Annotated in this window: 45 protein-coding genes (1 of these 45 running past the window's edge); 30 read left to right on the top strand and 15 right to left on the bottom strand. The window is 31.7% G+C overall.

Annotated features, from left to right (window positions below):
- The 4 genes from ACE193_RS05505 to ACE193_RS05490 all read left to right on the top strand — a co-directional run.
- Positions 1-953 carry the 3' portion of an NAD(P)-dependent alcohol dehydrogenase gene (locus tag ACE193_RS05505; protein ID WP_375562006.1) on the top strand. The gene continues 115 nt to the left of window position 1, outside the view, so only the last 953 of its 1,068 coding nucleotides appear in the window; its start codon lies beyond the left edge, outside the window; its stop codon occupies positions 951-953.
- A 150-nt stretch (positions 954-1,103) separates the two neighbouring features.
- The gene (locus ACE193_RS05500) at positions 1,104-3,086 is read left to right on the top strand and encodes a hypothetical protein (RefSeq protein ID WP_375562005.1); all 1,983 of its coding nucleotides are present in this window, start codon (positions 1,104-1,106) and stop codon (positions 3,084-3,086) included.
- Between the two features lie 47 nt (positions 3,087-3,133).
- Positions 3,134-3,790 carry a formylglycine-generating enzyme family protein gene (locus tag ACE193_RS05495; protein ID WP_375562004.1) on the top strand — a complete coding sequence of 219 codons (657 nt, stop codon included), beginning with the start codon at positions 3,134-3,136 and terminating at the stop codon, positions 3,788-3,790.
- Positions 3,790-4,275: a formylglycine-generating enzyme family protein gene (locus ACE193_RS05490; RefSeq protein WP_375563343.1), complete on the top strand. Its 486-nt coding sequence runs from the start codon at positions 3,790-3,792 to the stop codon at positions 4,273-4,275. The genes ACE193_RS05495 and ACE193_RS05490 overlap by 1 nt, the downstream gene beginning before the upstream one ends.
- Before the next feature lie 208 nt (positions 4,276-4,483).
- Here the strand turns inward: ACE193_RS05490 and kynU are convergent, their stop codons facing one another.
- The 4 genes from kynU to pckA all read right to left on the bottom strand — a co-directional run bounded on the left by kynU (position 4,484) and on the right by pckA (position 9,775).
- Positions 4,484-5,785, bottom strand: a complete 1,302-nt coding sequence (gene kynU, locus ACE193_RS05485; protein WP_375562003.1) for a kynureninase — start codon at positions 5,783-5,785, stop codon at positions 4,484-4,486.
- Between the two features lie 40 nt (positions 5,786-5,825).
- A complete protein-coding gene (locus ACE193_RS05480; RefSeq protein ID WP_375562002.1) occupies positions 5,826-6,635 on the bottom strand; it encodes a polysaccharide biosynthesis/export family protein in 810 nt (269 codons plus the stop codon).
- A 99-nt stretch (positions 6,636-6,734) separates the two neighbouring features.
- Positions 6,735-7,553: a glycosyltransferase family 2 protein gene (locus ACE193_RS05475; RefSeq protein ID WP_375562001.1), complete on the bottom strand. Its 819-nt coding sequence runs from the start codon at positions 7,551-7,553 to the stop codon at positions 6,735-6,737.
- A gap of 608 nt (positions 7,554-8,161) precedes the next feature.
- Positions 8,162-9,775, bottom strand: coding sequence for a phosphoenolpyruvate carboxykinase (ATP) (pckA, locus tag ACE193_RS05470; RefSeq protein WP_375562000.1), 1,614 nt, complete (start codon positions 9,773-9,775; stop codon positions 8,162-8,164).
- Between the two features lie 646 nt (positions 9,776-10,421).
- On the opposite strand from pckA, the gene ACE193_RS05465 reads away from it, so the two are divergent.
- From ACE193_RS05465 to ACE193_RS05410, 12 genes are all read left to right on the top strand, one after another.
- Positions 10,422-10,910 carry a YHS domain-containing (seleno)protein gene (locus tag ACE193_RS05465; RefSeq protein ID WP_375561999.1) on the top strand — a complete coding sequence of 163 codons (489 nt, stop codon included), beginning with the start codon at positions 10,422-10,424 and terminating at the stop codon, positions 10,908-10,910.
- Between the two features lie 36 nt (positions 10,911-10,946).
- Positions 10,947-11,918, top strand: a complete 972-nt coding sequence (locus ACE193_RS05460) for a LytTR family transcriptional regulator DNA-binding domain-containing protein (protein ID WP_375561998.1) — start codon at positions 10,947-10,949, stop codon at positions 11,916-11,918.
- Positions 11,919-12,427: 509 nt separating this feature from the next.
- Complete coding sequence (locus ACE193_RS05455; protein ID WP_375561997.1) at positions 12,428-13,102, top strand: helix-turn-helix transcriptional regulator; 675 nt, start codon at positions 12,428-12,430, stop codon at positions 13,100-13,102.
- A 69-nt stretch (positions 13,103-13,171) separates the two neighbouring features.
- Positions 13,172-14,275: an alpha/beta fold hydrolase gene (locus ACE193_RS05450; RefSeq protein WP_375561996.1), complete on the top strand. Its 1,104-nt coding sequence runs from the start codon at positions 13,172-13,174 to the stop codon at positions 14,273-14,275.
- Entirely contained in the window at positions 14,272-14,847 is a 576-nt protein-coding gene (locus tag ACE193_RS05445) for a hypothetical protein (protein ID WP_375561995.1), read from the top strand. Before ACE193_RS05450 ends, ACE193_RS05445 begins: the two co-directional genes overlap by 4 nt.
- Before the next feature lie 24 nt (positions 14,848-14,871).
- Entirely contained in the window at positions 14,872-16,389 is a 1,518-nt protein-coding gene (locus ACE193_RS05440; RefSeq protein WP_375561994.1) for a serine hydrolase domain-containing protein, read from the top strand.
- Positions 16,390-16,607: 218 nt separating this feature from the next.
- Positions 16,608-17,912 (top strand): hypothetical protein, encoded by a 1,305-nt coding sequence (locus ACE193_RS05435; RefSeq protein ID WP_375561993.1) that lies wholly within the window; start codon positions 16,608-16,610, stop codon positions 17,910-17,912.
- Positions 17,913-17,937: 25 nt separating this feature from the next.
- Positions 17,938-18,615 carry a hypothetical protein gene (locus ACE193_RS05430; protein ID WP_375561992.1) on the top strand — a complete coding sequence of 226 codons (678 nt, stop codon included), beginning with the start codon at positions 17,938-17,940 and terminating at the stop codon, positions 18,613-18,615.
- A gap of 70 nt (positions 18,616-18,685) precedes the next feature.
- Entirely contained in the window at positions 18,686-19,426 is a 741-nt protein-coding gene (locus ACE193_RS05425) for a hypothetical protein (RefSeq protein ID WP_375561991.1), read from the top strand.
- Positions 19,427-19,447: 21 nt separating this feature from the next.
- Positions 19,448-20,602: a pepsin/retropepsin-like aspartic protease family protein gene (locus ACE193_RS05420; RefSeq protein ID WP_375561990.1), complete on the top strand. Its 1,155-nt coding sequence runs from the start codon at positions 19,448-19,450 to the stop codon at positions 20,600-20,602.
- 24 nt (positions 20,603-20,626) lie between these two features.
- Positions 20,627-21,856 carry a serine hydrolase domain-containing protein gene (locus tag ACE193_RS05415; RefSeq protein WP_375561989.1) on the top strand — a complete coding sequence of 410 codons (1,230 nt, stop codon included), beginning with the start codon at positions 20,627-20,629 and terminating at the stop codon, positions 21,854-21,856.
- A 77-nt stretch (positions 21,857-21,933) separates the two neighbouring features.
- The gene (locus tag ACE193_RS05410; protein ID WP_375561988.1) at positions 21,934-22,602 is read left to right on the top strand and encodes a DUF1684 domain-containing protein; all 669 of its coding nucleotides are present in this window, start codon (positions 21,934-21,936) and stop codon (positions 22,600-22,602) included.
- 113 nt (positions 22,603-22,715) lie between these two features.
- Here the strand turns inward: ACE193_RS05410 and ACE193_RS05405 are convergent, their stop codons facing one another.
- The 4 genes from ACE193_RS05405 to ACE193_RS05390 form a co-directional block, all read right to left on the bottom strand.
- Entirely contained in the window at positions 22,716-23,999 is a 1,284-nt protein-coding gene (locus tag ACE193_RS05405) for a CAP domain-containing protein (protein ID WP_375561987.1), read from the bottom strand.
- A gap of 243 nt (positions 24,000-24,242) precedes the next feature.
- Positions 24,243-26,084 (bottom strand): glutamine--fructose-6-phosphate transaminase (isomerizing), encoded by a 1,842-nt coding sequence (gene glmS, locus ACE193_RS05400; RefSeq protein WP_375561986.1) that lies wholly within the window; start codon positions 26,082-26,084, stop codon positions 24,243-24,245.
- 154 nt (positions 26,085-26,238) lie between these two features.
- On the bottom strand, positions 26,239-27,606 hold the full coding sequence (locus ACE193_RS05395; protein WP_375561985.1) for a hypothetical protein: 1,368 nt from the start codon (positions 27,604-27,606) through the stop codon (positions 26,239-26,241).
- Positions 27,607-27,884: 278 nt separating this feature from the next.
- Positions 27,885-28,739, bottom strand: a complete 855-nt coding sequence (locus ACE193_RS05390; RefSeq protein ID WP_375561984.1) for a glycogen/starch synthase — start codon at positions 28,737-28,739, stop codon at positions 27,885-27,887.
- 427 nt (positions 28,740-29,166) lie between these two features.
- Between ACE193_RS05390 and ACE193_RS05385 the strand changes: the two genes are divergently transcribed.
- Both ACE193_RS05385 and ACE193_RS05380 read left to right on the top strand, forming a co-directional pair.
- Positions 29,167-30,636, top strand: coding sequence for a formylglycine-generating enzyme family protein (locus ACE193_RS05385; protein WP_375561983.1), 1,470 nt, complete (start codon positions 29,167-29,169; stop codon positions 30,634-30,636).
- A 608-nt stretch (positions 30,637-31,244) separates the two neighbouring features.
- Positions 31,245-36,398, top strand: a complete 5,154-nt coding sequence (locus ACE193_RS05380) for a T9SS type A sorting domain-containing protein (RefSeq protein WP_375561982.1) — start codon at positions 31,245-31,247, stop codon at positions 36,396-36,398.
- Positions 36,399-36,462: 64 nt separating this feature from the next.
- Here ACE193_RS05380 and ACE193_RS05375 read toward each other — a convergent pair whose 3' ends face one another.
- On the bottom strand, positions 36,463-37,140 hold the full coding sequence (locus ACE193_RS05375) for a hypothetical protein (protein ID WP_375561981.1): 678 nt from the start codon (positions 37,138-37,140) through the stop codon (positions 36,463-36,465).
- Between the two features lie 157 nt (positions 37,141-37,297).
- Between ACE193_RS05375 and ACE193_RS05370 the strand changes: the two genes are divergently transcribed.
- Entirely contained in the window at positions 37,298-38,491 is a 1,194-nt protein-coding gene (locus ACE193_RS05370) for a hypothetical protein (RefSeq protein ID WP_375561980.1), read from the top strand.
- Positions 38,492-38,569: 78 nt separating this feature from the next.
- Positions 38,570-38,998 (top strand): hypothetical protein, encoded by a 429-nt coding sequence (locus tag ACE193_RS05365; protein ID WP_375561979.1) that lies wholly within the window; start codon positions 38,570-38,572, stop codon positions 38,996-38,998.
- 25 nt (positions 38,999-39,023) lie between these two features.
- On the opposite strand, the gene ACE193_RS05360 is transcribed toward ACE193_RS05365, so the two are convergent.
- A complete protein-coding gene (locus tag ACE193_RS05360; RefSeq protein WP_375561978.1) occupies positions 39,024-39,647 on the bottom strand; it encodes a class I SAM-dependent methyltransferase in 624 nt (207 codons plus the stop codon).
- A 140-nt stretch (positions 39,648-39,787) separates the two neighbouring features.
- Here ACE193_RS05360 and ACE193_RS05355 point away from each other — a divergent pair, with 140 nt between their 5' ends.
- The 5 genes from ACE193_RS05355 to ACE193_RS05335 all read left to right on the top strand — a co-directional run bounded on the left by ACE193_RS05355 (position 39,788) and on the right by ACE193_RS05335 (position 49,522).
- The gene (locus ACE193_RS05355; protein ID WP_375561977.1) at positions 39,788-41,944 is read left to right on the top strand and encodes an OmpA family protein; all 2,157 of its coding nucleotides are present in this window, start codon (positions 39,788-39,790) and stop codon (positions 41,942-41,944) included.
- Between the two features lie 242 nt (positions 41,945-42,186).
- Positions 42,187-43,347, top strand: coding sequence for an alanine racemase (alr, locus tag ACE193_RS05350; RefSeq protein ID WP_375561976.1), 1,161 nt, complete (start codon positions 42,187-42,189; stop codon positions 43,345-43,347).
- 105 nt (positions 43,348-43,452) lie between these two features.
- Positions 43,453-45,825, top strand: a complete 2,373-nt coding sequence (locus ACE193_RS05345; RefSeq protein WP_375561975.1) for a TonB-dependent receptor — start codon at positions 43,453-43,455, stop codon at positions 45,823-45,825.
- A 142-nt stretch (positions 45,826-45,967) separates the two neighbouring features.
- Positions 45,968-47,578, top strand: coding sequence for a PP2C family protein-serine/threonine phosphatase (locus ACE193_RS05340; RefSeq protein ID WP_375561974.1), 1,611 nt, complete (start codon positions 45,968-45,970; stop codon positions 47,576-47,578).
- 333 nt (positions 47,579-47,911) lie between these two features.
- Entirely contained in the window at positions 47,912-49,522 is a 1,611-nt protein-coding gene (locus ACE193_RS05335) for a SpoIIE family protein phosphatase (RefSeq protein ID WP_375561973.1), read from the top strand.
- A gap of 212 nt (positions 49,523-49,734) precedes the next feature.
- Here ACE193_RS05335 and tpiA read toward each other — a convergent pair whose 3' ends face one another.
- A complete protein-coding gene (tpiA, locus tag ACE193_RS05330) occupies positions 49,735-50,505 on the bottom strand; it encodes a triose-phosphate isomerase (RefSeq protein WP_375561972.1) in 771 nt (256 codons plus the stop codon).
- Between the two features lie 219 nt (positions 50,506-50,724).
- Between tpiA and yaaA the strand changes: the two genes are divergently transcribed.
- Positions 50,725-51,570, top strand: a complete 846-nt coding sequence (yaaA, locus tag ACE193_RS05325) for a peroxide stress protein YaaA (RefSeq protein WP_375561971.1) — start codon at positions 50,725-50,727, stop codon at positions 51,568-51,570.
- A 173-nt stretch (positions 51,571-51,743) separates the two neighbouring features.
- Positions 51,744-52,268, top strand: coding sequence for a hypothetical protein (locus ACE193_RS05320; protein ID WP_375561970.1), 525 nt, complete (start codon positions 51,744-51,746; stop codon positions 52,266-52,268).
- A 127-nt stretch (positions 52,269-52,395) separates the two neighbouring features.
- Here ACE193_RS05320 and ACE193_RS05315 read toward each other — a convergent pair whose 3' ends face one another.
- Together ACE193_RS05315 and ACE193_RS05310 are read right to left on the bottom strand one after the other, a co-directional pair.
- A complete protein-coding gene (locus tag ACE193_RS05315) occupies positions 52,396-52,899 on the bottom strand; it encodes an HNH endonuclease (protein ID WP_375561969.1) in 504 nt (167 codons plus the stop codon).
- Between the two features lie 378 nt (positions 52,900-53,277).
- On the bottom strand, positions 53,278-53,658 hold the full coding sequence (locus ACE193_RS05310; protein ID WP_375561968.1) for a DUF1573 domain-containing protein: 381 nt from the start codon (positions 53,656-53,658) through the stop codon (positions 53,278-53,280).
- A 232-nt stretch (positions 53,659-53,890) separates the two neighbouring features.
- Here ACE193_RS05310 and ACE193_RS05305 point away from each other — a divergent pair, with 232 nt between their 5' ends.
- A complete protein-coding gene (locus tag ACE193_RS05305) occupies positions 53,891-55,255 on the top strand; it encodes a sensor histidine kinase (protein WP_375561967.1) in 1,365 nt (454 codons plus the stop codon).
- A 6-nt stretch (positions 55,256-55,261) separates the two neighbouring features.
- On the opposite strand, the gene ACE193_RS05300 is transcribed toward ACE193_RS05305, so the two are convergent.
- Positions 55,262-55,498: a hypothetical protein gene (locus tag ACE193_RS05300; protein ID WP_375561966.1), complete on the bottom strand. Its 237-nt coding sequence runs from the start codon at positions 55,496-55,498 to the stop codon at positions 55,262-55,264.
- A gap of 306 nt (positions 55,499-55,804) precedes the next feature.
- Between ACE193_RS05300 and ACE193_RS05295 the strand changes: the two genes are divergently transcribed.
- Both ACE193_RS05295 and ACE193_RS05290 read left to right on the top strand, forming a co-directional pair.
- The gene (locus ACE193_RS05295) at positions 55,805-56,323 is read left to right on the top strand and encodes a gamma carbonic anhydrase family protein (RefSeq protein WP_375561965.1); all 519 of its coding nucleotides are present in this window, start codon (positions 55,805-55,807) and stop codon (positions 56,321-56,323) included.
- A 204-nt stretch (positions 56,324-56,527) separates the two neighbouring features.
- Complete coding sequence (locus ACE193_RS05290) at positions 56,528-56,674, top strand: hypothetical protein (RefSeq protein ID WP_375561964.1); 147 nt, start codon at positions 56,528-56,530, stop codon at positions 56,672-56,674.
- Here the strand turns inward: ACE193_RS05290 and ACE193_RS05285 are convergent.
- Positions 56,655-57,416, bottom strand: coding sequence for an SDR family NAD(P)-dependent oxidoreductase (locus tag ACE193_RS05285; protein WP_375561963.1), 762 nt, complete (start codon positions 57,414-57,416; stop codon positions 56,655-56,657). The two genes, ACE193_RS05290 and ACE193_RS05285, sit on opposite strands and share 20 nt — an antisense overlap.
- Positions 57,417-57,671: the final 255 nt, after the last annotated feature.

Raw genomic sequence — 57,671 nt, 5'->3', positions numbered from 1 at the left:
GTGGCGTTTGTCATTCCGATTTACATACTGCCAAAAATGACTGGGGAGGCACGGTTTACCCATCAGTTCCAGGGCATGAGATTGTAGGAAAAATCACCAAAGTAGGAAGTGATGTTACCAAACTTAAAGTAGGCGATTATGCTGCTGTGGGTTGTATGGTGGATTCGTGTCAGACATGCAATAGTTGTAAGCAGGATTTGGAACAGTATTGTTTGAATGGTTTTACAGGAACATACAACGGAAAAGATAAGCATTTGGGAGGACGAACTTTTGGTGGATATTCTGAAAAAGTGATTGTAGATGAAAACTTTGTCTTGAAAGTACCTAAAAATCTTGCAGATTCTAATTTGGCTGCTGTTGCTCCTTTGCTTTGTGCAGGTGTTACTACATGGTCACCTTTGGTGCATTGGAATGTGAAAAAAGGAAGCAAAGTTGCCGTTATTGGTTTGGGAGGTCTTGGACACATGGCAATCAAACTTGCTAAGGGAATGGGCGCAGATGTTACACTTTTTTCTCGCTCTCCAAGTAAAGAAAAAGATGCAAAAGAACTAGGTGCTGACACAGTTATTATTTCAACAGATGAAAGTCAAATGAAGTCAGTAAGAGGAAATTTTGATTTAATTATTGATACTGTTCCCTACGAACACAATTTGAATCCATATATTTCTACACTTTCAATAAATGGAACTTTAGTTTTGGTTGGTTTTATAGGCGAATTAGATTCTATGCTAAAAACTCCAACTATGATAATGGGAAGGCGTTCGGTTGCTGGTTCTGTAATTGGTGGAATAAAAGAAACTCAAGAAATGCTAGATTTTTGTGGAAAACATAATATTGTTTCAGAAATTGAAGAAATCAAGATGCAAGAAATAAACGAAGCCTACGAAAGAATGCTCAAAAGTGATGTTCGTTATCGTTTTGTGATTGATATGAAATCATTGAAAAATCATTAATTCAAGTGTATAACAGACTTCCCAGTCTATTTGAAATTATTTCTCTAACTGGTTTAAGCGTCGACGCTTAAACCAGTTATTTTTTTTAGAGAAAAATCATTATTTTTAGATACAAAAACTAAAATCTAGTTCTAATTTTAAATTCTAAAAATGAAATTTCAATCCATTGTATTTTTCCTAATTGTTGTTTTTGCTACTTTTTCATCTGTCCAAAATAGTTTTTCGCAGACAAATTCCTATTCTCTTACTCCAAAAGTAGATAGTGCATTGGTTCGTTTTTCAGTTTTTGATGCGAATAATCAACCTCTACAAACCAAAATCTGTTTTTATGGAAAGAATACAAAAAAGACATTTTGTATAGAAGATGAAATAAGTAAAGCAAATAATCAAAATGAAATTTTGCTTCCAAATAATGATACCTATTTAGTTTATTCTTCTATTTCTGTTTTGGCGTATCAAATTCCTGTTTCTGAGGTCGAAAATCAATTTTATAATCTCGCTTTTGCCTTTCCAACCGATAAAAAAGACCAACTTCAACCCACGCCAGAAAAAGCTCTTATTCGTATTTTGCCAATTAATAATGAAAAAGAACCACAAAAGGCAAAAATTACGCTTACAAGTTTGAAAGATAATTCGGTTTATAATTCTATTGATAAAAATTCTATTACTGCAACGAATACAGATTCTACCAATTCAGAAGGAGCAGCCGTTTTTTTAGTTCCTACTGGTGATACGTATTCTATTTCAATTAATGGAAATGCAAATTATGATAAAATAGAAGTGGAAGAAAAGTATTTTTCAAAAGTGGATAGATATATTCAGTATGAAGGAATGAAAATTGGAAATTTACAACCTTCTTTGGATAGTGCTGTTTTTAGTCTTATTTATTTAGATTTGGCTGAAAATCCTGCAATAAATGAAATTTTTACAATCACACGCAAAACAACAGGAAAAGAATATACCACCTTACCAACAGATGCAACTGGAAAAACACAGATTAAAATTCCTATTGGAGATACCTATTCGATTGGAATAAAATATTTCAAAGATTTTATGGAGCAGGAAGTAAGTAGCGATGAAGGAATATATGTTTTGCCTTTAGAAATTCTCTATCCAAGTTCGGAGCAAATAGAAGCAAGGCGAAAAGAAATGGAACAAGCCGACAAAGAACGTGAAGAAGAATGGAAAAAATTAGAAGCAGAAATGGCAGCTTTGGATAAAAAAAATGAAGAATTACGTCAAGCACGTATCAAAAAAGCACAAAAAGAAGCCGAAAAAGCACAAAAAGAATATGAAATACGAGTTGAAAAATTAAGACAAGCTAGAAAATTACAAGATTCTTTAGAATCTATTAGAGTACAAAAGGAAATAGAAGACTATCAAAGAGAGTTTCAAAAACAAGAAGAAGAACGAAAAGCACTTGCAGCCAAAAAAGAAGCAGAACTAAGAGAAGCTGAAGCAAAAGAATTGAGAGATGTTTTGAAACGAAAACAATACAGTTGGGGAAGTGATACCGTAGTAACCAAAATTTTGAATAAGAAAGAATGGAAAAAGAAACTGGTTGTTTTGGACGTAACTTCAAGTATGTTGCCCTATATCGAACAGGTAAAATATTGGTACAGTCTGAATTATGCCCAAGATTCGACGATGGAGTTTTATCTTTTTAATGATGGAAATGGAATGTCTTCTGCAAGAAAAGAAATTGGCAGAACAGGAGGAATTTATGAATGCAAAGCCTGTCAAATCAATGGATTAGAACGATTGATAGAGAAGGCAAGGGCAGCAGGAAATGGAGGAGATTCACAAGAAAATGACCTTGAAGCTATTTTGTATGCTCTAAAATATACAGATGGATATGATGAACTTGTTTTGGTAGCCGATAATATGAGTTATGCAAGAGATATGATTATGATTGGAAAAATAGGTGTTCCTGTCAGAATTATTTTGTGTGGAACTCATCGTTTTGTCAATGAACAGTATTTGGATATTGCCTACCGTACAAAAGGTTCTGTTCATACCATCGAAGAAGAAATTACAGATTTGAGTGATATGATAGAAGGAAAAATGATTACAGTAAATGGCTATGAATATCGTTTTACAAAAGGGCGTTTTTTTAGAATGCCGAAGAAATAAAATTATTTTTATTACAAAAATGATGTATTATTTTTTTATTTTGCAGTATGAAAAAACTTACTCAAGAAGAAGCAAAAGAAATTATTGATTTAATCGAACAAGCAAATATTTCAGATGCTTTCGACAGACTTGATAAATATGCAATTCACTCCTCAAAATTAGCCAGTCTAAGAAATGAATACATAACAGGAAAAGATAATCATTTCTTTGCAGATAGATTTAAAACTTATGTAAAATCATTATCAAAGAAAAAAAAGAACGAAGATACAAATGAAAATGAGTTTGTTCTGAAACAAAATCATAATCTAACAGCCACTCTGTATTTAATTTCTAAAGTGTTTTTAGTATTGATAGGTATTTCTATTGTGATATTAATGGTTGTTGCAAATTATAAAGAAAATAATGACATGCTTTCCTTCACAGAAAAACTCCCAAAAGGAATAAAACTGGTAAAAGTAGAAAGTGGACAGTTTTTAATGGGTTGTGATGATAAGAATAATAAAGAGTGTTATGAAGAAGAAAAACCTTCACATAGTGTGTATTTGACAGGTTTTTACATTAGCCAAACAGAAATTACAAATGCTCAGTATGCTATTTTTTTAAATGACTATGGGAGTATTGAAGTAAAAAAAGGGAAATATTTAGGAAAAAAAATGTTTTCCGATTATTACAAAGAAATAAATAAAATGGCAAATGGCAAGTAATCAAAGGCTATGAGGATTTCCCAGTTTCTTCCGTAAACTGGTACGGAGCTAACGAGTTTTGTACATATTATGGAGGTTCACTTCCTACTGAGGCTCAATGGGAATATGCAGCTAGAGGGGGGATAAGAAGTAAGAAATACTTATATGCAGGAGGAAATGATTTGGATAAAATTTCTTGGAATCACTCAAACTCCTACAAAAAAAAACATAATGTAGCTACTAAAAAATCAAATGAAATAGGTTTATATGATATGACTGGAAGTGTTTTAGAATGGTGTCAAGATTGGTACAATGCAGAATATTATCAGAACATAGAACTTTTAACAAATCCAGTAAACACATATAAAAATAGCAGCAGAGTGTGCCGTAGTAGTTCTTGGAATTTCGTTGGTAATGGTTTTCATCGCATAACCCAACGTCATGAGACTAAACCTGATATGTTTGCTCCAAATATAGGTTTTCGTATGGTTTTTTCGTACAAATAAATACATCTTAAAAAGATTTGTGATTTAACTTTTTAGAATATCTAAATAGTTGATAGAATTACATTTTTTATTTAATTAGATTGTAGTTTTATCAAAAGAACTCATTCCATAAAAAATATAGAATGAGTTTAAAAAAGGAAGTTGGCATTTATCTTCATTCATCCTATAAATCATAAATATCACTTGCCAATCAGTTACAGTATTTTTTTTACAAAGCAATCTCTTTCAAAATTTCATAAAAACGATAACAATCCATAAACGAATTGTACAAAGGAATAGGCGCAATACGAATGACATTTGGTTCTCTCCAATCCGAAATAACTCCTTTTTGGGTCAGAATTTCGTGGTACTTTTTACCTTCTTTATCAAAAACTAAAGATAATTGACAACCTCTATCGGCTGCATTTTTTGGAGTAATAATTTTTATTCTGATTTTTGATTGTTCTTTATTAAAAGATTCTATCAAAAACTCCATATAAGCTGTTAGTTTTTCGCTTTTTTGTCTTAGATTTTCAAAACCTGCTTCTTCAAAAATATCTAAAGAGGCTTTATGTGCTGCCATTGGCAAAATCTGTGCATTACTAAGCTGCCAACCTTCTGCGCCACGCATCGGAACAAATCCTTTTTTCATCTTAAAACGGTCTTTCTCATCGTGTCCCCACCAACCTGCAAAACGAGGAAGGGAATCATCATCAGCATATTTTTCATTAATAAAAATGCCTGAAGTTCCACCAGCACCCGAATTTAGATATTTATAACTACACCAAGTAGCAAAATCTACCTTCCACTCATTAAGTTTTAAAGGAACATTTCCTGCTGCATGTGCCAAGTCAAATCCTGCCGTCGCACCAACTTTATGAGCTGCTTCTGTTATTTTTTCTAAATCAAAAAATTGTCCTGTATAATAATTTACGCCACCAAACATCACTAAAGCCAGTTGATCGCCTAACTCTTCTATTTTTTTTGTTATGTCTTCTGTTCTTAGTGTTTCTTCGTTTTCTCTAGGAGTCATTTCTACAATGGCATCATCTGGCAAAAAACCATGAAATTTTACTTGAGATTCGACGGCATATTGGTCAGAAGGAAAAGCTCCTCCTTCCATCAATATTTTAAAGCGTTTTTGATTTGGACGATAAAACGAAACCATCAATAAATGCAAATTGACAGTAAGATTATTCATTACAACTACTTCAATAGATTTTGCACCTACAATTTTGGCAGTCTGATTTGTAAGGAGTTTGTGATACGAAAGCCAAGGATTTTTTCCATGAAAATGCCCTTCTACACCTAAGTTTTTCCAGTCTTCTAATTCTTGATTTATGTAGTCTTTTGTCGTTTTGGGTTGAAGCCCTAGAGAGTTTCCACAAAAATAAACTACCTCTTCATCACTAGGATTTGTGTTTTTTGAAACAGAATTCAGAGTAGGAATCCAAAATTTATCTCTAAAATGAGCTAGAGAATCAGTTGCGTCTAATTGCGCTGCAAAGTCTTTAGTAGTTTCGAAGTTCATTTTTGATAGTTTTGTTTGTGTGAATTTTTTAGAAGATATTCTATCGGTTAAAAATAAAAATAAAGTTAGTTATAAAAAATGCAACATTAAGAAGAGTACTTGTAAGTCCAATCAAAGGTGCATTGGTTTGTAGTGCTTTATTTCCTTTCAATGGTTCTACATAAATAATATCTCCTGGTTGCACATAAAAAAGAGGAGAGGTGAGAATATCATCTTGGGTAAGGTCGATATAATAGCTTTCCAAGTTAGCTCCTTTTCTTCTCATAATCCTTATTTTTTGTCTGTTTGCTGTTACTAAAGGTTCTCCTGCTAGAGCCATCACATCTAAAATTGTAGTCATACGCATATTATAGATTGTAACTTGTCCAGGTACTGAGACCTCTCCTAACATAGTTACTTGAAAGGTAAGTAACTGTACTTTTACGATTACTTCTGTAAAGCGTTCTTCTACGGCAGTTTTTATTTTACTTGCAGCCTCATCTACTGTTAGCCCTGCTACCTGTACATCTCCAACTAAAGGCACTTGTACATAGCCACTATCACTAATGGTATAACCTGTCAAGAGTACATTTCCATTTTGTCCTCCTTGTTGTTGAGATTTTATATTACTTGCTTCTGTTGTACCTAAATCATATTTTGAGGGTACTATACTTTGCACATTAATGCCTAAAACATCATAAGATTGCAATCTATACGAGGTAAAATTTAAAGAATAATTTTCAGGAGTTGTGCTTCCTATATTTGGATTTTCCTGTTGTTTTCCTTTCAAATAGGTAAGGTTGCGAGTAGGCACACAACTAGAAAAACATACAATGGATAAGAAGATTAAAAATAAAGTAATATTTTTCATAATAGCAGTTAATAATAAAATAACCTTCAATTCTGTTTTTTTACAGAATTGAAGGTAGGATAAAATGTAAAATAGTTTCACAACTATCTTCTTTATAATCTATACTTCCACTTCTTTATTCGAATACGAATTAGAAGTTGCATAAACAAGCTCTAATTTTTCTTGAGTAATACCATGGAAATATTGAGGTATTTTTGATAATGGTTTCATAAAGCGAGTATAAAACTTAGGTTGTAAGTCATTGATTTTCCAAGCCTTATAATCTTCAATATTTGCCATTAATCGATTTCTCAAACTACTATTACTTTTTCCTCCTGTACGCATACTTGCCATAACCATAGGTAAATAGGTAGCCGAAATTTTATGCTTCAAAAGCATACGCAAAGTAAGTTCGTAGTCAGCAGCACTTTTAAAACGAGTGTCATAAACACCATATTTTTGATAGCATTCTTTTTTTATGAAAAGTGCAGGATGTGGAGGCATCCAACCTTTATAAAAACTCTCACAATCAAATTCTCCCGATTGCCAATAACGAATTACTTTTTGAGTATCTTCTTTATCTACATATACCAAATCACCATATACTGCGTCAGTATCGTGTTCTTCAAAGGTTTTGACAAAAGAAGAAACTACTTTATTATTTGGATAAAAATCGTCGGAGTGAAGTAGTCCAATAATATCTCCACTACACATACGAATTCCTTTGTTGATAGCATCATAAAGCCCTTCATCTTTTTCAGAAATAAAACGAGTAATACGATTTTGATACATGCGTATCAATTCAGTAGTTCCGTCTGTGGAGGCTCCATCGATAAGAATATATTCCAAGTCAGGATAATCTTGATTTAAAACAGATTCAATAGCGTCTGCTACCATTGATACGTTGTTATAAACTACAGTTACAATGGAAACTTTCAATTTTTTTTAGGTTAAGTTAAATGTCTAGTTGTTTGACTTCTAGATTCTTTAGATGAGAATATAGAAGTTCTTTTATTTTAAAGTTGTAGTAGTCTGCTTCATAGTTTAAGCAGATTTTTTTATTCTTACTCTCACAGAATAAAAAATAACTTTTGATTATGTGAAAATAAAATTACTCTTTTCGCTAGAGTGATTTTTGACTACAAAATTGCAAATTTTTATACAAAAATCAACTATTATTTCTCAATTTTTCTCAATTTCTGTTATTATTTGAATAAAAAAAAGAATAAATTGTAATATAGCAGTTTTTGTTGCTGATTAACTATTATAATACTATTTTTTGTGAAAATTGTTTTTTTAAATTTTCTTTATTAGAAAAAAGGTATTTAAGAATAGAGAAATTATTTTTTTATATAAAAGAAGGATTATTGTTCAAGCATTCTGCTTGGGAACTCTTTTTCAGCAAGCATATACTTACAAAAGGATAAGTTCAAGGTAGAGTTTGAGCTAGAAAAATAATTTATTAAACACTTTCAAATAAAAAAGCCTTATTCTAAAGATTTGGAATAAGGCTTTAAAAAAATAACAGATAATTAGTTTATCAAGAATTATGAATTTGCCATTGCTTTAGGTGCGCCAGCCATAATCTCATCATTTGCATATTCTGCATACTTTTCAAAATTAGTTACAAATGCAGTAGCTAGTTTGTTAGCTGTCGCATCATACTCTTCTTTATTTTTCCAAGTATTTTTAGGGTTTAAGATTTCAGTAGGAACATTCGGACATTCAGCAGGAATTTTTACTCCAAAAATAGGTTGTTCTTCAAAGTTTACATCATTCAATTTACCTTCCAAAGCAGCTGTAATCATAGCACGAGTATAAGAAAGTTTCATTCTTGAACCTACACCATAACTACCACCAGACCAGCCAGTGTTAATAAGCCAAACATTTACATTTGATTCTTCCATTTTCTTACCCAACATTTCTGCATATTTTGTAGGGTGTAAAGGTAAAAATGCAGCACCAAAACAAGCTGAGAAAGTACGTTGTGGCTCTGTAATACCTACTTCTGTACCTGCTACTTTGGCAGTATAACCCGAAATAAAGTGATACATTGCTTGTCCTTTTTCTAATTTAGAAATTGGAGGCAAAACACCATACGCATCACAAGTAAGAAAGAAAATATTTTTTGGAATACCACCCACAGAAGGTTCAACAGCATTATCAATATGATGAATTGGATAAGCAACACGAGTGTTTTCAGTAACCGAAGAATTGAGATAATCTACTTTTCTTGTTCCTTCGTGAAAGCGAGTGTTTTCTAATAATGCACCAAACTTAACAGCATTAAAGATTTGGGGTTCTTTTTCTTCTGTAAGGTCAATTACTTTTGCATAACAACCTCCTTCAAAATTGAAAACTGAATCTGAAGTCCAGCCATGTTCATCATCTCCGATAAGTGGGCGATTAGGGTCTGCTGAAAGAGTTGTTTTTCCTGTTCCTGAAAGACCAAAGAAAATAGCCGTATCGCCATCTACTCCTATATTTGCCGAGCAGTGCATCGACAAAACTTTATGTTTGTGAGGAAGAAGATAATTCAAGACAGAGAAAATTCCTTTTTTCATTTCGCCTGTATAACCTGTTCCTCCAATCAAAATCATTTTTTTAGTGAAATTGATGATAGCAAAATTAGCTTGACGAGTACCATCTACTTCTGGATCTGCCATATATTCAGGCACTTGAAGGATAGTAAAAGTAGGGTCAAAAGATTCAAACTCTGTTTGTTCTGGACGAATAAACATGTTATGACAAAAAAGATTTGAGCAAGCATTCGTATTGATAACACGAAGTTTGAGTTGATAGTTTTTGTCTGCTCCAGCATACGCATCACGTACATAAAGGTCTTTTCCTTCTAATGAAGCAATCATTTTTTCCATGAGTGCATCAAATTTTTCTGGAGAAAAAGCAATGTTTACATCACCCCACCATACTGAATTTTCAGTTTCAGCATCTTTTACAATAAATCTATCTTTAGGAGAACGACCTGTAAATTTGCCTGTATCAAACATTAAAGCTCCTTTATCATTCAAAACACCTTCTTTTCTGTCTAGTGCATGTTCGACAAGCTCTGCTGCTGGCAAGTTCCAATATACGTTCGCTGCGTGTTTTATTCCTAGCTCCTCAATTCCTGATTGGTTAGACTTGACTCCGTGTTGTTGCATAATTTAATGTCAGTATAATAAATTGGTAAAATCAAAAAAGCCAATTCGTTTTCCATACCTAATGAAAACAAATTGGCAAAATATCAAAATGAGTATATAATTTTTTTAGTAGATGTAATTTGTCTAGTCTTCAAAGCTAAGGAGACAAAAGTAGTACCTTCAACTAGAAGTACACGTTTTTTAGCACTCAAAAACAGTATCTTATTAAGTAGTAGAAGAACCACCTCAACTATAAAATCAAGAGATTTATCTTTTTGAGAGGATTTTTCAAACAAAATTTTTAATAAGTTTGATTGTTTTTTTAAAAAAAGAGGCTTCAAAAGCAATAGACGCATAAGCAGTTATTTGCTATCAGTACAAAATTAGTCCCTACAAAATCTAAATTGTAATTATTGCACACAAAGGTACAATTATTTTTGTGATGTAACGCAAAATTCACACCGAAAAAATGAAATAAATACCCTTGCTTGTCTTTCTGAAAGGTTGTCGGTAACTTTTAATTAGCTAACTTCTACCAAAATGCGAAAAAACAAAAACCTTTTTCAACCTCAAAAGACAACCTCAAAAGCAATATTTGTGAATAAAATTCTTTATAAACAAGTAAGTTAATATTTTGATTTTAGAGTAAACTCAAATTTCTACAATTATGAAAAACAAAAAAAAATATAGCCTCTATATATTTCTAGTTCTCTTGTTTACCTTTTTAATGATAGAAGCTACACAAGCTCAAAAGCTGACAGAAGCATATTGTATCAAACATTTTAATCTTGATAAAGGTGTTGCCATTGAGGGCTACGATATAGTTTCTTATTTTGTAGAAGCTGAGCCACAAAAAGGAAAATCCTCTATTTCTGCAAAATATTTGGGTGTGATTTATAGATTTGCTACAAAAGAACACCGAGATTTATTTATCAAAAACCCAAAAAAGTATATGCCTGAATATGGTGGTTGGTGTGCGTATGCAATGGGAGCGAAAAACGAGAAAGTAACTATGGATCCCAAAAATTATAAGATTATAGATGGTAAGCTCTATCTTTTTTATAAAAATTTCTTTACAGATACACTAGATGATTGGAATGAAGATGAAGAAAATTTGAAACGAAAAGCTGATAAAAACTGGTCAGAAGTAAAATAATAACTTATTTTGTAATTCATAAATCCATTTTACAAAATGAATATGCTACAATTACTCAAAAAGCCACATCCTTTTATTTTTAATATAGGAAGCATTTTAGTTCCTGCCTTGATTACTTTTTTAGTGATTTTGGTTTTTGCTCCTTTCGGTTTAGCTCAGTCTGATGCGTTGAGTCGTTTTAGTTATGCTATTTTTTTTGGTGCAGTAGTCGCTTTCTGTATTTGGGTAGGTGTAAGTGGACTACAAAAAGTATTCTCTAACTCTTTTGAAGAAGAAAACTGGACAGTAGGAAAAGAAATAAGTCTAGTTTTTACGATTTTGATATTTATTATTTTTGTAACCTTCTTTATTTTTGCTTTTCTGAAAGGTTTTGAAAACTTAGGAGCTTTGTTTCAAATCATGTTCGTTCGGACACTTCTCATTTCATTTTTCCCAATTCTGATAATGATTCTTTACGAGCAGTATTACCATCAAAAACAAAAGTGGAAAGAAGCACAATTACTCAATCAAAGACTTCAAGAAAAACAGACTGAATTACAGGAAAACCAAAGTAAACTCAAAGCAGAATTCGAAAATCAACTTCAAAACCAAGTAGAGGAAAAAGTTGAAGAACAAGTCAAAACAAAAACAGCAGAAATAGAAAATACTATTTCTCTAAAAAAAATCATTTTAGAAGCCGAAAATGGAAAAATTGCTTTGCAATTAGAAAGTAAACAAATTTTTTATCTACAATCAGAAGGAAATTATATTGAAGTTTTTTATAAATCAGACAATTCTATTCAAAAAGAATTAATCCGAAATAGCCTCAAAAAATTAGAAGAAAATCTACCTCAAAAAGACTTTTTTAGATGTCATAAAAGTTATATCATCAACCTTTCAAAGATTGAAAAGGTAGAAGGAAATGCACGAAATTTTGAATTGATTTTGCAAAATATTGATACAAAAATTCCTGTTTCACGTTCCAAATCTCAAGAGCTTTCAGAGATTCTCAAAGCAAACTCCCACTAATTTGAATTTGATTTGTCCTTTTTATCCCAAAATCTGCCTATTGTTCCCAAAACGAAATTCAAAAATAGAACTTATAGGTACATTTTTTTACTTTTGAGTTATTCGTTTTCACAGAAACATTCAATATGCAAGACTATAAAAGATGCAACTTTCTATGAAAATATTTGTCTCTTGACCTTATAAACAATTTAATTCAAATATAGGGCAAACGCACGAAATTTATTTTCCATTTTCTCCCCATTATCAACGTCTTTTTATCTTCGATAAAGACGATTGCTAAGGAAAAAAAATGAAAAATATAGAGTTTCTACCTTAGAAAGGGTTAATTTTTGAAAAAAATGACCTTGATAATGGTGAAATACAGCACAAAATTGGATAAAATGATTCGTTTAAAATTTCGTGCGTTTGCCCTAATTCAAATAATTTTCATGTTAAATTATCAGAAAATCTATTATCAAGATAGCTCCATTCAAATAGCAAGAAATCACTATGCTAAAACTAAATCTGATATGCCTCTACATAGTCATGATTTTCTGACTATCAGTCTTTTATTAAATGGAAAAATAGCAGAAAAAACCTCTCAAAACCAAACTCATCAAGCAGGTGCAGGACATGTTTCTATAAAACCTCCTCAAATTATTCATAGTGATTCTTTTGCAGAAGATAGTTCGCTTTTATCGCTAAAAGTATATGACTGGGAGTATTACGGCTTAGATTTTAAAGAGTGGAGTTGGATTGCAGAACATACATTTATACCCTATTTTTTGGCTATCATTCAACAACGAAATAAAAAAGAGTCAATAAAACAACTTAAAAAAATATTATCTATTTGTTTACAGCAAAAAAATAAATCTACACAAATTCCTACTTGGGTTTCAGAAATTGCTATTAATATCCATAAAAACCCTGAAAAAAAAATTATAATAACAGAGATAGCTCAAAATGCAAAAAAACATCCTTTTCATGTAGGACGTTTTTTTAAAAAGTTTTATGGTATGGATATAAAAACATATCAACAGCATTTGAGAATACAACATAGTTTGGCCCAAGCAGTAGAACAAAATAAAAGTCTAACAGAAATCGCTTACCAAAATGGTTTTGCAGACCAAAGTCATTTTTGCCGAACCTTCAAAAAAATTACTCAATTTACGCCCCAAAAAGCTCTGCATTTAATTGATGTTTGATTTGTTCTATTTTTTGGTAAAATACAAAGCTACTTTTGCAGCATTGTTTTACCAAAAATATTAAAAAATATGACCATCAAAATTATTTTTCAAAGATATATAGTTAAGTTATTGCTATGTAACATTCTTTGCCTTATTGTACTGAGCAGTTGCAGACAAGAAGACTTTAATTTAGAATTACAAACAGAAAAATATTTTCATATAAAAAATGGAGATTACCTAATACCAACTTTAGTAAGAGGAAGTACAACGTCTAAAAAAATAATTCTATTTATACAAGGAGGACCTGGATATTCCTCTTTGGATTTTGCAGGAATAGATTTTCCAAAATGGAGAAATACATTAGAGTTTGACTATGCTGTTGCCTACTACGACCAAAGAGGAACTGGAAACAAACAAGGTGATTTTTCTCAAGGCACTTCTGTAATTCAAACTTGGACAAGTGATTTACATGCAGTAGCCTCTTTTTTACAACAAGCATACGATGCCGAAATTATCTTAATGGGACATAGTTTTGGAGGTTGGTTGATGTATAAGTACATGCTAGAATACCCAAATAATAGTATTGTCAGTAAATATATTGCTATGAATGCCCCTATTACTTCTGATGGAGATATTAGTGGTTTGCGATGGGAATTTCGAAGAGAGTTTTTAGAGAACACAGCTCAATTAGAAATCAGTAAGGGAAACCGAGTAACAGAATGGCAAGACGTGATGAGTTGGCTAGAAGAAAACCCTAAAATTGAAGAAGTCAATGGAGAAGACCCTTTTATTTTGTATCGCCAGTGGAATAGGTATGTAAATCAATTAATTACAATAGATTATCCAGAACCAGAGCCTACAAATCAAGATTATTTACGAGTAATTTTTTCCTCTTCTTATAATCCTTTAGCCTATCTAAATAGCCAATATACAGATGAAATAACAGACAGAATCTATGATGAAAGAATAGGAGATTCTTTAGTTTATCAATTAGAAAATATCACTCAACCTAGCTTACTTCTGATTACAGGGCGTTATGATGATATTTGTCCACCAGAAGAATTGACTTATGCTTTTAATAATATCAGTTCAGAAGATAAAGAATTGGTTATTATAGAAGGTGCTAGTCATAATCCATTTATCGAACAACCTACTACTTTTTATTCTACTATCAAAAACTTTATAAAATGAAATATTTAATTTCAATCCTTTTTCTAATGTTTTCTAGTGCTGTTTTGGCGCAAACATTCAAACCTCAAACAATTGGAGTTTCTTATTTTGGAGAAACAATTACTCACTCTGGTATGAAAGTTTTTGCTGAATATAATTTATTTACAAAAGTAAAAAACAAGAAAAAGAACTCCGAGAAAAATGTTTATCATTCTATTTTACTCACACCAAGTATAGCTTATTTTTATCACAAGAACTATCAACATGCAGCTTTAGGTCAGTTTGAAGTTGGTTATAATCGTACAAGTCCGAATGGAAATTACTGGGGGTTTGGAGTAGGTGTGGGATATATGCGAACGTTTATTCCGAATGTTTACGAACTAAGCCCAACAGGAAATATAGAATCTATATCAGCAGGAGATAATTATTTTACAAATTCATATTCTTTTACGATTGGAAAAGAAATAGCTCGTAATTCAGAGCATCCTTTTGCTTTTTTTATTAAACCAATATTTACACAAGCTCGCCCTAGTATAATGGGTACTACACCTTATTTTTTCTTAGAAATAGGGACAAAAATTAAATTAAAATAATTAAATTATAAAACTCAATCAACTATGAAACTAAAAATATTTTCACTCCTCATTTTTTCATTTTTCTTTATGAGCTTCTCAAACTTTCTGTCGGCTCAATCTGCTGACAAAGACAAACAGCTTACTGATTTTATTGAGAGAGTTCGCTCCGAGCTAGAAATGATTCCTGCTATCAGTGTTGCAGTTTCTCATCTTGATGATAAAAAAAACACACAACCTTTTGCATATACCACAGGCTACACAAATATCGAAACCAAGCAAAAAGCTACTAATTCTACTGGGTTTTATATTGCTTCTTCTACCAAATCTTTTGTAGGTCTTTTAGCGTGTATTTTGGAATATGAAGGAAAAATGGACCTCAAAAAACCAATTATTGACTATAAACCGTTTAGTAATTTCAAAGAAAAAGCAAAGTTTGAAGGAATTACGATTAATGATTTGTTGTCGCACCAAGTGGGCGTTGATAATGAATATTTATCTAGTCGTTTGGCTTACACTGGCGAATATACAGAGGAGGAAATTTTGAAAATTACAGAACAAGAAAGTGAAGCCTTAGAAACAGGAAAACAGTTTATGTATTCTAATTATGGTTATTATCTTTTTTCTATGATTTTGAAGGCAGAATTAGGGGAAAATTGGCAAGACTTGCTACAAGAGAAAATTTTTACGCCTTTAGAAATGAAAAACAGTTCTGCAAAAGTTTCTGATTTTGATGAAAATGAACTAGCCAAACCTCATCATAGTACCTTTGGAAAAGACGTTCAGAAATCTGATTTTTTCAAAATAGATGAAACTATGCACGCAGCAGGAGGAGTAATTACTTCAGCAGAAGACATGGCAAACTTTCTTTCTTTTTTACTCAATGATGGAAATTTCAAAGGTAAAATTATTTATCCAAAAGCTGTTTTAGAAAAAAATCAAGAAAAATTAGTCTCAGCAACACATGATTATATCAAAATCTTTGAAGGAAATGGCTATGCAAGAGGTTGGAGAATTGGCGATTTTGAAGGAAAGAAAGTAATTTATCATTTTGGAGGGTATCATGGTTTTGCTTCTCACGTTTCTTTTTTACCGAATGAAAAAATAGGGGTTAGTGTAGTTATCAATCACTCATTAGGTTTGGATATTGGAAACCTAATTGCTAAATATGCTTACTATTTGTACTTAGGAGATGAAAGTGCAGTCAAAAAACTAGAAAAGAAAAGCATCAAAAAGCTACAAAAGAAATTCAAACGCTACAACAAATCGGAAGTAAAATATGCCGAAAAACTAGCCAAACGTGAATGGATGTTATCGCTTCCCAAAGAACAATATATAGGCAGTTACAAAAGTAAAAATATCGGAACAGTAAACGTCAGTTATCAAGATGGTAAACTGTTATTCACTACTGGAAATGTAAAAAGCATAGCAACAGCTTATGAGTTAGAAGAATGTATGCGTATCGAACTCGCTCCTGGAAATGGTATCGTGATTCGCTTTCAAATTGAAGACGGAAAGCCAGTTAGTTTTTCGTTTGGAGAAGATGTTTTTGAGAAAATATAAGTCAATTCAAAACGGTCTTGAACAAAAAACAAGACCGTTTTTTTATGTTTGTTTTTAGAGTTTTGATTAAAAAATACGATAAAGATTCAAATCATCTCCCACTTATCCCAAACTCTGCCATTTCCTACCAAAATCACTTTAAAAGGCTGTAAAACTACATTTTATCCCTCATCTTTGTCGTATAAGTTTTTAAAAAATCACTAAAAACAAATACACCAATGACAAAATATAGACTATCAGTTTCACTTATTTTTGTGCTTATTTTCATACTTGTTTTTTCGCTTTCTAGTAATGCACAAGTTTATACAGAAAAAAAATCACAACACCGTTTTGCTCAATCCTATTTTGGCTTTAATACACAAATTGTTCCTGCATCGGGTAGCTTAATTTGGCAAGGGCAAGAACAAGAGTTTCCTACTGCCATTATGCCACATCTTACTCTTGGAGGTTTGCATTTTTGGGGAAAGTTGGATTTCAATATGACACTTTACTTGACCAATTTAGGAAGTACAAAACTTCAAAATAACGGAGAAGTTGATTACCGTTCGGCAGGAAGTCTAAGTGCAAAATATTATCCTTGGCGAATGGAGTTTAAAAAACTTCGTCCCTATATGGGAGTTTGCCTAGATTTTTCTTCACTAGGTTTGGGAAATGATACACAAGGAAAACGTTATGATGGTTTTATTACACCGATGCCAGTAGGAGGGTTTTCTTTTGCTCTAAAAGGTTGGCAAATCAATGCCGAAGCAATGTTTCTAGCAAACAACAAGAAGACTTTTTATAGTAGTGAAACTCAAAGAAACACCTTCGAACTTCCTAAAACTTATTTGTCTTTGGGGCTAGTCAAATATTTTGATACAACAATAAGAGAAGAAAAACCAAAGGAATCTGGTGGTACAGCAGAAGTTACGGCAAGTTTGGCAGCCAAACGAAAACTCAACAGTTTTTCTATTGGAGTTGCTCCGAGTTCTTCTTTTTTTCTACAATCTCCCAAATTCTCAGAAGAACTAGAATCTTTACCACTGCATAAAGCTAGTTTTAATTTTGATATTGGAGCAGGTTATTTTTTCTATAAAGCTAAACTACATGCAGGGTTTAGTTATCGTAATTATTCCTCAAAAACCATTAGTTACAGCCTAGAACACATCGTCAGACGACAATCCATAGCCTTCGAAGCCTACAAGTTTTTGTTTGATTATAATGGTTTTGTTCCCTTCATTGGAGCAAGTATTAGTTCTGAAAAATGGGCTACTGGACTTTTTAGAAACGACACACAACAAGGCGAAATAGTAAGAACAGAAATGATTTCTCCTGGAATTATCTTCGGTTGGGACATTGTGCCATCGTCTTTAGATACTTGGGTATTGCGTACTAATCTGCGCTATTATCCAATGCAAAAAATTAATGATATAGATGGAAAAAAATCAAGAGTCGATCAGTTTGAATTTAATTTTATTCAGTTTGTCATCTATCCAAATCGCATTATCAATTTTAGAAAAGCAAAAAAAGGTTTTTATAAATAGCTCAGAAAATTCTTATACAAAAATTATGAAAGACTTCGTTCAATACACACTTTTTTTCCACGTTTTGGTGGGAGGTATCGCCCTAATCAGTGGCGCAGTTGCTATCCTTTCTAAAAAGGGCAAAAAGTGGCACAAATACGCTGGTAAAATCTATTTCTGGGCAATGACTTTAGTTTTCATTACTGGAATCATCGTGGCAGGTTATCGTTTTAATCGTTTCTTATTCTTGATAGCTTTTTTGAGTTATTACAGCGTTTTTTCTGGACTTCGTTTTCTTAAATTGAAGAAATTACACAAAGACCAAAATCCAAAATGGTACGACTGGGCAGCAGGAGTTATCAATGGACTTGCCAATATTATTTTTATCGGAATTGGGTTGCATTACCTTTTTAGAGAAAATCATAACCTAGCTGGTGCATTGCTTTCTATTGGTTTTGGAATCGGTGGTTTTATGATTTCCTATACAAATTTGAAGATGTTTATTATTCGTCCTACAAAACATTATCATTGGTACACAGCCCATATCGGAAATATGATGGGAGGTTATATTGCTACTTTTACAGCTTTTTCAGCGACAGTGGTTTCTCGTTTTGATTTGATGAATCCTTTTTTAGCCTTTGCTTTACCTCCTCTTATTGGTGTTCCTATCTTGATTTATTGGACAAGCCAAGTAGAAAAGAAATTTCAAAAACCTACTGTCTAATCTAAGTTTCTTATTCTCACTTTATACATTTAAAATTATTTATTAATTCAACTCAAAAACTCAGTTTTCAATGAAATATATTCTTTCTTTTATTCTGATTTTTCTCTGTTTGAATCAACTTCAAGCACAAATAGATACTGTAAATACACAATCTGATGTGTTAGAAATCAAGCAACTTCAAGAAAATCAAACTTCTTATATCGTCTATATTCAAGACTCTATTTATAAATCAAATTTTGAAATTTGGGATAGGACAGTTTCTAAAAATGAAAATACATATCAACTTCATTGGACAAGACATACCAACGATAAAAATAAATTTTATAAATACCTCATTACGTTTGATAAAAAGCTACGTCCTTTGAGTGAAAAAGTCTTTCATCAAGATGTGAGTGAAGAAAAGACACTTATAGAAAAAAAGCATTTTATCTATGAGGAAAATAAAATGTACTCAAATTCTGATACCACACAACATAATATTTTGCCTTTTGAAATAAATGATTTGGAATATTCATTCAATTGGGAACTAGATTTAGAAGTTTTGTCTGCATTGCCATTGGAAGAGGATAAGCAATTTGCGATTAGTTTTTATCATCCTGCCTCAAAAACGCCTCCTAAATATTATAAATATTGGGTAGATAGAAGCGAGGAAGTTTCATTGAATAATAAATCAATGGATTGTTGGGTAGTAAAAGTAATTTATTCAGAATATCAATCAAGCGAATTTTGGATTGATAAATCTACACACCGTGTGCTTCAAATGAAGGAAGGCTTTTTTGGTAAATACCGATTTAAGAAATTGATACTCTAATCTAAATTTAATTTAAAACTAATGATAGACTACAAACACTCTTTACTTTTAATATTGCTTGTTTTTGCTACTTCTTGTTCCTACATCAAAAACGTAGGGTTACTTTCAGGAGGAGAATTAAAAGCCAAAGATTTTGTTCAAGAAGTTCCTTTTGAGCTTAAAAAAGACTTGATTGTCGTAAAAGCCAAGCTAAATGCTGATACCGTTTTGAGAGAGTTTGTTTTTGATACAGGAGCATTTAATAGCAAAATAGAAAATAGCCTAGCAACTGATTTGAGTTTAGAAACAGTTACTACCAAATCAAATTCGACAGCACAAGGTATTTCTAATGAAATTGAAGTTACTCGTTTGGATTCAATAACTTTTGGAGAAACTTCTTTTTATAAAATTGGAGCAGGAAAGGTCGTCTATTCTGAAAAATCGGCTAGTCCTTGTATTGCCAAACACGGAATTATTGGAGCAAATCTAATGAAACTAGCGCATTGGAAAATCGACTATCAAAATAAAAAACTCTATTTTTCAGATACGCCTTTTTCTATAAATGGAGAACATTATACCTTACCTTTTGACAGTCCTACTTTGTCTGGAACACCAAAAATTAATTTAAAACTAGGCGATAAAACCGTCGAAAACATACTTTTTGATGTTGGTTTTAATGGTAGTTTGGTTTTGCCGTTGTCTTTAGCACAGCATTTTGAAACAGCAGAAACACAAATTATTTTGGATAAATCTACTTCTGGAATTTATGGTTCAAATACAGATTCAATTATTGTAAAGAAATTAAAAGTAGAAATAGGAGGTTATCAAACTGAAATGTTTGTGGAATTTTCAGCTATTGGAAAAGCTCTTTTAGGAAATGAATTTTTGAAGTATTTTACAGTTTGTATTGATTATGAAGACGATGAAATCTTACTCCAATCTCAACAAGAAGTAAAAATAGAAGCTCCAACAAATTTTTTGCTAGGAATACTCAATGATTCGCTTTGGGTAGTCAATCGCACAAATTCAGAATTAGATTTGCAGTTGGGCGACACTGTCCTTTCAGTCAATAATCGTAAGCCAAAAGATTTATTTTCTTCGCATTGTGATTACATAATGAATGCTAAAAAAATATTTGAAGCTGATACTTTAGTTTTGGAACTCAAAAATGACAATAAAATAAATTTATTTCCTTAATCTTCAATTAATTAAAAACCAAAAATGAAAAAACACAATTTATTTACCCTAATTACTGTCTTCTCTCTAATTGTATTTGGCTGCACAGAAGATGAAAATATCACTCCTATTACTTCAAATGAAGAGCTTACAGATTACTTACAAGAAGTCTATGAAGGCTCTCAACTTCCTGCTTTTTCTTTAGCGATTGTGAAGAATGGAGAAATTACTTATCAAAACTCTTTTGGACATAAAAACAACGAAAACAATGAAATTTATACCAATCAAACATTACAACCCATTGCCTCAATTAGTAAAACAGTTTTGGGTGTAGCTACTGTAAAGGCAATAGAGTTAGGTTATTTTGATTTAGAAACAGATATTAATAGCATTCTACCAAATCCAATTATAAATCCTAATAATCCTAATGATATTATCAAAATTCGTCATTTGGTAACTCACACTTCTTCATTATTGGATGTTTCAGAAGCCTATTTTGATGCATATTATATTCAAAATGGAGAAAATATGAATACAGAAGGAGCAGTCTTGTTGCAAAATTTTATGGGAATTGAACAGCGAAATAAAAAGTCTTTAGAAAGTTTGATTTCAAATTATTTTTATCCAAGTGGTATCAATTATTCTCTTGACGCATTTTCAAATTCTAAAGCTGGAGAAAAATGGGCGTATTCTAACCTTGCTTCTTCTTTGATGGCATACTTAATTGAAATAAAAGCAAATCAGCCTTATCATCAATTTGTAGAAGAACAGATTTTTGAACCATTAGAGATGAATAAAAGCACTTATTTTCCTTCTTTGTCAGAAAGTCAGTTGGCTACTTTGTATTTTGATAAAAATACACCTTTGCCTAGATATGGAAATGATTCTTATCCAGATGGTTCTGTGTTTACCTCAAATAATGAACTTAGTTTATTTTTATTGACAATGATAAAAGGCTTTCATTTTTCAGAAGCATCTATAATTTCATCGGAAGGATTTGAGATTTTATTCTCTCCTCTTTTAGCAGAAGAAAAGCTCATTTTACAAGCTCACAACAACCACGGAGTTTTTTGGGTACACAATAATAATACCTTGCAACATAGTGGAAGCGACCCTGGTACGACTTGTTTATTAGAGTTTTCAAAAGAAAAACCAGAGGGTTTTTTATTATTGACTAATAGTGATGCTTCCGTTGAAGAAACGCAAACGGTATATAATCAATCTGCTAGACAAATAAAATCGGCTATATCTTCTTATTTATCATCCTCTGAATAATTTTTATTAGCTGAATTTCGAATAAAATAGATATTTTTGTAGAATATATCTTTCACTAAAATCTATAAAATATCAAAATGAAAAAGATAAATTTACTCTTCTCTGTCTTATCGCTTTTAGTTCTAGTTTCATGTAAAAACTCCAAAACAGCAACGACAAAGGATAATTCTAATCAAACAAGCTATGTTTCTCAAATAAAATCATTTCAAGAAGAAATGAATAGCAGTTATAAGAGTGCTAAAGAATCGCCTTTAGAGGAAAGTAAGCGCAAGAAATTCAAAACTCTACCTTTTTTCAAGATTGATGAAAGCTATAAAGTAGAAGGTGATTTTGTCAGAACAACTGATGGTAAACCTTTCGAAATGCAAACGACGACAGATAGAAAGCCGATTTATCAAAAATTTGGAGAAGTTAGTTTTGAGTTGCACGGAAAAAGACATACACTAAATGTCTATCAAAGTGAAAGTTTGACACAACAAGAAGAGTATAAAGATTATCTTTTCTTGCCTTTCACAGATTTGAGTAATGGACAAGAATCTTATGAAGGAGGACGTTATATTGACTTGAAAATTCCAGAAAGAGAAGCCACAGATGGACAAGAACTAGACAAAATTACGATTGATTTTAATAAAGCCTACAATCCGTATTGTGCTTATAATCATAAATATTCGTGTCCTATTCCACCAAAAGAAAATCATTTAGACATTAAAGTTTTGGCTGGTGTTGGGTATGAAAAACACGACTGATTTTAAACAGAGTTCACAGAGAAATTACAATACAGATAATTAGAACGTCTTTTTTGAATACAAAAATTATGAAACAATCATTTCAGAAAATAATTTCCACTTATCACTATTTTCTATCTTCCAAAATCTAAAACACTATTAAAACGATATGTTTTATGAGGTTGAACCGAAACGCCTAATGTTTTGTAACTTCCACTAAGACAAATTTTTCTGTGTCCTAAACTTGGTACACCCGAATCGATGAGTAATTGCATCACAATTTCAAGGGCATCAAATTGTCCATACGAGCAACATTCGCCAGCAAATTTGGATTGACAACCCGAGTTTGGAAGACGTGTATGTCCGACATATCCTTTTTTTCCTGATGAAATGGCGTGGCATTTTGCACTTTCAAATAAATCTCTTTGAGGATAAAGTATGCCCACAGGTTGCATGTTTTTTAGTGTTTTGTAGAGCGAACCTGCATAATAATCTGATAAACTCAAGTCTTCATACGAGTTCCATTTTTTATATTTTACCAAAAAAGTTTCTGCAAAAAGTGGAGGGTTAAGACGAGCTAAATTGAGATAATAATAAACTAGCTTTTCATTTTCGGTCAGATAATCTGTGTTTTGAGCTGTGTAAGCTATATTATACTTTGCATTTTTCCACTCTGGAACAATTTCATGAAATTCTTTTTGATAAGGTTTTATTCCTAAATTTTCATTTGATTCAGTTACATTTTCTGTATAGTCTTCTATAATTTCGTCGCCACTTTGATTGTCTTTGATTTCTAATACTTTTCTATCAAATTTTGTCAAACGAGCCGAAGTTTCTACTTTTTTGAGAGTTGGAAGAATAGAAATACCGAAATAATCAGTTTTATTAGAAAGTAAAATCTGTTTTGCTTGATTATTAGATTGAGATTTTAAGATAGACATCAATAATCGCATTCCTGTATTTTCATAGTACATCGAAGATGATGTTCCACTTACTTGAAAGTTTTGACATTCTTTATTTTTGTTATAACAAGCTGCCAAAATACATTCTTCTCTCATCGGAGAAATAATAGAAAGAGGACGCATTTTTTTGAGCTGATTCGACAAAGTTTCTATGTCTTTTCCAAACATTACTACATAACCCAATGAATTTGCACCATTCCAGTCGGTACATTTATCTAAAAAAGTTTCTGCAAAAAGTGGTGGATTAAGGCGCATCAAATTAAGAAAATAATAAAACTGTTTTTCTTCTTCATTCAAATAATTAGCAGATTGTGCAGAGTTGGCTGAATTATATTTTGGTTGTTTCCATTCTGGAATCCATTTTTTGAAGTCATCACATTGCGCAAAAGAGTTTTTAGGCAAACTAAAAAATCCTATAAGAAATACAAATCCTACAAATAAAATTGTTTTTTTCATAACTGCATTGTTTTTTTGATTCAATTATCTACTTTTCAATTTACTTGCCAAAAAGAAATAAAGTAAGAAGTATGAAATAAGAAGTAAATACAAATACAATCTAACCACAGAGGAAGAAGAGTTTGAGGAGAATACAAATACATTTTTTTAATAAAAAAACTCTTTCATTAAAAATAACAAAAGAGTTTTTAAATATAATACTGATTGTATTTACTTCTAATTTCTGAAATCTAACTTCGGGCTTTATTCTACTGTAACTGATTTCGCCAAATTTCTAGGCTGGTCGACATTACAACCACGCATCAAAGCAACATGATATGATAAAAGTTGAAGAGGAATAACCGAAACCAAAGGCATAAAAGCATCGTGTGTACTTGGTACTTCGATAACATAATCTACCTTTTTAGGAATAGCTGCATCGCCTTCTGTTACGACTGCAATTACTTTTCCTCGTCTTGCTTTTACTTCTTCGATATTTGATAAAATTTTATCATACGAATTATCACGAGTTGCAATTACAACAACTGGCATTTCTTCATCGATAAGCGCAATAGGACCATGTTTCATTTCGGCAGCAGGATAACCTTCTGCGTGTATATATGAAATTTCTTTCAATTTTAAAGCTCCTTCTAAAGCCACAGGAAAATTATATCCACGTCCTAGATACAAAAAATTACGAGCATTAACAAAGTCTTTGGCTATTTTTTCTATTTGCGTATTTAGTTTTAGAGCTTGTTCTACTTTTTGAGGAATGCGTTCTAATTGTCTTAAAAGGTCTTTTAGTTGATTTTCTGAAAGTGTTTTCTTTTCTTTGGCAAGCATAAGTCCGAGAAGAGCCAAAACGGTTACTTGTCCTGTAAACGCTTTTGTACTTGCTACTCCGATTTCAGGACCTGCGTGTATGTATGCGCCTTCGTGTGTTGCTCGTGCAATAGACGAACCGACTACATTACAAACACCAAAAATAATTGCGCCTCTACTTTTAGCTAATTCTATGGCTGCAAGTGTATCAGCAGTTTCTCCAGATTGAGAAATAGCAATCATTACATCACCTTCTTCAATAATTGGATTTCTGTAACGAAATTCAGAAGCATATTCTACCTCAACAGGAATGCGTGCAAACTCTTCGATAATATATTCAGCTACCAAACCTGCGTGCCAAGACGTTCCACAAGCAACAATCACAATACGTTTTGCATTGACAAGATTATCCAAATATTTATGAATTCCTCCCAAATTTACGTGTCCATTGGCTGCTATAAGTCGTCCACGAAGAGCATCACGAATAGATTTTGGTTGCTCAAAAATTTCTTTGAGCATAAAATAATCATAACCACCTTTTTCGATAGATTCCAATTCCATATCCAATGTATGAATATAAGGAGTAGTCGGAATGTCTTCAATATTTCTGATGGTAAGTGAATCATTTGTCAGAAGTGCAATTTCACCATCATTGAGATAAACCACTTCTTTTGTATATTCAATAATTGGAGTAGCATCAGAAGCAATAAAAAATTCGTCTTGTTCTTTTCCAATTCCAATAACTAATGGACTTCCCTTTCGTGCTGCAATCAGTTGATGAGGACTATCTTCTGACATAATAATAATGGCATACGCTCCTACTACTTTATGAAGAGCCAAACGAACAGCTTCTTCTAAGCTACATTTGTGTTGGTCTTGAATTTCTTCAATAAAATGAATAAAAACTTCTGAATCGGTATCCGATTTAAAAGTATGTCCTTTATTTATTAAATCTTGTTTTAAGACAGAATAATTTTCAATAATTCCATTATGAATAATTGCTAAACGGCTTGAACCTGAATAATGAGGGTGTGCATTTACATCATTAGGTTCTCCATGAGTTGCCCAACGAGTATGTCCTATACCTACTTTACCTTCTTTGCTTTTATTTCCGATAAAGCTCTCTAGCTCGGCTACTTTACCTTGTTTTTTATATATATTGATACCAGAGTCCATTAAAGCAACTCCAGAACTATCATAACCACGATATTCTAGTCTTTTAAGTCCTTTTATAAGAATGGGATATGCTTCACGCTGCCCAATATAACCTACAATTCCACACATAAATTCGTATTTTTTAATGACGTATTTTTAATAATTTAGTGAGTTTTAGCAATTCAAACTCTTTATTACTAGCAAATTACAGAATAATTTTAATTCTCTTTTGATTTGAAAAACGATTTATAAAAAAATAAGTTTTCAATTTTTATTTTACCTTTTATTCTGCAATGCTATAATACATACGTAATCGAATAACAGGAAGGTTATCTGTGTTTTTTTGAGTAGCAAAAATAAATCTATTTATACTAATATTATTTTCAGAAGGTTGAAGAATTAATCCATCACTTTCTGGAATCAGACCTTTTGCAAATTGATTAATATAACTTGTAATTGTTGCATAACTGTATGATTTTCCTTGTACAGAATAACCCATTGAAAGTCCTGAATTTGCTCCTCCTTCTGTTTGTAAAAATTGAATAGAACCACTTGGTGTATAATAAAAACCATTTCCAGCTCCAAATAGAAATAAAAGTTGATTAGGTGCTGTAACAGTAGAACTCATAGCAGCATCTAATGCAGGAATATCTAATTCGGCACGTTGAATAATAACACTTTGATTCGTTACAAAATCATTTAGATAAGGAAATTCTAATTTTACACCAATTCCAGTTCCTGCTTGTATGGCAGCAATATTATTTGTGTTTTCAGTTGGAATAAAATCTTGTGTAGCTAAAGATACTAAAGCAGAATTAGACAAATCACTCTCTATATTCGAAAAGCTCACAGGCATATCAAATTTATAAGAAGATGAAACGGTATCACTTGGGTAGTGAAAATACAATGTCAAATTTGTGGCTGGTGCAAGAGGATTAATTCCTACAATGGATGTATTTGGAGAAGCACTACGAAAAGCAAGACCTTTTGAAAAAATTCTGAATAAAGAATCATTTTCAAAGTTGGTATTTACTCCATAATTAAATAATTTTCTTCCAAATTCTTCTGAAAAAGGAACTCTCAATATCCTATTACTATCCAAAGCAGCAGGATAAAAAGCACTTCCAACGACTGAACTTGAAGTTTGTAGAGTATCAAACTGATAATAGGTTTTGTTTTCAAAAAGCTCTGAAACTTCATAGAGCTGTATGTTATTTGGAGTGAGTGTATCCCCATAAACATAATCCGTTTGAAAAAAACCAACTAAGGAATCATAAATAGCTATTTCTCCAGCATCATTTTGTAGGTCTTCGGTAAGAGTGGTAAGTGAGATATTACCAAAACTTTGTGTCGAATATGTACCTACATATTCATCAGTCAATGAACCCATCAGAAGACGAGAGTTTCCTATTGTACTAGTTGTGTTGATAGTATCAGATTGAAAGACTTTGACATTTACGCTTACTGTATCTGTATAATAAGTAGTAATAAGTTGCTCACTTCCTATGTCAATTGGTTCAGGTTCTTTCTCACAACTACTCAAAGTTAGACTAAAGAAAAGAAGAGCAATTATACCAAAGAAAGAAGAATAAGTAGCAGGAATTTTTTTTGAGAATAGTATCAAAAGACGAGATGAATTATTATTTTTCATTAAATTAAATTTATGACAACTGTTTTAGTGAGTTTTTGAGCATTAAATGCAAATAGGACGAAGTAAGTATCTTATTTCGTTGCAAAAAATACTATCTGAAAGAATACATTTTGCACTCTAAAGAGTGAGCTATATAAATACTTTTGCAAAAGTACAAATTATATAGATATATCTGAATATTTGTCAGTTTTGAGAATGAGTGCAAAAAAAAATAATTACAAACAAAAAAACAGACAGAATAAAATTATTCTGTCTGTTTTTTATAAAAAAATGTCAATTTAAGCTGTTTTTTCTTCCTCTACTAATTCTGCCATTCTATCTCCTAGAAGCGTCTTATAAATTTCGTAATAGCTATCACAAATAGCTTCTTCTCCTCCTACAATCGTACTTACATTTTCAGATGAAGAGGCTGCAATTATATCATTTGTTTTTCCAGATTCTTGTGCATTTACTACACAATCAGAATATTTTGCACCCATTTCCATAAATCCTTGTGGAGTTGGGTTTGAAATAAGAGAAGCTAACATTTCCTCAGTAATATCTTCTAAAGCTACTTTGTCTGCTAGTGTAGCAGCATCAAAGTTTTGTTCAAAAAGATTGTCATAAACTGTAGAAACGATTTTTGATTCTTTAAAAAGAGGTTCGTTTTGGTAAGTTGTGCGAAGGTATAAAGGCAAAAGACCTGTAAACCAATCATTACAATGTACAATATCAGGAGCCCAGCCTAGTTTTTTTACTGTTTCGGCAACTCCTTTACAGAAGAAGATAGCACGCTCGTCGTTATCTTCAAAAAGATTTTCTGCTTTGTCTTTGTATAATTTTTTACGGTGAAAATAATCTTCATTATCGATAAAATACACCTGCATTTTGGCTTGTGGAATAGAAGCTACTTTGATAGTGAGTGGCTTGTCTTCTTCTCCAACTGTAATATTGATTCCAGAAAGTCTAACTACTTCATGAAGACGATTTTTACGTTCATTAATAACTCCCCAACGTGGTACGATAACACGAATTTCGATGTCTTTGTTTTGCATTGCTTCTGGCAACGGACGTACATAATCTCCAACTCCTAACTTATTCAAAAATGGTGTAATCTCGCTCGTTACGTAAAGTATGCGTAGGCTCTCCGACATAGTATAAAAAATTTGGTAAAATATTCTTTAAAATTTTTCTTTGAATTACATATTGATTTATTACTAAAAAAGTAATTCATTAAAACGAATTAATAAATTTATTTTAGTGCATTCTTTAATGAAATGTTTTGAAATTTCATTTAAAGTAATTCAAAATGTTTTACAAAAATACGGAATTTTTTTTCAGAAAACAATAGGTTTGTCAAAAATAACTTGTATTATTGCTTTTCAAACTTCAACTTGCACTACTTATGCCCTTTCGAATACTCAAATTCGTTGTAAAACTACCCATCTAATTTTATTCTTTAATAAGTGCAATTTATTTACTCCTTACCTTTTCATTGTAAACTAAAACAGATTAGACCACGTTAGAAAATCAATATTTAGTCTTTCTATACTCTTATCTTTTAGTCCTACTTTTTACTCAATGAAAAATATTTTTTTTGTAGTCTTTTTGTTTTTGCCTTTTCTGTCTTATTCTCAAGTGGCTTTATCTTCTTTTGAGGAGAATGCACAAGATAGTTCTTTGACTATTTCTTATAAGCTATCCCATTATAAGGTTCAAGCAGATACTATTTATCCAAAAGAAATTCCTAAAAAGCTAGTTGTGGCTTTTGATGATGTAGACTCTGTTGCTACGCCATTTCATATTATAATTACTTTAGCTAGAGGGTACAGACCAATAATAAGTAATACATATTCTGCCAGCAAAAAAGTGAATTTTCCTACTTCAAAGATTAGGTGGGATGGTGATAGACTGATAGTATTTGCTAAATTTTATAGAAATAATACTTTAGATAGTTTGGTAAATGAAATTTATATAGTTCCACAACCTATCACAGATAAAATAAATAGATTAGAAAAAGAAAGAATACAAGACTCTACAAAAAGAGCAGAAAGTTTAAGAAGGATAAAAGAAAACCATCCATTAGCTGTAGAATACTATCAAAAACGTTTTGATAAGCTCAAAGAACCACAAGAAAATCTGACAGAAAAAGATAAAAAGAAAATTACTAAGATTTATTCTAAATCAGCACCTCCTAATGGAGTTTGGGTAGATACAAATAAATATTTTGATGAAACAGAAATAGCAAATATTCATTGGTTAGAATACATGCACTATATGTTACAAGATTCTTCTGATTCACATTATAATCAAGCAAAACCTGACAGTATGATTTGGTACAAAAATTTAGATAAGGTAGATGCTTATTTATTTCATTATTTGCGTTATCCAGGCTTTAGATACTTTCCTGTGAATGGTATTTCTTACATGCAAGCACAACAATATTGTGTTTGGAGAGGAAATATAGTTACTAAAAGAATGAATGAAAAGCTCAAATTAGTAGATTCAGACTACGAAATAACCGTTCATTACAGATTACCAACCAAAGAAGAATGGGAATACGCAGCCATAAAAGACGACTTGAACAAACAATTTGGGGGGTATTCTACAAAAAGAAGATACACAGAAAAGGAAAAACGGAAGATTTATCGTTTAGCTAAAAGGTATTCTGATTCTACTCGTACTATAGAACATGTAAAATTAGATATGAAAAATTACTTTGAAAGTGATACAAGTTATAAAAGAATGTTTACTTATAAACCAACATATCAAAATCCATATTTTGATACAAATATTTTTCTCTATGAAGGACAGTTAATAACTACTTGGATATATTCTAATCAACCTGTATATCATTTTGGGCTATACAATATGTTTGGAAACGTAGCCGAAATGACTTCAGAAAAAGGCATTGCTAAAGGAGGAAGTTTTGCTCATACTTTAGAGGAATGTGCTGCTGATAAAGTTCAAACGTATGATTCTCCACAGGCTTGGTTAGGATTTCGTTGTGTGGCTGAGGTAGTGGTTAGGAAGAAAGAAGAAGTAGAGTAATTTGTGTTTTTCTAGGAATTTGTTTGGTTACTCCAAATATAGAGCATTAAATCTAGAAGTTAATTTGAGAAAATGACATTTTTAGCAATGTAGAATTAAACGGAATAGAATCTACACATCCTAAAAGTTGTCCAAATACTTGATTATTAGTAGGCAAGGTATTTTGCAATGCTTGTTAAAAAATAAATGAAATAGTAGAGAATCCTGTTTTTTTAGAATTAAAAAAAGAAATGTTGATTTTATGTTGAATTAATAGTGAAAAAATTTAGAGCAACACTTTTTTTTACTTAAATTATAAACAGTTGTTAGCTTATTAACCATGGCAACTAAATAATTCATTTTCTATCACTCATAAATCCTATTTTTAAATATGAAACTAATAAGATTACTACAAGTTTTTGGAATTTTGCACTTTTACTTATTCTAACACAAAATTACTAGAAACAATTTGGAATACAGGAGAATTAAGCACCCTTATTATTTGAGAATACAAAACACTCTTTTACAAGGATCTAAACAAACTCTCTTGAATAGAGAAGTAATTTTATAACCTTTCATTGCTTTTCATAATTTAGCTTTATCAACTATTAATTCTAATTATACACTTTATGCAAAATTTACATTTTAAGCCTTTTATGGATAAATGGCTACTTTTATTATTATTTCTTTTTGTTTCTTTTTCCAGTTTTGGGCAGATTCAGTTTGAAGGGTGTAGAAACCAAATTACAACAGGAGCTTTTCCTTATACTTTAGTTCAAACAGGAACTACTAATGATGGTGGTATCATCCGAAATACTTTTGATAATTCTGCTCAAGGTGCTGGGGCAGTTTCTTGTTCTGCTGGGGTATGTTATTTTTCTATTCAATGGAACACAACATCAGATCGATGGGAGATTATTCTTGACCCTACAGGAAGTAATCTTCTACTTTATACAAATAACACCCCTTCAGCACCTAGCCCTCCAAGCCTAACTTTAGGAGGCTGGGTTAGTGAGTCTGCACAAAGCTGTAATGATATAGTTACTCTTTCAGGAGATGTCGAAAATAATTGCTTTCCTAGTCTAGGTGTAAATGATTTTGATTCATCACCTTCAGGAAATCTAATTGGTAGTGCTCCAGTTGGAACTGCATCTGCTACTGTAGAATGTTGGACTTTTGAGGTAAATTCAAGTGGACCTGTAACTATAAATTTGGCAGCAGGTGGAGGACCTAATCCAGGAGGTCTTGGAGATCAAACTATTAATCTAACTCGTTCAGGTACTACTGACGAATTAACAAATGGAATTTTTAAAAGCAATGATGGCAGTGAGTTTAAACTTAATAGTGTTTATCTTCGTCCAAATAGTGATGCTAATTCTGATTTGACTATTATAGCATACAGAGATGGACTTAGTGTAGCAGGTGCTACTCTTACAAATTCAAATATAGCAAATAACATATGGTCATTATTTGATTTAACAAGTAATTCTAATTTTAATAATATAGATGAAGTACGCATTACGCACAATGGTAGTATTTATGCAGCAGTAACTATTGACGAGATAAATATAAGTCCTGCTATTATAAATACCCCTCCCACAGTAACCACCACAGCCCAAGCCAATGTAACAGCCACTACAGCCGATTTAGGAGGAAATGTAACAGATGATGGAGGAGCAACAGTAACCGAAAGAGGCATTGTGTGGGGAACAAGTACAGCACCTACTACTTCAAATAATAAAGTACAAATAGGAACAGGAACAGGAGTTTTCAATCAAAATGTAACAGGATTACCTTCTGCTACTACTGTTTTTGTTCGTTCGTATGCCATTAATAGCGAAGGAACTTCTTATGGAAATGAAATTAGTTTTACGACATTAGCTCCAAGTGTTTTATTATCTTCTAATCCAATATTAGATTTTGATCAACCTAATAACACTAACCTAGGTGCTACTATTTCTGATGGATTATATGGCACACCAAATATCTCTGATGCTAATATACAAATGTATGAAGCCAATTCTAGTGGAATAGCTACAGGTAATGACTTAGGTTATTATACTAGTCCCATTAATGGAGGTGTAGTAAATTTTGCTGGTAGTGGTTCTGATATGATAGTTGTTGAAGAAGCAACTGGAAATGAATTTTATTTTCGTGGAGTAGAACTAACAGAATATGCTGGTGGTGGTTATAATATAAGAATAGAGGGTTTCAGAAATACTGTTTCTACAGGTTCTCAAGTCGTCGTTGTTGGTGGAGATTTCATCGAAAACTTCAATACTTCTACACTTACAGCTTCTATATTTCAAAATGTAGACCGTATAGAAATTACTAATAATGCAGGAGGAAATTTATTTTTATATTTTGATAAGGTTGTTGTTGGAAATCCAGTAACTTGCTCTGCCCCAACATCACAGGTTACGACTTTACTGGCAGGTAACAATCCTACTCCTTCTACTTTAGATGTTGTAAGTTATGATGCTCCAACAGGAGGTGCGACAGGCTATGTAATCAAAATAAACAGTAGCAATAGTTTTACAGCTCCTACAAATTCTGGAACATTACCAACAGCAGATTTGAGTTGGAATGATGCAGGGGAACAGGTTATTTATGCAGGTATTTCTACTAACCCTAATATTGTAGTTACAGGATTAGACCCTAGTACACAATATTTCTTTAGAGTTTATGCTTACAATGATTGTGCAGGAACAAATACATTTGAAACAACTGGTACTGGAGAAGCAGGAACTACTATAACTCCTCCTACCTTCACTTCGACCATCACAAGTATAGGCTGTTCTGGAGGAGGCACAGGAGCTATTGATTTAACAGTAACAGGAGGCACAGGAAGTCCTACTTATCTTTGGAATACAGGAGCAACGACAGAAGATATTTCTGGATTAGCAGTGGGTGAATATACAGTTACGATTAGTGATGGAGGAACTGATTATACAGCGACTTATGAAGTAGGTTATGACTTAAACTGGACAGATTTGACTAATTTTACAGTGAATGCAGAGAAAGAGTTAGTCAAAGGAGCTACTACAGGTTGGGATAGTGATGCAAGTTCAGTAGAACGAGTAATAGGTGATGGAGGTATTGTATTTACAGCCTCTGAAACAACAAACTCTTATATTGTTGGTCTTTCTTATCTCAATAATAATGTTGGTTATTCGGATATTGGATATGCTATTTATCTAAATAGACTGGGAGAAGTACAAGTCTATCAACAAGGAAATTATATAGGAAGTCATGGTAATTATGTATCTGGTGATATTTTCCGTATCACTCGTAGTGGCACAACCATTACGTACTCTAAAAATGGTGTTACTTTCCACACTCAAACCAATGCTAAAAGTACAGATTTATTTGTGAGTGCTACTATGTTTGATGCTTCTTCATCAATTCCTCAAGTTCAATTTACGAGTTGTCCTATTTCTTTAGTCGTTTCTACGACTTCAAATAGTTGTCCTGCTACTACTTCAGGCAGTGCAGTGGCAAGTTTAGTAGGAGAAGTTCTTCCTGTTACCTATAGTTGGTCAGGTGGTGGAGAAACTACAGCTAGTATCACAGGCAAACCGAATGGCACTTATACAGTAACAGCTACTCTTGCAAGTGCTGGTTTGGTTCTTACTAAATCTGTCGTTATTGGTAATATCATTACTTGGGAAAATGAAAGTAATGTTTCTGTTGTAGGTAATGTTGTCTCCAAAACAGATACACAAGGCTGGACAAGTGGAGCTAATTCTACCCAACAGTTGAGTCCTACAGTAGATGGATGGGTCAATAACACAATCACTTCCACTTCCACTTCCACTTCCTATATGTTTGGTTTAGCCAAATCCAACACAGATGCAGGCTATACTTCCATTACATATGCGTGGTATGTTACAAAAAATGGGATTGCTTATCCCAATTATAATGCTCAATCAGGAGCAGGTGTAGCTTATCAAGTAGGCGATAATTTGAGAGTAGGACGAGAGGGAAATCAAATCAAATTCTATAAAAATGAAGTTGTTGTTTATCAGTCTACAGTGGTTACAGGAGAACGTTTGGTAGCTGATGTTTCCATTTATACACTTAATGGGACAGCAGGAGTTTTACAAAATTCATTTTGTGGAACAACAGGAGGTGAAACCTATTCGTCTGTTGTTACCGATTTTGATTGTGGCAGTGGTTCTAGTTTAGGTAGTATTGATGTAACAGGCACAGGTTTTACCTATTCTTGGTCAGCTCCTGGGTTTTCAACCGTTACTACAGAAGATATATCCAATCTACCAGCCAATGGCTACACACTTACACTTTCAAAAGGAGGAATAGATTATAGTTCTTCTTATTTAGTGGGAGCATCTCTCAGTTGGACAGGTTTGACAGATTTTACTCAAGAAGGATTGAATTTGAAGAAGACCAGTTCTAGCAATGGTTGGAGTAGTTCTGCTAATTCTACGGTTTCTTTTGAGGGAGATGGTGGTATTGTATTCCTTGCTCAACCAAACTCATCTTATATGATAGGCGTTTCTAAAGCAGAAGGTGGTGCAGGTTATACTTCTATTGATTATGCAATTTACTTGGCAGCATCAGGTAGTGTTTCCATTTATGAAAAAGGTGTTTTTAAAGGTAATTTTGGAACCTATCAAGCCAATGATGTTTTCAAAATAGAACGTTCTGGAAGTAGTATTCATTATTCCAAAAATGGTTCTTCTTTTTATACAAGTAGCACACCAAGTAACTCAAGTTTACTTGCTGATGTAACTATGCATACAGGAAGTGGTGTTTTACCTCAAGTCTTGTTTACGGATTGTCCTTTATCTATTGATGTAACAAGTTCTGCTGCTTCTTGTCCTAGTGCTGGTGTAAGTGCAACAGCCAGTCTAAGTGGAGGTAATTTTGCTACTTCGTATGAATGGAAAGATGCTGCAAATAACACAGTAAGTTCATCAGCAACGTTGAGTCCTCAAACTAATGGAGGCTATTATACAGTAACAGCGACAGGTAGTTATGGAACATTGACTAAAACAGTCTTTTTGAGTTACCAAAATACTTTTGTGAATCAAACAGAGGTTTCAGTCAGTGGTTCAACAGTTACTAAAAGTACATCTGCAGCTTCTTGGTCAGCAGGCGCAACAACGAGTAATACGTTAGCAGCCAGTAGTTCAGGTTCTATCCTCAATACAGTTGCTCAAAAGGCATCTTATATGTTTGGTTTGGCTATTCCAAATACGATTGCAAGCTATACTTCCATCAAATATGCGTGGTATCTTACTCCAAGTGGTGTTGCTTATTCAGGTTATAACTCTACTTCAGGTGGAAGTACAACTTATCAAGTAGGGGATAAATTTAGTGTGGCAAGAGATGAAAATATGATTAAATATTTCAAAAATAATGTTCTTATTCATCAAGAATCAGCGATTATGGATGTACTTGTAGGTGATGTATCGATTCATACACCAAATGCATCAGCAGGTAGTTTTGTCGTTTCTTTTTGTGGAAGTGGTGCTAGAATTCCAAACAAAATTCAAGCAACAACTCAACTAGAAAAAGATACATTTAGTATTTATCCAAATCCAAGTACAGGTATTTTCAATGTTCGTTTTGGAACTTCTTTATCAGCAGATACACAGGTAACTGTTTTTGATGGCATCGGTAGAAGTATCAAAACACAAACTTTCGAAAAAGGAAGGCAGAAATTTACCATTGACCTCAAAAATCAACCGAAAGGAATATATCTTATTCATTTTAATCAAAATGGAAACACTTATTCTAAGCAGATTATTGTGGAGTAATAGTAATTTATATAAACTAAAACAAAAAAGACTGTCCGAAGAGGACAGTCTTTTTTGATGTTAATTACTTAATTTTCTCCAATTCAGCAATTTTCTTTTTGAGTTCTTCTGTTTTTTGTTCGTTTTCTTTTTGCTCAGTTGCATTTTTTTCAATCTCTTTTTCAGCTTCTGCGATTTTCTTTTTAGCTTCTTCAATGCTATTTTTAAGATTTTCCTCTGTTTTTTTATTTTTCTCAACGTCTTTCTCTGCATCTTTCAAGTTATCTTGTAAAGTAGCAATTTGAAGGTTAATCTGCTCTAAACGAACTTCTTTTACCATATTTTCTAACCAAGAACGGATATTTTGTGCTTCTTGTGGATGGTCTTTGCTATTTACTGCCAAATCATAACCTAGTGTTTGAACAGCTTGTAGCGTAATCCTACCTTTTTTTTCTTCTACAAAAATATGCAAATCAGAAGTTTTGTCTGAAAATTGTTTTACGACTACTTCTTCTGCGTGATAATTTCCTTTTTTACTTTTATATTTTATTTTTTGAGAATCAAGCCATTTTTCGATAGCAATTTCAAGAGCTTTTTCAGCGTCTTCCGAAATTCCATCGAATTGAATTTCAAAACCATTCAATGTTTTTTTCTTTTCTATCTTGATTGCTTTTTCACTTACATTTTGAGCAGAAATAGAAAAACTAGCTCCCATAAAAAATAAAATAGCTAGACTAAAAATGATAGTATTAATTTTTTTCATTAGATTGTATAAATTTTTGAATAAAAAATTGACTTAAAAACACATTCGTTACAAAAATCAAACTAATTTTGGATGTAACTGTTTAAATTTCAATATTAAGATATATTTAGTTTTTTTAATAAAAAATAATCTCTCTCAAATTTTCCAACATTTATCAATGCAAAAAAATCTACTTTTCCTATCTACTGTTTTAGTCTTTTCTTTATTTACTTTTTTAATAAATGATGTAAAAGCACAATACGCAACAGCCGTTTTTGAGTACGAAAAATCCTCGTTTAATAATAGTCAAGCCCTTCCTGCTGAAGAAAATCTGATGATTAGTGGTGCAGCACAACCCGAAACTGTACTTGTAGAAATCACTATTTTAGATGATAAAAGCAACCGAAAAGATGACCCTAAACCATTATTTGTAGCTTCTTGGGTTCGTCCTCCTTATTCTTCTATTGGTACATTTACTGTTCCTGTCAATTACAAACTTCGTGGTTCTTCAAAATATGATGTTCAAGTTGATTATTACAGGAGAATTACGGATATGGAACGAGAAAACCTTCGCCAAGACCTTTATAACAATCTTTTTGCTTATACCGAACAATCCTTTACCGTTGAAAGAAAACGAGCCAGAGTAATCGGAGGAACTGCACAACTTGTCAGAAACTTAAATGAAATTGCTAGAAAAGGAATGTCTTTGTACAGAAATAGAAGTCAATTACAATTTGAAGGTTTTTCGGATTTAGTAGTTTCTAAAATCGATCAAATAAATAAAGCTAACCTCAAAAAAGGAAAATTTATTTTCTCCAAAAGAAAGAAAAAAGATTCTCGTGCCGATTATAGAGAAAAATTGATGACAGAATTAAAACAACTTTTAGCTAGTGAACTAGGACAGGTTTTGAATGTAGATTTGCTAGTCTTGCAAGACCGTAAATTTATGGACGATTATCCAACCGAAAAAACTCGTACCGAAATTCCTTTAAATGTAGGTTATGGAGGTGTTCATCTGACAGGAACAAATTCTGAAAATAGCTCTTTCGGAACTTCTCCTTATGCAGGTTTATCCTTGCCACTAGGTAAAAAAGGGTTTGCAGGAGAGTTTTGGAGTAGAAGTTCGATTTCAGCAGGTTTTTTTTGGAGTAATTTTGAAGATGATTTGGGAGAAGAAATTTCAGGTCCTATTTTCGGACGACCTACTTATTTGGGTTTGGGATATAGAGTTTTTCGCTTTATTCGCTTCAATGCAGGCGCAACATTTTTGGAAGATTCAACACGAGGAGCTTCTTTAGCTGACCAAGTTTATATACGTCCGTTTATTGGTTTTAGTGCAGAGTTTCGTTTTTGGATTGATTTAGAAAAGTAGAATAGGTATGTGTTGTCGGTGGAGACACCGACAACGGCAAGTAAATAATCACCAGTTATCAGTTAATTTCCTTTTATTATGAGTTTAGTCAAAATCAAAAATAACTTTGAAATGCCTATCGAAGGTTATAAAATTCATACAATCAGTTTTAATGGATTTATTGAAATAATATTTCAAGATAAAATTAAAGATGAATGGATATACAAACTTGAAATTGAAGGAGATTATAAAATTGAAATATATGGACAAATATTTCAATTTTCTCCAACAAATAAAGAAGGCTACAAGATGCTAATTGATTTTTTACAAGAAACTATAAAAGTTTGTAAAGCTGATAAAAATGGTTATTTCTACTTAGAAACTCAAAAAGGAAATTCAATACAAATTGAAGATAGTCCTTATGAAAACTGGCATTTCAGAATTTATAAGCAATCCATCAAATATGAACGTCAAAGTGATGTTACTGGTGGAGTTGGACAAACTTCAATTTATCAAAACAAACTTTGATTTATTCTTATGATTAATTTTAAAATTATTTTTCAAAAACTATCATTCTATTTTTCTCTATTTTGGCTTTTAACTTATATTTTTCAGCAATAAATTGAACTGTTTTTTCTGTATAAATAAAAACGTGAGTAGGGTCTTTTCTATAATACCAATCTTTAAAATTTGCATCTGTTTCAACATCATAAACAAGTGTCATTATTAGCAATGAACCAGTTGGTTTAAGAATAGATAATAATTTTTCTAGTTCTTGTTTTGGATTATAGAAATGCTCAAAAACCTCACAACTAAAAATATAATCATACTGATAATTGAGATAATTTTCATTTGGATGAAAATAAGGGTCATAAAGTTCAACTTGATAATTTTTATCGTGTAAAATTTTAGAAATTACAGGACCTGTACCACAGCCATAATCCAAACCTAGATGATTTTGAGTAAAGTTTTCTAAAATATTATTCGTAATTGGCGAAGTAAAATTTTGATAACCAATGTCATTTACATCGTTGTTATGCTGTTCATAAACATCTTTTTCGTCAAGGTTATTTAAGTAAAATTTGGGGTCTTTTAGATATGAACCACACATATCACAGATGAAATAAAAATCGTCTGCTTTAGTTTTTAAAAGCGTTTGGCATAAAGTGCAATTCATTTTGATTGGAAAAATGGTAAAAAACTAAATAATATTTCTCGTTCAAGCATTTGCTTGGACATTCTCTTTCGGCAAGCATATGCTTGCAAAATAAAAAGCACAAGATAGAATCTTGCGTTAGAGTTTAATTACAAATTACAATGAAAAAAATATACTTCCTAATCCTGACATTTTTCTTATTTATTCCTTTTAGTTTCAGTCAGCAAAACAATTTTAATTGGCGTGTTGGTTTACAAACAGGAAATATGACCTATCGTGGAGATTTGAATGAAAAATTTTGGCAGCCTAGCAATATGTTTGCGACTGATTTCGATCAATTTTCTTTTGGTCTTAGTATTGAAAACACACCTAACAAAACGCTTTCAAATCGTCTTCAACTGACCTATGGAGAATTTACAGCAAATGACAGAAATACAGGGATTTTGGAGCGTTCTCTGAATTTCCAGACCAAGATTTATTCGGCTGCTTATATTTTTACTTTTTATACAGATAATGGATGGCTTTTGGGAGAAAATGCTCTTTTATCGCCTTATTTGATGGCTGGAATAGGTGGAACGTATTTTGAAAATTATGGAGATTTGTATTATCAAAATGCTCAAGGCACAAAATCGCCTTATTATTATTGGTCAGATAATACCATTCGTGATGCTGCTGAAAGTAGTGGAGGAGGACAAATTATCACACAAGATGGAAACTTCGAAACTCGTCTTTCTGATTTTAAGACAGAAAATCCAACTGGTTATTCGCCTTATTTTTTAAATGTTCCTGTCGGTGTGGGTTTGAAATTACGTTTACTAAATCGCCTTAGTTTTCATATTCAATCAGTAGTTAATTATTCGCTTACAAGTGATTTTTTGGATGATGTAAGTGGAGATTTTCGCTCGTCGTATGAAAGTGCAGAACAAGGTTATATTGCCAATCCTGCTAATTACAACAACGGACAAGGAAGCAGAGGAAATACAAATCAAGGTTTTTTAGGAAACGATGCGTTTATTTTTACTTCGTTTGGAATTAGTTGGTCTTTTTCTCCTAAAAAACATGCTTTTCGTGCGCCAGCCTTGTATGCAGCCAACAAACCAAAAAGTATTTTTGAACTTAACCCAGATTCTTTAAAAACGATTACGGTTGATGGCATTCCAGATTATAGCAAAAATTCTGAAATACAAGTGGAAACAAATCAAACACAAAATCAGAATAATCAGAATCAAAATTCACAAAATCTATACAACCAAAATAATCAAGGACAGAATCAGCAAAATCCATATCAACAACAAAACCCTGTTCAGACCGTCAAAATTGATATTAATGTCAATGTAACGACCAATAAATCGGGAAGTGATAGTTCAATTACAAAAGTGGAAATCGTGCCTCAAACTGGACAAATAGTAGAGTCTGAAGACACAGAAGCAGTAAAGACGAACAGTCGTTCGTCTGAAGAAGAAAAAACACTTGAAGAACTAGAAAATCGTTTGAAGGAAATTGAGGAAGATAAAAAAAGCAAGAAAACAAGAGCGCAACGAAAAGCAGATGAAGAAGCACAAGAACAAGCAAAATTAGAAATGGATACGCTTCAAAAACAATTAGAAGAACTCAAAAATAATAGACAAAATGATATTTCTATTACGCTAGATAATCCAAATCAAGTAAGTCAAAACACACAAAAACAAGATTCTGTGGCGTATAAATTAATGGAATTGCAGTTTCAATACATGCAGCAACGTATGGCAACCTTGGAAAAGCAACTTGAAAATCAAGCAATTAAAGAAGAAGAGAATTCTACTAAAAATGAAGATTTATTAAAAATTGAAAGTCAATTAGCAACTCTTCAAACACAATTAGAACTTTTGGCAAATCAAAAACAAACTGAAAAAACAGTCGTAGAAGAAAATTCAACTACTACAAAAGATACCGTTGTGGTAATGAACAAAGAAGAAAAAGCACCTACTATTAATCAAATAAGCAAAGTAGTTGGAATAAAAAAAGTAGAGATTTTCTTCAAAACAGGTTCTTCTGATATTGTACCGAAAGACAAAGAAAAAATAGCTCCTTTAATTGAAGTTTTGAAAAATGACAAAAATCTAAGTGTCAGAATTTATGGTTTTACAGATTCAAAAGGAAGTGCTGCCTTTAATCAAAAATTATCAAAACAAAGAACAGAAGCCGTCAAAAAAATACTTTTAGAAGCAGGAATCTCTGAAACTCGTATTGTAGAAGCTTCTTTTGGGATAGATACAAACAACCCTTATGGAGAAGATTTTTATGGTCGAAGAGTGGAGATTGAATTGGTAGGGAAATAAAATCAAATAACGCATTTGTAGGTCAAAGACTTGTCTTTGACCTACAAATTTCAGATTTTTCATAAAAAACAGCTTTAAAATAGTAATACTTGTTGTTGGGGTTTTAGTGATAGTAACACCAACAACCACAAAAATTTGTTATCTTATACTCCTTTTTTGATTTAAACCGTTAAGAAACTTAACTTTGAAGGACTAGACCATTCAAATAAAATAAATAAAGCACGTAAAAATAGATAAAATAAATGTTCGCAACCTCTCATATAGAAATTAGCAAGTCAGCTCTTCAAAACAACTACAATTTTTTAAGACAACTCATAGGAGAAAAAACAATACTGTCTTCTGTTGTAAAAGGAAATGCTTACGGACACGGATTAGAAAATTTTATTCCGTTGGCAGAATCGTTTGGTATTCATCATTTTTCGGTCTTTTCGGCTGATGAAGCCTTTGCTGTTCAGAAGCTAAAAAAAGAAGATTCTGAAATTATGATTATGGGAATGATAGGAAATGAAGAGTTAGAATGGGCAATCCAAACGGGTGTAGAAGTTTATATTTTTGATTTGGAGAGATTAGAAGCAGGACTGACTATAGCTCAGAAAGCTCAAATTCCTATCAAAATTCATTTAGAAATGGAAACAGGAATGAACCGTTTGGGTATTGCAAAAAGAGAAATTCCTAAAATGTTTGATTTACTTACCAAATATCAAAATTGTTTTATTTTGGAAGGACTTTGTACACATTATGCAGGAGCTGAAAGCATTGCCAATTATGTCAGAGTAAAATCACAAATTATCAATTATAAGAAAATTGTAAAGCGTTTCAAACGAAGAGAAGATAATGCTTTTATTCCTAAAAAATACCATACAGCGTGTTCGGCTGCTACGATTGCCTACCCACAAACACAAATGGATATGGTCAGAATTGGTATTTTGCAATATGGTTTTTTTCCTACCCAAGAAACGCTTATTCAATACTTAAAAGATAACAAAACACATCAAGACCCACTAAAACGAGTTTTGTCTTGGAAAAGTAAAATAATGACAATAAAAGATGTAGAAGCTGGCGAATTTATAGGATATGGAACATCTTTTTTAGCTTCTCAAAAAATGAAAATTGCGATTGTTCCTGTTGGTTATGCACATGGATATAGTCGAAGTTTGAGTAATATGGGAAGGGTTTTGATTCGTGGCGAACGTATGGCTGTGGTGGGAGTAGTCAATATGAATCTAATGATTATCGATTTAGAAAAAATGCAAAGTGCTGAAATAGGAGATGAAGTAGTTTTGATAGGAAAGCAAGGCGAACAAGAAATAAGTGTAGCCAGTTTTGGAGAAATGAGTAACCAACTCAATTATGAACTTCTTACTCGCTTGCCTGTAAATATTCCTCGTAAAGTGGTGGAATAAGTATTTTTATGTTGTAAATGCAACTCTGTTGCATAAAGTCGTTATCTTTTTATATCTTTGCAAGAATAAAGATTTTCCTTTCCTTATCTCCTCCTTTTTTTCATCATGCAAAGTCAATTTTTTAGAATAATTGTTTTTCAGTTTTTATTTCTATTTCTTTCTACAAGTGTCTTTTCTCAAAACTGCAATCTCTCCGTAACAGGTTTTATAATTGATGAAAATACAAATCAGCCTTTAGAATTTGTAAATGTCTATAATAAAGAAACGCTAAAAGGAACAGCAAGTAATGAAAAAGGTTATTTCGAATTGAAGAATATTTGTAAAGGAAAACATCATTTTATTTTTAGTCATGTAAGTGGAGAAAATCACAGTATTTTTTTGAATATCGAAAAAGATACTGTTTTGTATGTAGAAATTCATGCGCTCAATACGGTTTTGGAAAGTGTAGTAATTAGTGATAAATCAATTAATTCTACTCAAAATATACAAACTCTCAATCATCAACATATTTCAGATAATTCGAATCAAAACCTTTCGAATATGTTGGAGGAAATTTCTGGAGTAAGTACACTCAAAAATGGAAATGGAATCTCAAAACCTGTCGTACATGGATTGTATGGAAATCGCCTTACAATCCTAAACAACGGAATTGCACAAAGTGGACAGCAATGGGGAAACGACCACGCCCCCGAAATTGACCCTTTAGTTGCAAATAAAATCAGAGTAATAAAAGGAGTTTCTAGCTTAGAATATCAAGGCTCAAACTTAGGAAGCGTGATTTTAGTAGAACCTTCTAGAATAGACCGAGAACCTCACGTACACGGAAATACAAGCTATTTTTTTGAAAGTAATGGAAAAGGACATGGAGCAAATTTACAAGTAGAACAATACGGTTCGTTTTTGGCGTGGAAAATAAACGGAACACTCAAAAAAAGTGGGGACAAAAAAACAGCTAATTATTTTTTGAATAATACAGGAAATCAAGAAGTAAATATTGCCATTCAATTAGAGAAACAGTTTACCGAAAACTTCTTTACAGATTTTTATTTTAGCTCTTTCAATACAGAATTAGGAGTTTTGCGTGGTGCGCATGTTGGAAATCTGACTGACTTAGAAAGTGCTTTTGAGCGTGAAACTCCATTTTTTACAGAAGAGAGTTTTAGTTATGCTATCGACGCACCAAAACAAACAGTAAACCATCATTTATTCAAAATTCATTCAAAGAAATATTTTGAGCCAAAAAATAAAGAGAATGACACAGAACAATTCCTAGATTTTACCTTTGCTACTCAACTCAATATTCGTAAAGAATTTGATGTTCGTAGAAGTGGACGTTCAGATATTCCAGCCCTAAACCTCAAACAATATTCCTATTTTTCAGAAATTAAATACCAAAAAGAATTTTATAATAATTTGATATTCAAAGTGGGGTTGCAATCTACCATTACAGATAATACCAACGACCCAGAAACAGGGATTTTGCCATTGATTCCAGATTATTTGAGTTATGAAACTGGAGTTTTTACAGTGCTGACCAAAAAAGTAAATCGTTGGTTTTTCGAAACAGGTTTTCGTTATCAAAATACAATTCAAAATGCTGTTACAATTAGTAGAAGTGTGCCTAGAGAAATTATTCGTTTTGATAATAACTTCAACAATTTTAGTTCATCTTTAGGAATAAATTATGAATTGAGTGAGCATATTCAAGTTTCGTATAATGTAGGTTATGCAACTCGTAATCCTGCTGTCAATGAGCTTTTTAGCAATGGACTTCATCAAGGAGTAAGTGGAATAGAAGAAGGAAATCCAAATCTGAATACCGAAAAGTCTATCAAAAATACGCTTTCTTTGAGTGGAAAAATCAAAGAAAAATTATCTTTCGAAACGCTGATTTATTATCAAAATATTGATGATTATATTTATCTCAATCCAGAAAATGAAGTTCGTCTGACTATTCGTGGAGCTTTTCCAGTCTTTAAATACAAACAAACGAATGCTCAAATTTATGGCTTAGATATTTCTACTCGTTATCAGTTTACCAAGTCATTGGATTTGAAGGCAAGTTATAGCTTTATAAAAGGCGAAGATTTAGAGAATAATTTACCTCTTATAAATATGCCTTCGAATAATTTACAGGCAAGTTTGCGCTATCAAATTCAGAAACCAATTTCTATTGGAGGAAAAGATAAAAAACGTCCTAAAAAGCTGACCAATACACAGTTTGAAATAACAAATCGTTATGTTTTTTATCAACGAAATATTTTAGAAGAACAAGACTTTACGCTTCCTCCTGCTGCTTATAATTTGGTAGGCTTGAGAATTTCTACTACTATTCAAGGACAAAAAACACAACTACGGATTTTTGGAAAAGTAGATAATTTATTCAATGTAGCATACAGAGATTACCTAAATAGACAGCGTTATTTTGCTGATGATTTGGGGATAAACATTGTTTTGGGTGCAAAATTGGAGTTTTAATATTCTACTAATAATAGAAATTTTTGTATATTTACATAGTAATAAAAAGCATATTTAATGTTATACAGATTAAACAAAAAATAGTGCAATAACTTTACAAAAAAAAATAACTGAAAATAGTTGTTTCAATGTTTAAAAATCTATGAATCAGTCCCCTATAATTGATAATACAATTCCCCCAAAAACAAAAGAAGAAAATTTAACGAATATAGACCTCAAAGAATATCTAATAAAAGTACAAGAACAAGCTGATAAAATATCTGATAAATTTGTGATTATATCTTTTATTATCGGATTTTTTTTAGCTCCTGTCTATGAAACATGGCTTTTTAGTTTCATTACTGGAGGTTGTGCTTTGGGGATTTATTTGATTGCTCGTTTTATACTTCAAAATAAATTTCAGGCTCGCATGCTTATTAGTATCGTCTATGCTGTTTTTATGTTACAGTTTATTGGACAGATGCACGGTATGGCAGAAACTCATTTTTTCTTTTTTGTAAATGCAGCCCTTCTCATTATTTATCAAGACTGGCGCATCATGATTCCTTATGCTATTCTTACAGTTGGGCATCATAGTATATTAGCTATTTTGCAAGTAGCTTATGGAATGGAAAGTTTAGGGCAATATTTTATTAGTTATAATGGTGTAACTCTTGAGGGAGAAACAGTGGCTCATGTAACTGCTTTTCAACTTGCTATTCATTTTACTATTGTTTCTATCATGGCTGTTGTATGTGGTTGGTGGGCAATTCTGTTTAGAAAAAATAGTATGTTTTTGATGAAAAATCAAAGAAAAATACAAGTCAAAAATGAAAGACTAATAACTTCTGAAGAAGAATTAAAGCAAAATATTGAAGAATTAGAGACGACACAAAATAAGTTGAGTTTAATGAACAATGAAATGACTTATAATATGATAGCTTTAGAGGATAAAAATAAAATTATCGAAGAAAAAAATAAGAAAATTACTTCAAGTATAAACTATGCCAAGCGTATTCAAGATGCAATGCTTCCAAAGATAGGAAAAATAAAACGAGGTTTGCCTCACTCATTTGTTTATTTTAAGCCTAGAGATATTGTGAGTGGAGATTTTTATTATTATCATAAAGTAGATAATAAAATTATTATTGCTGCCATTGATTGTACAGGTCATGGTGTTCCAGGGGCATTTATGTCTTTGATAGGAAATGATTTAATGAATGAAATAATAGATTCTAGGAATATTCTTACTCCTGCTTCTATTCTTACTATTCTAAATCAAAAAATAGATAAGGTTCTTCATCAATCAGATGCTTATTCAGAGCTTGATGATAACTTTGTTTCAATGAGAGATGGAATGGATGCTGCTATTTGTATGATAGATTTTGAAAATAACAAATTAGAATATGCAGGAGCAAAAAATCCATTAGTTTGTATTCAAGGTAAAGAGGTAAAAGTAATAAAAGGAGATAGAATATCAGTAGGAGGAAACTCAATCAGTCAGCAGAGTACGATGTTTACCAATCATGTTATTTCTATTGAAGAACCAACTTCATTTTATATTTATTCAGATGGCTTTCAAGACCAATTTGGAGGAAAAAAAAATATGAAATACAATACAAAAAGGTTTCAACAAACACTTTTAGATATTTCTAATTATCCTTTTTCTGAACAAGAAGATACATTAAATGCTATCTTTGAAGAGTGGAAAGGAGAAAAACAGAAGCAAATTGATGATATTTTGGTAGTTGGCTTTGAAGTAAAGCCAACTTAATTTTGAAAAGTATATAATTTATGTAGTATCTCTTATGAAGATTATCTAAATAGACAATATTATTAAATTAGATTTTTGAAAAGTAATATACTCCCCCTATAACTAGATTCCGAAATTTTCTCCTATCAGCATACCTTCAAGGTTTCAGATAGTTTGTTTTATTAATCGTAATAATACTTATGAACAGCTTTAGCCTGCAATAAAGTTAAAGTGTCCGACAGGTTTACTTTTTCGAAAACCAAAAGTGTATGAGTATAATCATAGAAATAACTTTATTTTTAAGTAAAAAATAGTTAAGTTAGGCAAAAAACTTACTACTTTTTCTGAAAATATATGAAATCATCTATAATTGACAATTCAGAGCTTGTTTTTGACACAGACGAAATTTCAGAAGAGCTATATCTTAAAAGATACTTAATAAAAGTACAAACCAAAGCTGATAAAATATCTGATAAGTTTGTAATGATATTTTTTGTTATTGGAGTTTTTTTAGCACCTATTTATGAAACATGGCTTTTTAGTTTCATTACAGGAGGTTGTGCTTTGGGTATTTATTTGGCTGCTCGTTTTTTATTGAGCAATAAATTGTATGCCCGTATGCTTATTAGTATTGTTTATGCTGTTTTTATGTTACAGTTTATTGGACAGATGCATGGCATGGCAGAAACTCATTTTTTCTTTTTTGTAAACGCAGCTCTTCTCATTATTTATCAAGATTGGCGTATTATGATTCCTTATGCTATCCTTACTGTTGGACATCATAGTATTTTGGCTGTTTTGCAAGTAGTGTATGGAATGGAAAGTTTAGGGCAATATTTTATTAGTTATAATGGTGTAACTCTTGAGGGAGAAACAGTAGCTTATGTAACTGCTTTTCAACTTGCTATTCATTTTACTATTGTTTCTATCATGGCTGTTGTATGTGGTTGGTGGGCAATTATTTTTAGACAGAATAGTATTTTTCTGATTAAAAATAAAATGGAAGTACAAGATAAAAATAAACGTTTACTAGTTTCTGAAGAAGAATTAAGACAAAATATTGAAGAACTAGAAACAATACAAAACAAGCTAAGTCTAGTAAATAGTGAAATGACTTACAATATGGAAGCTTTGGAGGATAAAAATAAAATTATAGAAGAAAAAAATAATAACATAGAAGAAAAAAATAAAAGTATTACAGCAAGTATCAATTATGCCAAACGCATTCAAGAAGCTATGCTTCCTAAAATAGAAAAAATTAAAGAAAGTTTGCCCAATTCATTTGTGCTTTTTAAACCTAAAGACATTGTAAGTGGAGATTTTTACTATTTTCATAAAGTGGATAATAAAATTATTATTGCTGCTATTGATTGTACTGGGCATGGCGTTCCAGGTGCGTTTATGTCTTTGATAGGAAATGAGTTATTAAATGCAATCTTAGATAAAAATATTTTTACTCCTTCTCAGATTCTTACAAATTTAAACCAAAAAATAGACAAAGCTCTTCAGCAAACTGATCTCTCTATTCGTTCTACAAGAGATGGAATGGATGCAGCCATTTGTATGATAGATTTGGAAAACAACAAACTAGAATTTGCAGGAGCAAAAAATCCTTTAGTTTATATTCAAAATAATGAAGTACATGTTATAAAAGGAGATAGAACTTCAGTAGGAGGAAATTTAGCTAAAAAGCAGCAAAAACAGTTTACCAATCATACCATTTCTATTGATTCTACGACTTCTTTTTATATTTATTCAGATGGTTTTCAAGACCAGTTTGGAGGAGAAGAAGATGTAACATATAACACAACAAGATTTAAACAAACCCTTTTAGAGATTTCTACTAGTCCTTTTTCTGAGCAAAAAGAAGTATTAGAAACTATTTTTGAAGATTGGAAAGGAAAACAAAGGAGAGGACAAATGGATGATGTTTTAGTAATTGGCTTTGAAGTTGGTTTTTCTTAGACTTAGGACTTTTGCAAGATTTGCTAAAATTTGAAAAATATGTCTTGTCCTAACTATAGTTTGAAAGGTGAATTCAGATTAGCAATATTTCTTTTATTCGTTTAAAATAGATTAGATATTGTCTTTGGTCTGCTCTATTTTTAAATCACAAAAAAAACTATTCATTTTTATAAAATGAATAGTTTTTTGTTAGGGAGTAATAATTTAGGTCATTAAAATGACTTTGCAATTTCCACAAAATCTCTTGATTTTAGAGCAGCTCCTCCAATAAGTCCACCATCTACATCAGGACAAGCAAAAAGTTCTTTTGCATTATCAGGTTTACAGCTTCCCCCATACAAAATAGGTGTTTTGTCTGCTATTTCTTTTCCATATTTTGATGTGATATGTTTTCTTATTTCTGCATGAATTTCTTGTGCTTGCTGGCTAGAAGCAGTTTTTCCTGTTCCGATTGCCCAAATAGGTTCATAAGCAATGACTACTTTTTCAAAATCAGAGTTTGATAAATGAAAAAGACTTTCTGAAATTTGATTTTTGATAAATTCGACATGATTTCCTTCTTCTCTGAGTTCTAATGTTTCACCACAACAAAAAATAGGAAGCATTTTATTAGCAAAAATTAAATCAATTTTTTGAGCAATTTCTTGATTTGTTTCTTTGAAATATTGTCTTCTTTCACTGTGTCCGATAATAACATATTCTACTTGATAAGAAGCAAGCATTTCAGCCGAAATTTCGCCTGTATAAGCTCCTTTTTCTTTAGAAGCTACATTTTGCGCTCCTAAATATATATTTTTAGTATTTTTGAAAAGTGATTTTATAGTAGAAATATGAATAAAAGGAGAACAAAGAATAAGTTTTACATTTTTTTGATTGGTTGCTAGTTCATCATTACTCATTCCCACAACTTCAGAAGTAAGACTTTGAGCTTCTTCTTTGTTAAGATTCATTTTCCAGTTTCCTGCTACAATTTTTTGACGCATAATAATTTAGTTTAATTTGACTATTAGTTTGGTGTCCGTTTTGAATATAAAATTATTTTATGTTTTTTTGTTAAAAAAAATAAACAATTCCTAATTAACTGTCGTGATAATTTATTATGACTAAAATACAATTTAGGAATTGTGTATTTTTACAAAAAAAATATTTACAAAAATAAGAAAACTAAATTACCCTTCTTACTACTTACTAAATAAATACTTATGATTGTTATACTTTCCCCTTCAAAGACACAAGATTTTGAGAATATAAATCGGACAGATATACAAACTCAACCCGAGTTTATGTTAGACACCAAAGAACTTTTAGAAGAAGTTCAGAAAAAAGAAATCGATGAGTTACAAGAAGTTATGCAAGTAAGCGAACGATTAGCTTTCTTAAATTATAATCGCTTTCAAGATATTCAATTTCCATTTAATCCAGATTATGATAGACAGGCGATTGTAGCTTTTCGTGGTGATGTCTATGAAGGCTTAGATTCGGATACTCTTACAGATGAAGAATTATATTTTGCACAATCTACTTTGCGTATTATTTCAGGCTTTTATGGTATTTTGCGTCCTCTTGATTTGATTCAACCTTATCGTTTGGAAATGAAAACGCCTTTAAAAACAAGACGAGGAAAGAATTTGTATCAGTTTTGGGACAAATTTTTAACAGATTATTTTAATACTCGTTATCCAGATGATACCATTATTAATTTGGCTTCCCAAGAATATGCAAAAGCTATCTTTAATAGACATTTTAAGCTCAAAGCCATAACACCTCTTTTCAAAGAAGAAAAAGATGGAGAATTAAAAACAGTTGCTATTTATGCAAAAAAAGCGAGAGGCAAAATGGCTCGTTATATTATTCAAAATAAAATCAAGCAGCCAAGTAAATTAAAATTCTTTGAAGAAGATGGTTATAAATTTGATGCCGAAATATCTACAGAGACTGAATGGGTTTTTGCTAGACCAAGACCAGAAAAAGTAGAACAGGAAGTATCTAAAGAACCCAAAAAGAGAGGTAGAAAATCAAAAGAAAAAGCACATCAAGAAGAGGAGTAATAAATGGTCAAAATAAATAGACTTTTAGATTGCTTTTTTTGAAAATAGAATCAAAATTAGTATTTTGGTAGCTTAGATTATTTTTTTGTTAATATATTTCACTTTGATGGAAAAATATAATTATATGTTACTTTTTTTGTATTACTACAAGGTATTTTAAAAATATTTCTGCTATGATTCATCACGTAAATAACGAATTTGGTTCTGTCTGTCTAACTGTAGAATATGACGAAAAATCGCAATGGGTTTTTTATCAATGGAAAGGTTTTATTCGTATGCAGGATATCAAGGCAGGATATAATAAGATTATCGAACAAGTAGCAGAAAACAATGCTGTGGCAGTTTTGGCAGACCATAGTCAGATTGTAGGACCTTGGAATGAAGCGAACGATTGGCTTACAAATGACTGGACTCCTCGTGCTATCGAAGCAGGAATGTTTTATTGGGCAATTAATACAGGAAATGACCTTTTTTCAAATATTTCATTAGAAATGTTTTTAAATAAAAATAGTCAAGGAAAGTATAAAGTACAAGTTTTTGAGCAATTATCAGATGCTAGTAAATGGCTTTCGAATAGAATTATGCTAGACCCAACTCCTAAAAGAATAGCAAAAATTCAGACTGCTACAAAAAAAGAATTGCCTAACCCTGCAAAACAAATAGAAGCATCAAAATCTACAAATGGAAAAAGGTTGTAATTTAAAATAAAAAACCTTCTTAAAGTTGATATTAAAATCAATTTTAGGAAGGTTTGTTTTTTTGTAAAATGTGCCAAGAGATTAAAAATCTATTTGTGTATTGTAACTTTTCTGTCATAAAAATGATTTAGGCATGTTGTAAAAACTGCTTCCAGTTTTCATCTCCCATTCTTGAAAACTCACGTAAAAACATCACAAAAGTAGGCTTGAATGGCTTGTAAGGTAATTTCATTCCTACATCTTCAAGACTAAAATCACTTTTTCTTGAATTACAACGCTGACAAGCACTTACTAAGTTTGTCCAAGATGTTTTTCCACCTTGAGAGCGTGGCACAACGTGGTCTAGGGTAAGGTCTTTTTTACTGTTGCAATACACACATTGATTTCCATCTCGTTTGAAGATGTTTTGACGTGTAAGCATGACTCCTCTGTATGGAATATTGACGTAAGAATTTAGGCGAATAACAGAAGGAGCAGCGAAAGATTTGTTTACTGTTTGAATAAAACCATCAGGAACAGAGTTTACCATCTCAGCTTTATGTAGATAAACAAGCAAAAACGCTTTGGCTACACTACAAACAGAAATTGCACGATAATCTGCATTCAATACTAACACTTTCCGACTAACCATGACTTTAGAATTTTGGATTAATGGAGAAATAAATAAAATTAAAATCTAATTACATAACTGTAAATTGATTTGTTAAATTTTGTATATGCCAAAATTATGCAAATTAAGTTTGTTATAATATTAATTTCACGTAAAATTATTATTAATAAATTGAATTGCACCTAATTTTTATCATATACTTTTTCAAAACCAAAAATTGAATAATAAAGTTCATTAATCAATTACGAATTACGAATTAAAAATTACGAATTTAATGAAACACAAAAATTAAATTGTATTTTTTAGTTCGCTATTTTATTTTCCGTAATCCGTAATCCGTAATCCGTAATCCGTAATCCGTAATCCGTAATCCGTAATCCGTAATCCGTAATCCGTAATTTATTCAACCACTTCTCCATTAAAACGAAGCACAACAGGCTCATTTTCGCCAGCTATTGTAACGGTAACAGTTTTGCTGAATGCACCAATTTTGGCAGCATTGAAAGTTGCTTTTATGTTGCTTGATTGTCCTGTTGGAATAGCCTCTTTCGAAAACTCTACTCCTGTACAACCACAAGAACCTTTTGCAGATTGAATGACAATCGGAGTTTTGCCTGTATTGACAAACTCATAAGTAGCTGTTACAGGTTTATTGTGTTCTATTTTTCCAAAGTCAATACTGGTTTGTTTCCAGTTGATAGAATTGTAGGCTGGAGAAAAAGCGAATAAAAAAGAAATTGTAACTAATGTAAAGAGAAAACCAAAAAATTGCTTTTGCATAATCTTGAAAATTTAAAGTGTAAATAACGATTTGATAAAATTAAGCTATCGTTGCAACAAGAACTTATACAAATATACGGCAAAACACCTTTCAACGCTGTTAATGACTTTCAAAGGTTTGTTAAGGAGATGTTAATAGAATAAATGTAGAAGGTAGAAGTCAGATTTTAGAAGTAAATTCAAAGAAATAACAGGATTTCTCTTTTATCTCTTTGGTCAAAACGTATTTTTAATGAACAAACAAACTATCATTCTTCTTTTAATTTTTGCTTTACTTTCTATTTTTGGAATTATTTCTATTCAAATTTATTGGGTGCAACGTGCTTTTGATGCCAATAGAAAACAAAACGAACAAAAAATACAAGTCGCTTTACAGAATATTGCTGAAAAAATTGCTGATTATAACAAAACTACTTTGCCTTCTAATTCTCCTATTAATCAGCTTTCTAGTGATTATTATACGGTTAGTGTAAACTGTGAAATTGATGCTGCTGTGTTGGAATATTTTTTGAAAAGTGAGTTTTCTAAAAGGAATATTCAGACTGATTTTGAATATGGAATTTATGATTGTGATAGCGAAAAGATGGTCTATGGAAATTATATTTCATCAAATCAATCAGATACTAATTCTAAAAATACACAAAGACTTAAAAAAGAGCTGCCAAAATGGGAAGGACAAAATTATTATTTTGGTATTCGGTTTCCTTCGGTTTCTTCGCAACTCGTTTCAGAAATGGATATTTGGATATTTTTATCAGTGATTTTGCTGTTGGTAATTTTCTTTTTGGTCTATGGAATGTTTTTTATTATTACACAAAGGCAGTTTTCACAAGCTCAAAAACAATTTATCAATAATATTACACACGAGTTGAAAACACCTATTTCTATTTTAGGAATTGCTGCAAAGGTTTTGATAAATAATGATGAAAATGCAGAAATCACACATGAACGAACTCAAAAGGAGAAAGAAAGAAAAAATCAATACGCCATTATTGTAAAAGAACAAACCGAAAGGCTCAATTCGCAGGTAGAAAAGCTCGTCGAACTTTTGATGTTAGAACGAAGTAGTTATGTGCCTCTTTCTTTAGAAAAAATTAATCTTCAAGAAACGATTCAAGAAACAATACAGAGTTTTGAGTTAGAGGTTTTGGCAAAACAAGACTTTCAGAATCAAGATTTTAAAATTCAATTTACAGAAGGAGAAAATCAAATAGAAAATGAGATTTTTATAAAAGCTGATAAAGTTCATTTTCAAAATATGTTACACAATCTTTTAGAAAATGCCTTCAAATACAATCAAAATACGCCTTTTGTAGAAATTTCTATTTCACTTCAATCAAAAAATAGACTAACTCTGTCCATAAAAGACAATGGAATAGGAATCGATAAAAAATATCAAAAACGAATCTTTGATAAATTTTTTAGAATCCAAAACAGCGATATTCACACTACAAAAGGTTTTGGATTAGGGCTTAGTTATATCAAACAAGTAATAAAAGCCCACAAATGGACAATAAAAGTAGATAGCAAAATGAATAATCAAGAAAATAACTTGAATGAGGGAACAACTTTTTTTATAGAAATTCCTTTTCAATAATTGAATTTATTCAGCACTCAAAAAACGTATTTTTTCTTGATATGCCATTACATCGCTACAATATTCATTCAATCGTTTTGACATTTCTCTTAGTTTTCGGAGTTCTTTTGGCGAAATAGTTTCATTTTCAGTAGTAGATTCATTGGCTGTATTCAAACTATCATATTCTGTTTTGAGTTGGGAAAGAACATTTTTAATTTGAAGTTTATAACTTGCAATTTGATGTTGAGCAGTCGTGTTCATAATTGATGTAGTCGTAATTTTGGTTTTTTGTTATTGGTGGAGACAACAACAGCAAAATGTTTTTAATAAAAAATTGAAAACAATAAATAATCTTCTTTTGATGCTACTAAATTACGACTTCTACATTTCATAGTAATTTCCAAATCGTTAGGAAATTATTAATTTTGTTGTGTCTGTTTATCACTCGTGGGGACACGAGCAATGGTAGATTTTTTGATTTACAATTAAGAAGAACATACTATTTTAAAAAATATTTTCAATGTATCCGTTGCTTGTGTCCCCACGAGCGACCTAAAAAAAATAAATATGGCTTTAATTCTTCCTGTGCGTGGTTTTTCTCCAAAATTTGGCAAAGATTGTTTTCTTGCTCCCAATGCTACAATAGTTGGCGAAGTAGAAATGGGTAATAATTGTAGTGTTTGGTTTAGTGCTGTTGTTCGTGGTGATGTAAATTATATCAGAATCGGTCATCACACCAATATTCAAGACAATGCAACTATTCACGGAACTTACGAAACTGCACCGACAACCATCGGAAATTATGTAAGTATCGGACACAATGCCATCGTTCATGGCTGTACGATTGAAGACAACGTTTTGATAGGAATGGGCGCACGATTGATGGATGGGGTAATTGTTAGAACTGGAAGTATTGTAGCAGCAGGTGCAGTAGTTTTGGAAGGAACAGAAATTGAAAGTGGATTTATTTATGCTGGTGTTCCTGCTAAAAAAGTAAAACCAATCGGAGAAAGAGGCGAAATGTTACAACGAATAGCAAATAATTATATCAAGTATTCGGGTTGGTTTATGGAAAAAGGTAATTAATTACGAATTACGAATTACAGGGCATGTTCATAAAAAATAATTGAGCTTGTGAATATGTTTAATCAAATAAGTTATAGCATTTTTTTAACTTTGACAGTCCTTTCAGAAGGCTGTCAATAGTTGGAAAAATAAGCTCGTCTGTACCTAAACTATTGTCAGAGTTATTTTGGATTACCAAAAACTACTGACAAAGTTTTTATGAACATGCCCTGTTACGAATTACGAATTACGAATTACGAATTACGAATTTCTTTTTTTTATAAAAACATGGGATTAGATTCTTTAGTCGTTGTCGGTGGATATATCTCCACCGACGAGTGTATAAAACGAATTACTTCTTATTTACCATAGCAGATTTTGCTTGGTCGGCTGGCAAAATCAAAATGTCAGCAATATTGACATGTGAAGGACGAGAAACTACAAAATAAATCAATTCTGCAATATCTTGCGCTGTAAGTGGTGTATAGTTTTGATAAACTTTTTCGGCTCTATTTTCATCATTTTTGAAACGAACTTTCGAAAACTCGGTTTCTACTAATCCTGGTTTTACTTCGCTTACTTTTATATTTTCTTTGAGTAAATCAATACGCATTGTTTCACTAAGCATCGCAACGGCAGACTTAGTGGCACAATAGACATTTCCATTTGCATACGAATCTATTCCAGCTATCGAACCAATATTTATAATCTGTCCTTTGTTTTTTTCTGACCTTGTTTTGTTCAATAGTTTTGGTAGAAGTGCTTTTGTTACATACAAAAGTCCTTTTATATTGAGGTCAATCATAAAATCCCAATCGTCTAAATTTCCTTCTTGAATGGAAGAAAGTCCGTGTGCATTTCCTGCATTATTGATGAGAATATCTATATTTTTAAAAGAATCTTCAAGCGAATCAACAGCTTTTTGAACTTCTTCTCTATTACGAATATCAAAAGAAAGTGTTTTTACGTTTACTTTTTGAGATAATTCCTTTTCTAATTCTTGAAGCCTTTCTGTTCTTCTTCCACAAAGAATAAGGTTAATATTGTTTTCTGCAAAAATGTGTGCTGTGGCAAGTCCAATTCCTGAAGTTGCGCCTGTGATGAATGCTAACATAAAATAGTGATAAGTGATAAATTGTAAGTGATAAGTTATGAAATACGAATGACTTTAATAAGTAACTGAGCAAAATAAAACATATCTAAAAAGAATTAGAAACTGGAAATTTAAACTGTCAAGACACCTTTGAGGTGTCAGACAGATTTTGTTAACCTATAAATAATTTACCCAGTTACTTATTAAGTTACTAATTCAAATTAAAGAAGATAAGAAAATTACTAATTTATTTTTTAATAAAAACTCAAAACAATC

It is taken from the genome of Bernardetia aquimarina, assembly GCF_042180575.1.
Taxonomy (GTDB): Bacteria; Bacteroidota; Bacteroidia; order Cytophagales; family Bernardetiaceae; genus Bernardetia.
Note: the sequence above shows the minus strand (reverse complement) of the source record. Positions and strands in the feature narration are given on the sequence as shown.

Excerpts from the sequence above, each read along its gene's own strand:
- ACE193_RS05500 (WP_375562005.1), top strand. The coding sequence starts at position 1,104 with ATGAAATTTCAATCCATTGTATTTTTCCTAATTGTTGTTTTTGCTACT.
- ACE193_RS05495 (WP_375562004.1), top strand. The coding sequence starts at position 3,134 with ATGAAAAAACTTACTCAAGAAGAAGCAAAAGAAATTATTGATTTAATC.
- kynU (WP_375562003.1), bottom strand. The coding sequence starts at position 5,785 with ATGAACTTCGAAACTACTAAAGACTTTGCAGCGCAATTAGACGCAACT.
- ACE193_RS05480 (WP_375562002.1), bottom strand. The coding sequence starts at position 6,635 with ATGAAAAATATTACTTTATTTTTAATCTTCTTATCCATTGTATGTTTT.
- pckA (WP_375562000.1), bottom strand. The coding sequence starts at position 9,775 with ATGCAACAACACGGAGTCAAGTCTAACCAATCAGGAATTGAGGAGCTA.
- ACE193_RS05465 (WP_375561999.1), top strand. The coding sequence starts at position 10,422 with ATGAAAAACAAAAAAAAATATAGCCTCTATATATTTCTAGTTCTCTTG.
- ACE193_RS05460 (WP_375561998.1), top strand. The coding sequence starts at position 10,947 with ATGAATATGCTACAATTACTCAAAAAGCCACATCCTTTTATTTTTAAT.
- ACE193_RS05455 (WP_375561997.1), top strand. The coding sequence starts at position 12,428 with ATGCCTCTACATAGTCATGATTTTCTGACTATCAGTCTTTTATTAAAT.
- ACE193_RS05450 (WP_375561996.1), top strand. The coding sequence starts at position 13,172 with ATGACCATCAAAATTATTTTTCAAAGATATATAGTTAAGTTATTGCTA.
- ACE193_RS05445 (WP_375561995.1), top strand. The coding sequence starts at position 14,272 with ATGAAATATTTAATTTCAATCCTTTTTCTAATGTTTTCTAGTGCTGTT.
- ACE193_RS05440 (WP_375561994.1), top strand. The coding sequence starts at position 14,872 with ATGAAACTAAAAATATTTTCACTCCTCATTTTTTCATTTTTCTTTATG.
- ACE193_RS05435 (WP_375561993.1), top strand. The coding sequence starts at position 16,608 with ATGACAAAATATAGACTATCAGTTTCACTTATTTTTGTGCTTATTTTC.
- ACE193_RS05430 (WP_375561992.1), top strand. The coding sequence starts at position 17,938 with ATGAAAGACTTCGTTCAATACACACTTTTTTTCCACGTTTTGGTGGGA.
- ACE193_RS05425 (WP_375561991.1), top strand. The coding sequence starts at position 18,686 with ATGAAATATATTCTTTCTTTTATTCTGATTTTTCTCTGTTTGAATCAA.
- ACE193_RS05420 (WP_375561990.1), top strand. The coding sequence starts at position 19,448 with ATGATAGACTACAAACACTCTTTACTTTTAATATTGCTTGTTTTTGCT.
- ACE193_RS05415 (WP_375561989.1), top strand. The coding sequence starts at position 20,627 with ATGAAAAAACACAATTTATTTACCCTAATTACTGTCTTCTCTCTAATT.
- ACE193_RS05410 (WP_375561988.1), top strand. The coding sequence starts at position 21,934 with ATGAAAAAGATAAATTTACTCTTCTCTGTCTTATCGCTTTTAGTTCTA.
- ACE193_RS05405 (WP_375561987.1), bottom strand. The coding sequence starts at position 23,999 with ATGAAAAAAACAATTTTATTTGTAGGATTTGTATTTCTTATAGGATTT.
- glmS (WP_375561986.1), bottom strand. The coding sequence starts at position 26,084 with ATGTGTGGAATTGTAGGTTATATTGGGCAGCGTGAAGCATATCCCATT.
- ACE193_RS05395 (WP_375561985.1), bottom strand. The coding sequence starts at position 27,606 with ATGAAAAATAATAATTCATCTCGTCTTTTGATACTATTCTCAAAAAAA.
- ACE193_RS05390 (WP_375561984.1), bottom strand. The coding sequence starts at position 28,739 with ATGTCGGAGAGCCTACGCATACTTTACGTAACGAGCGAGATTACACCA.
- ACE193_RS05385 (WP_375561983.1), top strand. The coding sequence starts at position 29,167 with ATGAAAAATATTTTTTTTGTAGTCTTTTTGTTTTTGCCTTTTCTGTCT.
- ACE193_RS05380 (WP_375561982.1), top strand. The coding sequence starts at position 31,245 with ATGCAAAATTTACATTTTAAGCCTTTTATGGATAAATGGCTACTTTTA.
- ACE193_RS05375 (WP_375561981.1), bottom strand. The coding sequence starts at position 37,140 with ATGAAAAAAATTAATACTATCATTTTTAGTCTAGCTATTTTATTTTTT.
- ACE193_RS05370 (WP_375561980.1), top strand. The coding sequence starts at position 37,298 with ATGCAAAAAAATCTACTTTTCCTATCTACTGTTTTAGTCTTTTCTTTA.
- ACE193_RS05365 (WP_375561979.1), top strand. The coding sequence starts at position 38,570 with ATGAGTTTAGTCAAAATCAAAAATAACTTTGAAATGCCTATCGAAGGT.
- ACE193_RS05360 (WP_375561978.1), bottom strand. The coding sequence starts at position 39,647 with ATGAATTGCACTTTATGCCAAACGCTTTTAAAAACTAAAGCAGACGAT.
- ACE193_RS05355 (WP_375561977.1), top strand. The coding sequence starts at position 39,788 with ATGAAAAAAATATACTTCCTAATCCTGACATTTTTCTTATTTATTCCT.
- alr (WP_375561976.1), top strand. The coding sequence starts at position 42,187 with ATGTTCGCAACCTCTCATATAGAAATTAGCAAGTCAGCTCTTCAAAAC.
- ACE193_RS05345 (WP_375561975.1), top strand. The coding sequence starts at position 43,453 with ATGCAAAGTCAATTTTTTAGAATAATTGTTTTTCAGTTTTTATTTCTA.
- ACE193_RS05340 (WP_375561974.1), top strand. The coding sequence starts at position 45,968 with ATGAATCAGTCCCCTATAATTGATAATACAATTCCCCCAAAAACAAAA.
- ACE193_RS05335 (WP_375561973.1), top strand. The coding sequence starts at position 47,912 with ATGAAATCATCTATAATTGACAATTCAGAGCTTGTTTTTGACACAGAC.
- tpiA (WP_375561972.1), bottom strand. The coding sequence starts at position 50,505 with ATGCGTCAAAAAATTGTAGCAGGAAACTGGAAAATGAATCTTAACAAA.
- yaaA (WP_375561971.1), top strand. The coding sequence starts at position 50,725 with ATGATTGTTATACTTTCCCCTTCAAAGACACAAGATTTTGAGAATATA.
- ACE193_RS05320 (WP_375561970.1), top strand. The coding sequence starts at position 51,744 with ATGATTCATCACGTAAATAACGAATTTGGTTCTGTCTGTCTAACTGTA.
- ACE193_RS05315 (WP_375561969.1), bottom strand. The coding sequence starts at position 52,899 with ATGGTTAGTCGGAAAGTGTTAGTATTGAATGCAGATTATCGTGCAATT.
- ACE193_RS05310 (WP_375561968.1), bottom strand. The coding sequence starts at position 53,658 with ATGCAAAAGCAATTTTTTGGTTTTCTCTTTACATTAGTTACAATTTCT.
- ACE193_RS05305 (WP_375561967.1), top strand. The coding sequence starts at position 53,891 with ATGAACAAACAAACTATCATTCTTCTTTTAATTTTTGCTTTACTTTCT.
- ACE193_RS05300 (WP_375561966.1), bottom strand. The coding sequence starts at position 55,498 with ATGAACACGACTGCTCAACATCAAATTGCAAGTTATAAACTTCAAATT.
- ACE193_RS05295 (WP_375561965.1), top strand. The coding sequence starts at position 55,805 with ATGGCTTTAATTCTTCCTGTGCGTGGTTTTTCTCCAAAATTTGGCAAA.
- ACE193_RS05290 (WP_375561964.1), top strand. The coding sequence starts at position 56,528 with ATGCCCTGTTACGAATTACGAATTACGAATTACGAATTACGAATTTCT.
- ACE193_RS05285 (WP_375561963.1), bottom strand. The coding sequence starts at position 57,416 with ATGTTAGCATTCATCACAGGCGCAACTTCAGGAATTGGACTTGCCACA.